General features: G+C 69.0%; 55 protein-coding genes, 3 tRNA genes and 1 riboswitch (1 of these 59 only partly in view). Of the genes, 11 read left to right on the forward strand and 47 right to left on the reverse strand.

From position 1 onward, the window contains the following. Positions 1-257: 257 nt before the first annotated feature. Together C882_RS18290 and C882_RS18295 are read left to right on the forward strand one after the other, a co-directional pair. A complete protein-coding gene (locus C882_RS18290) occupies positions 258-1,136 on the forward strand; it encodes a LysR family transcriptional regulator (RefSeq protein WP_009542152.1) in 879 nt (292 codons plus the stop codon). 81 nt (positions 1,137-1,217) lie between these two features. Further along, positions 1,218-1,685, forward strand: coding sequence for a cytochrome c (locus C882_RS18295; protein WP_160166797.1), 468 nt, complete (start codon positions 1,218-1,220; stop codon positions 1,683-1,685). 41 nt (positions 1,686-1,726) lie between these two features. On the opposite strand, the gene C882_RS18300 is transcribed toward C882_RS18295, so the two are convergent. The 17 genes from C882_RS18300 to C882_RS18380 form a co-directional block, all read right to left on the reverse strand. Next, complete coding sequence (locus C882_RS18300) at positions 1,727-2,074, reverse strand: hypothetical protein (protein ID WP_152415405.1); 348 nt, start codon at positions 2,072-2,074, stop codon at positions 1,727-1,729. Then, positions 2,071-3,636 carry a hypothetical protein gene (locus tag C882_RS25285; RefSeq protein WP_009542155.1) on the reverse strand — a complete coding sequence of 522 codons (1,566 nt, stop codon included), beginning with the start codon at positions 3,634-3,636 and terminating at the stop codon, positions 2,071-2,073. The genes C882_RS18300 and C882_RS25285 overlap by 4 nt, the downstream gene beginning before the upstream one ends. 17 nt (positions 3,637-3,653) lie before the next feature. After that, the gene (locus tag C882_RS18310; protein WP_009542156.1) at positions 3,654-5,966 is read right to left on the reverse strand and encodes a hypothetical protein; all 2,313 of its coding nucleotides are present in this window, start codon (positions 5,964-5,966) and stop codon (positions 3,654-3,656) included. Positions 5,967-5,997: 31 nt separating this feature from the next. Continuing rightward, on the reverse strand, positions 5,998-7,434 hold the full coding sequence (locus tag C882_RS18315) for a baseplate J/gp47 family protein (protein ID WP_009542157.1): 1,437 nt from the start codon (positions 7,432-7,434) through the stop codon (positions 5,998-6,000). Continuing rightward, entirely contained in the window at positions 7,434-7,940 is a 507-nt protein-coding gene (locus C882_RS18320) for a hypothetical protein (protein WP_009542158.1), read from the reverse strand. Before C882_RS18320 ends, C882_RS18315 begins: the two co-directional genes overlap by 1 nt. Beyond that, on the reverse strand, positions 7,937-9,928 hold the full coding sequence (locus C882_RS25100; RefSeq protein WP_043646430.1) for a hypothetical protein: 1,992 nt from the start codon (positions 9,926-9,928) through the stop codon (positions 7,937-7,939). Before C882_RS25100 ends, C882_RS18320 begins: the two co-directional genes overlap by 4 nt. Next, entirely contained in the window at positions 9,921-10,637 is a 717-nt protein-coding gene (locus tag C882_RS18330) for a hypothetical protein (protein ID WP_009542160.1), read from the reverse strand. The genes C882_RS25100 and C882_RS18330 overlap by 8 nt, the downstream gene beginning before the upstream one ends. 4 nt (positions 10,638-10,641) lie before the next feature. Continuing rightward, a complete protein-coding gene (locus tag C882_RS18335; protein WP_009542161.1) occupies positions 10,642-11,136 on the reverse strand; it encodes a hypothetical protein in 495 nt (164 codons plus the stop codon). Beyond that, positions 11,133-12,032, reverse strand: a complete 900-nt coding sequence (locus C882_RS18340) for a hypothetical protein (RefSeq protein WP_043646432.1) — start codon at positions 12,030-12,032, stop codon at positions 11,133-11,135. Before C882_RS18340 ends, C882_RS18335 begins: the two co-directional genes overlap by 4 nt. Beyond that, positions 12,029-13,129, reverse strand: coding sequence for a hypothetical protein (locus C882_RS18345; protein ID WP_009542163.1), 1,101 nt, complete (start codon positions 13,127-13,129; stop codon positions 12,029-12,031). The genes C882_RS18340 and C882_RS18345 overlap by 4 nt, the downstream gene beginning before the upstream one ends. Before the next feature lie 2 nt (positions 13,130-13,131). Beyond that, positions 13,132-16,278: a hypothetical protein gene (locus C882_RS18350; protein WP_009542164.1), complete on the reverse strand. Its 3,147-nt coding sequence runs from the start codon at positions 16,276-16,278 to the stop codon at positions 13,132-13,134. Positions 16,279-16,293: 15 nt separating this feature from the next. Continuing rightward, entirely contained in the window at positions 16,294-16,593 is a 300-nt protein-coding gene (locus tag C882_RS18355; protein ID WP_009542165.1) for a hypothetical protein, read from the reverse strand. Further along, positions 16,593-17,048, reverse strand: coding sequence for a hypothetical protein (locus C882_RS18360; protein ID WP_009542166.1), 456 nt, complete (start codon positions 17,046-17,048; stop codon positions 16,593-16,595). Before C882_RS18360 ends, C882_RS18355 begins: the two co-directional genes overlap by 1 nt. A 50-nt stretch (positions 17,049-17,098) precedes the next feature. Next, entirely contained in the window at positions 17,099-18,271 is a 1,173-nt protein-coding gene (locus C882_RS18365) for a hypothetical protein (protein ID WP_009542167.1), read from the reverse strand. Positions 18,272-18,325: 54 nt separating this feature from the next. Then, the gene (locus C882_RS18370; protein WP_009542168.1) at positions 18,326-19,309 is read right to left on the reverse strand and encodes a hypothetical protein; all 984 of its coding nucleotides are present in this window, start codon (positions 19,307-19,309) and stop codon (positions 18,326-18,328) included. A 499-nt stretch (positions 19,310-19,808) separates the two neighbouring features. After that, a complete protein-coding gene (locus C882_RS18375; RefSeq protein WP_009542169.1) occupies positions 19,809-20,336 on the reverse strand; it encodes a GNAT family N-acetyltransferase in 528 nt (175 codons plus the stop codon). A gap of 72 nt (positions 20,337-20,408) precedes the next feature. Continuing rightward, a complete protein-coding gene (locus C882_RS18380) occupies positions 20,409-20,969 on the reverse strand; it encodes a 3'-5' exonuclease (protein WP_009542170.1) in 561 nt (186 codons plus the stop codon). Between the two features lie 95 nt (positions 20,970-21,064). On the opposite strand from C882_RS18380, the gene gpmA reads away from it, so the two are divergent. Further along, positions 21,065-21,793 carry a 2,3-diphosphoglycerate-dependent phosphoglycerate mutase gene (gpmA, locus tag C882_RS18385; protein WP_009542171.1) on the forward strand — a complete coding sequence of 243 codons (729 nt, stop codon included), beginning with the start codon at positions 21,065-21,067 and terminating at the stop codon, positions 21,791-21,793. 68 nt (positions 21,794-21,861) lie between these two features. Here the strand turns inward: gpmA and C882_RS18390 are convergent. The 13 genes from C882_RS18390 to C882_RS18450 all read right to left on the reverse strand — a co-directional run bounded on the left by C882_RS18390 (position 21,862) and on the right by C882_RS18450 (position 30,310). After that, positions 21,862-21,937: transfer RNA gene (locus C882_RS18390), tRNA-Phe, on the reverse strand. Positions 21,938-22,063: 126 nt separating this feature from the next. Next, complete coding sequence (locus C882_RS18395; RefSeq protein ID WP_009542172.1) at positions 22,064-22,264, reverse strand: DNA gyrase inhibitor YacG; 201 nt, start codon at positions 22,262-22,264, stop codon at positions 22,064-22,066. Positions 22,265-22,284: 20 nt separating this feature from the next. After that, complete coding sequence (locus C882_RS18400; protein WP_009542173.1) at positions 22,285-23,640, reverse strand: ribonuclease E/G; 1,356 nt, start codon at positions 23,638-23,640, stop codon at positions 22,285-22,287. Positions 23,641-23,644: 4 nt separating this feature from the next. Beyond that, the gene (locus tag C882_RS18405; protein WP_009542174.1) at positions 23,645-24,241 is read right to left on the reverse strand and encodes a Maf family protein; all 597 of its coding nucleotides are present in this window, start codon (positions 24,239-24,241) and stop codon (positions 23,645-23,647) included. A gap of 36 nt (positions 24,242-24,277) precedes the next feature. Then, positions 24,278-24,496, reverse strand: coding sequence for a translation initiation factor IF-1 (infA, locus tag C882_RS18410; RefSeq protein WP_009542175.1), 219 nt, complete (start codon positions 24,494-24,496; stop codon positions 24,278-24,280). Positions 24,497-24,645: 149 nt separating this feature from the next. Then, on the reverse strand, positions 24,646-25,092 hold the full coding sequence (locus tag C882_RS18415; protein ID WP_009542176.1) for an arsenate reductase ArsC: 447 nt from the start codon (positions 25,090-25,092) through the stop codon (positions 24,646-24,648). Positions 25,093-25,105: 13 nt separating this feature from the next. Then, positions 25,106-25,594, reverse strand: a complete 489-nt coding sequence (locus tag C882_RS18420; RefSeq protein WP_043646435.1) for a UPF0262 family protein — start codon at positions 25,592-25,594, stop codon at positions 25,106-25,108. 32 nt (positions 25,595-25,626) lie between these two features. Beyond that, entirely contained in the window at positions 25,627-26,934 is a 1,308-nt protein-coding gene (hisD, locus tag C882_RS18425; RefSeq protein ID WP_009542178.1) for a histidinol dehydrogenase, read from the reverse strand. Then, positions 26,924-27,583: an ATP phosphoribosyltransferase gene (gene hisG, locus C882_RS18430; RefSeq protein WP_043646497.1), complete on the reverse strand. Its 660-nt coding sequence runs from the start codon at positions 27,581-27,583 to the stop codon at positions 26,924-26,926. Before hisG ends, hisD begins: the two co-directional genes overlap by 11 nt. A 107-nt stretch (positions 27,584-27,690) precedes the next feature. Then, a complete protein-coding gene (locus tag C882_RS18435; protein ID WP_152415406.1) occupies positions 27,691-27,963 on the reverse strand; it encodes a hypothetical protein in 273 nt (90 codons plus the stop codon). A gap of 102 nt (positions 27,964-28,065) precedes the next feature. Then, positions 28,066-28,374 (reverse strand): hypothetical protein, encoded by a 309-nt coding sequence (locus C882_RS18440; protein WP_009542181.1) that lies wholly within the window; start codon positions 28,372-28,374, stop codon positions 28,066-28,068. A 68-nt stretch (positions 28,375-28,442) separates the two neighbouring features. Then, positions 28,443-28,559: riboswitch (SAM-I-IV-variant riboswitch) on the reverse strand. A 120-nt stretch (positions 28,560-28,679) separates the two neighbouring features. Further along, positions 28,680-29,972, reverse strand: coding sequence for a UDP-N-acetylglucosamine 1-carboxyvinyltransferase (gene murA, locus C882_RS18445; protein ID WP_043646500.1), 1,293 nt, complete (start codon positions 29,970-29,972; stop codon positions 28,680-28,682). 146 nt (positions 29,973-30,118) lie between these two features. After that, the gene (locus C882_RS18450) at positions 30,119-30,310 is read right to left on the reverse strand and encodes a hypothetical protein (protein ID WP_009542183.1); all 192 of its coding nucleotides are present in this window, start codon (positions 30,308-30,310) and stop codon (positions 30,119-30,121) included. 227 nt (positions 30,311-30,537) lie between these two features. Here C882_RS18450 and C882_RS18455 point away from each other — a divergent pair. Beyond that, positions 30,538-30,612: transfer RNA gene (locus C882_RS18455), tRNA-Thr, on the forward strand. Positions 30,613-30,839: 227 nt separating this feature from the next. Beyond that, positions 30,840-31,595: a hypothetical protein gene (locus C882_RS18460; RefSeq protein ID WP_009542184.1), complete on the forward strand. Its 756-nt coding sequence runs from the start codon at positions 30,840-30,842 to the stop codon at positions 31,593-31,595. Positions 31,596-31,614: 19 nt separating this feature from the next. On the opposite strand, the gene C882_RS18465 is transcribed toward C882_RS18460, so the two are convergent. The 7 genes from C882_RS18465 to C882_RS18495 all read right to left on the reverse strand — a co-directional run bounded on the left by C882_RS18465 (position 31,615) and on the right by C882_RS18495 (position 39,015). Further along, entirely contained in the window at positions 31,615-32,277 is a 663-nt protein-coding gene (locus C882_RS18465; RefSeq protein WP_009542185.1) for a DUF1190 domain-containing protein, read from the reverse strand. Between the two features lie 14 nt (positions 32,278-32,291). Then, entirely contained in the window at positions 32,292-32,687 is a 396-nt protein-coding gene (locus C882_RS18470; RefSeq protein ID WP_009542186.1) for a DUF350 domain-containing protein, read from the reverse strand. A gap of 51 nt (positions 32,688-32,738) precedes the next feature. After that, a complete protein-coding gene (locus C882_RS18475) occupies positions 32,739-33,746 on the reverse strand; it encodes a potassium channel family protein (protein ID WP_009542187.1) in 1,008 nt (335 codons plus the stop codon). Continuing rightward, a complete protein-coding gene (locus C882_RS18480; protein WP_009542188.1) occupies positions 33,743-34,921 on the reverse strand; it encodes a glutathionylspermidine synthase family protein in 1,179 nt (392 codons plus the stop codon). The genes C882_RS18475 and C882_RS18480 overlap by 4 nt, the downstream gene beginning before the upstream one ends. Positions 34,922-35,044: 123 nt before the next feature. Next, positions 35,045-36,727, reverse strand: coding sequence for a putative bifunctional diguanylate cyclase/phosphodiesterase (locus C882_RS18485; protein ID WP_009542189.1), 1,683 nt, complete (start codon positions 36,725-36,727; stop codon positions 35,045-35,047). 189 nt (positions 36,728-36,916) lie between these two features. After that, entirely contained in the window at positions 36,917-37,660 is a 744-nt protein-coding gene (locus C882_RS18490) for an SIR2 family NAD-dependent protein deacylase (RefSeq protein ID WP_009542190.1), read from the reverse strand. Positions 37,661-37,812: 152 nt separating this feature from the next. Then, a complete protein-coding gene (locus C882_RS18495; RefSeq protein ID WP_009542191.1) occupies positions 37,813-39,015 on the reverse strand; it encodes a pyridoxal phosphate-dependent aminotransferase in 1,203 nt (400 codons plus the stop codon). Positions 39,016-39,337: 322 nt separating this feature from the next. Here C882_RS18495 and C882_RS25105 point away from each other — a divergent pair, with 322 nt between their 5' ends. Then, positions 39,338-39,874: a DUF2141 domain-containing protein gene (locus tag C882_RS25105; protein WP_009542192.1), complete on the forward strand. Its 537-nt coding sequence runs from the start codon at positions 39,338-39,340 to the stop codon at positions 39,872-39,874. 179 nt (positions 39,875-40,053) lie between these two features. After that, on the forward strand, positions 40,054-42,165 hold the full coding sequence (gene uvrB / locus C882_RS18505) for an excinuclease ABC subunit UvrB (protein ID WP_009542193.1): 2,112 nt from the start codon (positions 40,054-40,056) through the stop codon (positions 42,163-42,165). Between the two features lie 123 nt (positions 42,166-42,288). Here the strand turns inward: uvrB and C882_RS18510 are convergent, their stop codons facing one another. From C882_RS18510 to C882_RS18525, 4 genes are all read right to left on the reverse strand, one after another. After that, the gene (locus C882_RS18510; protein ID WP_009542194.1) at positions 42,289-42,480 is read right to left on the reverse strand and encodes a hypothetical protein; all 192 of its coding nucleotides are present in this window, start codon (positions 42,478-42,480) and stop codon (positions 42,289-42,291) included. Between the two features lie 254 nt (positions 42,481-42,734). Next, positions 42,735-43,241 (reverse strand): PIN domain-containing protein, encoded by a 507-nt coding sequence (locus C882_RS18515; protein ID WP_009542195.1) that lies wholly within the window; start codon positions 43,239-43,241, stop codon positions 42,735-42,737. Then, positions 43,238-43,963, reverse strand: coding sequence for a gamma-glutamyl-gamma-aminobutyrate hydrolase family protein (locus tag C882_RS18520; protein ID WP_201448398.1), 726 nt, complete (start codon positions 43,961-43,963; stop codon positions 43,238-43,240). The genes C882_RS18515 and C882_RS18520 overlap by 4 nt, the downstream gene beginning before the upstream one ends. Further along, positions 43,960-44,946, reverse strand: a complete 987-nt coding sequence (locus C882_RS18525; RefSeq protein WP_009542197.1) for an amidoligase family protein — start codon at positions 44,944-44,946, stop codon at positions 43,960-43,962. The genes C882_RS18520 and C882_RS18525 overlap by 4 nt, the downstream gene beginning before the upstream one ends. A 202-nt stretch (positions 44,947-45,148) precedes the next feature. On the opposite strand from C882_RS18525, the gene C882_RS18530 reads away from it, so the two are divergent. Further along, a complete protein-coding gene (locus C882_RS18530; RefSeq protein WP_009542198.1) occupies positions 45,149-45,484 on the forward strand; it encodes an antibiotic biosynthesis monooxygenase family protein in 336 nt (111 codons plus the stop codon). Here C882_RS18530 and C882_RS18535 read toward each other — a convergent pair. Beyond that, positions 45,481-46,188, reverse strand: a complete 708-nt coding sequence (locus C882_RS18535) for an RluA family pseudouridine synthase (protein WP_009542199.1) — start codon at positions 46,186-46,188, stop codon at positions 45,481-45,483. The two genes, C882_RS18530 and C882_RS18535, sit on opposite strands and share 4 nt — an antisense overlap. A gap of 184 nt (positions 46,189-46,372) precedes the next feature. Here C882_RS18535 and ectA point away from each other — a divergent pair, with 184 nt between their 5' ends. Continuing rightward, positions 46,373-47,065, forward strand: coding sequence for a diaminobutyrate acetyltransferase (gene ectA / locus C882_RS18540; RefSeq protein ID WP_009542200.1), 693 nt, complete (start codon positions 46,373-46,375; stop codon positions 47,063-47,065). Positions 47,066-47,293: 228 nt separating this feature from the next. Beyond that, a complete protein-coding gene (locus tag C882_RS18545) occupies positions 47,294-48,511 on the forward strand; it encodes a ferritin family protein (protein ID WP_043646439.1) in 1,218 nt (405 codons plus the stop codon). Between the two features lie 192 nt (positions 48,512-48,703). On the opposite strand, the gene C882_RS18550 is transcribed toward C882_RS18545, so the two are convergent. Beyond that, positions 48,704-48,778 (reverse strand) — tRNA-Glu (locus tag C882_RS18550). Positions 48,779-48,959: 181 nt separating this feature from the next. Between C882_RS18550 and C882_RS18555 the strand changes: the two genes are divergently transcribed. Next, positions 48,960-49,514: a GNAT family N-acetyltransferase gene (locus C882_RS18555; RefSeq protein WP_009542202.1), complete on the forward strand. Its 555-nt coding sequence runs from the start codon at positions 48,960-48,962 to the stop codon at positions 49,512-49,514. Positions 49,515-49,900: 386 nt separating this feature from the next. On the opposite strand, the gene recJ is transcribed toward C882_RS18555, so the two are convergent. The 4 genes from recJ to C882_RS18575 all read right to left on the reverse strand — a co-directional run. After that, the gene (gene recJ, locus C882_RS18560) at positions 49,901-51,676 is read right to left on the reverse strand and encodes a single-stranded-DNA-specific exonuclease RecJ (protein WP_009542203.1); all 1,776 of its coding nucleotides are present in this window, start codon (positions 51,674-51,676) and stop codon (positions 49,901-49,903) included. A gap of 593 nt (positions 51,677-52,269) precedes the next feature. Beyond that, the gene (gene glpX / locus C882_RS18565) at positions 52,270-53,277 is read right to left on the reverse strand and encodes a class II fructose-bisphosphatase (protein WP_009542204.1); all 1,008 of its coding nucleotides are present in this window, start codon (positions 53,275-53,277) and stop codon (positions 52,270-52,272) included. Between the two features lie 71 nt (positions 53,278-53,348). Continuing rightward, positions 53,349-54,641, reverse strand: coding sequence for a homoserine dehydrogenase (locus C882_RS18570; RefSeq protein ID WP_009542205.1), 1,293 nt, complete (start codon positions 54,639-54,641; stop codon positions 53,349-53,351). Beyond that, positions 54,638-54,726 carry the end of an LL-diaminopimelate aminotransferase gene (locus tag C882_RS18575; RefSeq protein WP_009542206.1) on the reverse strand. Its footprint extends 1,138 nt past the window's final position, so the window shows 89 of its 1,227 coding nt (coding positions 1,139-1,227); the start codon falls outside the window, past its right edge; the stop codon is at positions 54,638-54,640. Before C882_RS18575 ends, C882_RS18570 begins: the two co-directional genes overlap by 4 nt.

The following is a 54,726-nucleotide window of genomic DNA, read 5'->3' on the forward strand; positions in this document are numbered from 1 at the left end:
CCCGGGGCGCCGCCGGCGGCAAAAACGGCGGCGCGCGCCATGGCGGCCGGTGCGGCGTCGGCGCGGCGGGTGGGCACGAGGCCCACGCCCACCAGTGCCGCCAGCGCCACAAGGACCACCCAGGGACCCAGATCAACCATGTGAATGCTCCCGCTGCGTTGCGTTCATGTCGTGCGGGAGACCTTGGCATTGCGCGGCGCTTAATAAAAATTCATAGTTTGCAACAAACCGTTCGCTTTAAGGGAACGATAATCGCCATGCGGCACCTGAACTACCATCACCTGCGCTATTTCTGGGCCATCGCCCACGCCGGGAGCCTAACCCAGGTGGCGGAGCGCATGAACGTCTCGCAGTCCGCCCTGTCGGTGCAGTTGCGCAAGCTGGAGGAGCAGTTGGGCCACCCCCTGTTCCAGCGCGAGGGCCGGACGCTGGTGCTGACGGAGGCGGGCCGCATCGCGCTGGACTACGCCGACACCATCTTCTCCGCCGGCGAGGACCTGGTGGCCACCCTGGAAGGGCGCGGCACCCAGCAGGTGCTGCGCGTGGGCGCCATCACCACCCTGTCGCGCAACTTCCAGTTGGAATTCCTGCGTCCTCTCATGGGACGCCGGGACGTGGAACTGGTGGTGCGGTCGGGCTCCATGCGCGACCTGATGACGCAACTGGAGGCCCACGCGGTCGACATGGTGCTGTCCAATGCGCCGGTGGCGGGGGACGCCCAGGCGCCGGTCAAGTGCCACCTTCTGCGTGAGCAGCCGGTCAGCCTGGTCGGTCCCGACCGCCCGGAGCGCACCGGCTTCCGATTTCCCGAAGGCCTGGCCGAACAGCCCGTCCTGCTGCCGAGCCTCGACAGCGGCCTGCGCACGGCCTTCGACCAGCGCATGGACCTGGCGGGCATCCACCCGGTGATCCTGGCGGAGGTCGACGACATGGCCATGCTGCGCCTGCTGGCGCGCGAGACCGACGGCCTGACGCTGGTGCCGCCGGTGGTGGTGCGCGACGAACTGGCCGGCGGCGCCCTGGTGGAGTGGTGCCGCATTCCCGACATCGCCGAGCGCTTCTACGCCGTCACCCGCACCCGCCGCTTTCCCAATCCCCTGGTGCGCGAGCTTCTGGAGGGCGGGACGCCGCCTTGACCCGGATCAAGGCGCTTGCGGTGCCGAAGCGGCAGGCTCCAGCCTGAGACCATGCACCTCGAAAACGGCCGGGAGACCATCATGACCCGCACGATGTCCGCCCTCGCCCTCGCGCTCATGCTTGCCGGGGCTCCGGCACTCGCCCAGAACGCCGTGCCGGCCGAGCCCGTCGGCCCCAAGCTGCCCGCCGACGTCCGGGCCCTGCTGCTCAAGGAAATGAACGCCATCGAGGCCGCCACGCAGGACATCATGAACGCCCTCGTTCGCGGTCGAAGCGACGTGGTGGCCGAGAAGGCACAGGCCATTCACGACAGCTTCATCCTCAAGCAGGAAATGACCGAGGCCGACCGCAAGGCGCTCGCCGAGGCCGCGCCCAAGGCCTTCGTCGACCGCGACCGCGCGTTCCACGCCCTGACCGGGGATTTGGCGGAGGCAGCCCGCACCGGTGATGCGGAGCGCCAGCGGGCGCTGTTCGGGGAGGTCGTGGAGGCCTGTGCCGCCTGTCACGAACGCTATGCCACCAACCGCTTCCCCGCCTTTGCGGAGTAACCGGGGGTTTTTTGCGGCAGGCACGGCAGCACCCGCCGCCGTCACCCCGTCCGCAGGACGCCGCTGGCCGTGACGCTCAGGGTGTTGCCGTAGCCGTCGCTGTCCTGGTTGCCGTCCACCAGCACGCCGGCGAGGCCGCCTTGAAGCGGCTGAGCGTCGGCCGTGAGCGTGACCGTGCTGGAGCCGGTGACCGCGCTGCCGCCGCTGTTCTCGCCCAGGAAACTGAAGGTACATTCGGCCTTGTGAATGACCTCCGTCCCGGCCACGGTCAGCGCCGCGTAGGAGGTCAGTTCCACCGATCCCGCCGTCCAGTCCCCCGAGGTCGCGCCGGTATAGAGACCAGTGCCGACCCTGGCCGAGACATCCCCTTTCACGGCCACCCGCTTCATGGCCGCGCCTTGCGTCCGAGTGCCGATAAGGTTTTGGCCTCCGCCGCCCAACGGCCCGCCTCGCCGGGCGCCACCGAAGTTCCCGCACGGCGCAGCAGGCGCACCAGTGCGCCCGGCGCCGTCGCCTTCAGCTTGCCCAGCGTGGTCACGCCCGCGGCGTCGAGCGCCTTCCGGCTGGCCGCCGGGATGGCCTTCAAGGCCGCGGTGGGTGTCTCGTCGACCGCCGTGCCCGCCTTGTCGAGGCCGATGCTGGCGACCAGCGTTTCCGCCATCAGGCCATCGCGCGCGATCTTTGCTCCGGCCTCTTCGGCGACCGCGTCGATGAGCGCGTCCGCGTTCTCCAGCCGTGCGTCGCGCGGCACGTCCTTCAGCGCCTGGGCCAGGGTGCCGCCGCCGGGCAGTGCGTCGCTTCCGAACGCCGACACGAGGTCATCGACCGAGAAGGCGTCGCCGCCGAACCGGGTCTTGATGCGCCGCTCGTTGGCACCGGCCCATTCCGCCACGGCGCCGGCCGCACGAAGGTCGGGATGGGCCCAGGCACGCTCGTCGGCGCCGGTGAGGATGTCGCCACCTTCCTCCACGACCACCGGCGTCATCACCAGCCCGCCCGCCATGGACCAGACCTCGTAGGTCTTGCCGTTCATGTCGCGCACATCCAGGCGCCGCGCCGGCTGTCCGGCGATCAGGCCGACGGTGGGGTCATCCACCGACCGCGCGACCTTGAGAGCACTGGCGCGCGGCGGCAGGGAGTCCAGCCATTCGCGGGTACCGCCGCCGAACATCCAGGGTCGCGGATCACCCCACGTCCCGCCTGGAATGGTCCCGCCGCCGGGACCGCCTGGAATCGTCGGGCCGCCGGGACCACCAGGGATCGTCCAGGGATTGCCGCCGGGAATCGTCGGGCCGCCGCCGGGACCACCAGGAATCGTCCAGGGATTGCCACCGGGAATCGTTGGGCCGCCGCCCGGGATCGTCCACGGATTGCCGCCCGGAATGGTGGGCCCCTCGCCCCCCGGAATTGTGGGACCGCCACCGGGGATGGTCCAGGGCGGCGCCGGGAAATCGTCTCCGGGCACGAAGGGACCGGTCCACCAGCCGTCGTCGTTCGACCGCATCTGCCGCAACTCGTGAAGGTCGGCGTTCACGCGGTTGATCTCCTGGCGCAACTCGTCCAGCCGCTCCGCCAGTTCGGCACGCAGGTCGGCGAGGCACCCGAAGCTTTTGGAAACGTCCTCCGCCAGCCCGTCCAGGTCGTCCTCGATCTTGTGAAAGCGGCTGTTGAAACCTTCCTCGATGGTGCTGGTCTCGGCCTGGACCACGCTCTCCCCATCAATCCAGTCGGTGTGGGCGAAGGACCGCACGAACGACGGAGAGCAGCCGGCGCGCTCGGCATCGAAGGTCTCGCCGTACTTGAAGACACGCTTGCTCTTGCCGACCTTTTCGGCCAGCAACCCGATGAACAGGTCGTCCACCTGCTGCGGGCTGAGCTGCTTGTCCTTGATGATGTCCAGCGCCTCGGTATAGGTCAGATCGTCAGTCAGGTAGAACTCGGTGATCGCCATGGCTCGTCTCCGTGCGTTCAGGACCCACCGCGGCCGGGCGCGTCGCCCGTGCCCGCGAAGCGCGGCCGGTGGAATGGCCGATAGGACCGCGACAGGCGCGGCGGCAGGGGCGCGACGGTTTCCCCATCCAGGGCCACATGGCGCCGCCGCAGGGTCCAGGTGTTGATCTCCACGCCCAGCGGGTGCAGCCGCCCGAGCATGTTCATGACCATCTCGTACTGCGCGAGATCCAGCTTGGCGCCCGGCGGCAGCCGCACCTGCCACGAGAAGGGATCGGTCAGCCCGATGCGGGCATAGGAGATCACCGACACGGCGTACAGCCCGTCCCGCGCCGCCGTCAGGCGGGCGCGCGCGCCGGTGCCGCGGATCGTCGCCGGGCTGCCGGTGATGGGCATCACGCTCCAGAAGAAGGCCGAGGCCCGGCGCGGCCCGATATTGGTGCCGATCTGCGGCAGGCCGATGGACGAGACCACCAGCATGATGTCGGCGCGCTCGGCCATGACGGCGAGGGCCGCCGCGCCGTTGGCGCCAAGAACCTCGGCCACCTGCAGAAGCTGCTGTGTGGCGCCGTCGTCGCCCCGGATCAGGCCGCGCGCGAAGGCGTCGCCCAGACGCAACAGGGCGACCACATGAGCCGGATACTGCGCCAGCGCCGCGCGGAACCGCCGCCCCGGCGGCTCGGGCTGAGACAGTCCAGCCTCGTTTAGAGCCGCCGCCGCCGGCAGATCGGGAACGATCAGCCGATCGATCAGGGCCGCTTGCCCCTCCCGCACCACGTTCCAGTCGGCCAGACCCTCCGGCCACCCGTCGGCCCCCCCGTCCAGGGCATGCGACAGGGCGACGTCGGTGTCCGCGCCCGGCCGCCGCAGGCGAACGCTCACGGGGATGCCCGCCTTGGCATCGTCCCGCGCGATGTCGGACGCGGCCTCGACCTGCACGTGGGCCATTGACACGTGGGACACCAGCGTCGTCGCCTCCGTCAGATGCTCCACGGTGCGGAAGCCGCACGCGCGCAGGAACTCCTCCCACACGGCGGCTGCGTCGCCCGCCCCTGCGCCGCCGTCTCGGGAAAGCACGGACAGCACGCCGGCAACGTCGGGGTCCTCCGCCGGACGCCGCGGCGGGCGACGCAGCCGCGCCCGCAAGGCCGACAGCGCCCTGTCGGGCCAGCGCGCGATTTCCGCCATCAGCCCAAGCTCGTGGCGGCTCCCGCCGCTGTCATCCTGGGCCCGCAGGACGACGGTCCGGGCGTCCACTTCAAGATGGTCCAGCACCCGGGCCATGCGGTCGAAGGCCCGCGCGAGGTAGGGCGCCATCGGCGCGCCGCCGCCGTCAGCGAAGGACAGCCGCCGGCGCAGGCGCTCCCGCAAGGCCTGTTCGCGGGCCAGATGCGCTGCCGGCATCCGCCGGACCGGCGGGACGTTGTCGGCGGGGTCTATGAGGGTGGTCTCGCGCAGGAACCGCAGGTAGGCCCGCCGCGCGTCTTCGGCGGCCTGCACCGTGGGTCCGATGGCGATGATCCGAAACCCGATCTGGTAGGGATTGTCGGCCTCCAGAATGTCGAACCCCGCCGGTCCTCCCATCGCCTGCACCACGCCCCTGCCCCCGGGTGGCCCGTTGAGAAGGCGATCGGCATAGCCGCGCGTCGGCATGGCGAAGGTGCGGAACAGGCCCAGGCGCCGGCGGTAGTCGGCATCGCCCTCTTCGCCCGGAACCTGCACAATCTGGCCTTGCCTTACCGCCAAGGCCTCGCGGAAACGCGGGACGCTCAACTCGCTGCCGATGCGGTCGAGCATGAAGCCGCGCGCCAGCGCCACGCTGCTCTGTGCGGCGACCTCGCGGCCCAGCCGCCGCAGGCGCGGCGTCTCGGCCTGCAAGACGTGCATCAGCTTCGCCAGCCGCCCTTCCGAGACCCGCGCGCGCAGCAAGGCCGCGACGTCGCGCGGCGCGACGGGCCGGCCGCCCACGGCGACCTCCAGCCGCACGCGCCACGCGGCGCCGGTGCGGCTGTCTGGCCCCACGTCCGGCACCAGGGCCGGGAGCTGTGCGCCCCGTTCCGTCCAGGCGGCGAAGCGGAGGTCCGGCAGGCCGCCGGCCGGCCCGGGCTCCAGCCGCTCGACCCGGACACGCATCTCCTCGCGCACGTCCTCGACCGGCGCCAGGGTCAGCAGCGGTTCGTAGGCGCCGGCGGAGAGGGTCACCGTGGCGTTCTCGGCGATCGCCACGTCGTCGTAACGGAGCGCCGCGGCCAGCGGCCCGGCGGCAGCCTCGCGCTGCGAGCCCAGCGTATCGGCGGCCCAGCCATCGATGTCGCGCGTCCTGGTGGTCATGGCGTCCCCATTGGTTCTTGCATTCCGCGCTTCAGATGATGGTCAGGTCGTCGGGATCGTCGATGTAGACGGCGATTTCATCCGCCCCTGTCCGCAGCGCCTCGCCGCACTCCAACTCGCGGGCCCCGCTGGTGTCCGCCACACCGAAGAAATCGATGGTCGCGGCGTCGCGCGGGTACCGGATGAGCCGCAGGTTGCGGACATCGGCCACGCCCGGCTCGCTCATCAGGGCCCAGGTGATGCGGGCCGGGCTGATGGAGGCGCCGAAATCCAGTCCCTCGATGTAGGCGCGGACGCGCTCCATCAGCCGGGCCTTGAGGACTTGCGCCGGATCGGAGGCATTGACCACCGCGCGCGTGCCCGTCGAAAGCGGGACGCCGTCGATCACCAGGTCGGCACGCACGCCCACGCCCACCTCGATGGCCTCGCGAATGTCGGGGAACAGTCCGATGGGGCGCAGGTCCTCCACCGCCTCGGAGATGGCCGCGGCAAGACCGTCGGCGCCCTGCCAGACGGCGGCGGCCGTCGGGGCCACCAGGATGGTGAACATGTACGGCGAGGCCAGGTCGCGCTCGGTGCCGAACACCGTCTCGCCAAAGCTGAAGTTGCCGAAGATGGGCTGGTCGATATCCAAGCCGCCATAACGGTCGATCACCTTGACCTGGCGCACCCCGGGCACGAGACCGACCGCGATTTCGATGGCGCGGGTCGTCCATACCGACCGCGGCGCCCGCAGCAGAAGCTGCCGGTAACGGGTGTCCGGCCAGCGCATCTCGCCCCCTGTCAGCGGCGCGGGCTGCGTGATCGCCACCACGTCCTCCAGCGACGCACCCCCCCTGAGTGACGCCAGGGCGGCCACGGCATCAAGTCCGGGATCGAGCGCGTTCCACGTAGCCAGCGTGGTCTCCGGCGTGGCGCCGTCAAGGTTGTGCTCCGGCCCCGGGTGGAAGGCGGCGACCGGCACCGACTGGGTGGTCCGGCTGGGCGTGAGGACGACGCTGCGCGACAGCGCCGCGTGGTGCCCGCCGCCGCTGAGGAGCCGCGCTCCGGCCGGAAGCGTCAGGCTTTCGATGCCGTCCGGGAAGGCACCGACGAAGGACAGGTCCACGGTGCCAGTGGCTGCCTCGAAAGGGCGCGGCAGGCCCAGTTCCTCGCCCAGCCGGTCGAGCGCCTGCCCGCGCGCCGTCGGCACCGTCAAATCATCCACCAGTCCCGACAGCATGGTGTAGGTGCGCGCATGCTCGATGGAGGTCAGTTCCACCACCCGCCGCAGCACGGACCCTGGCCCGGTATCCACGTCCGGCCCGAACATTTCGCGCGCCAGCGCCAGGCCCTCCGCCACCAGCCGGCCATAGGGCTTGGGGACGAAGCCGCCCGGCGTCAGGCCGTAGGCGCCCGTGCCCGTATCGCGGAAGGTGGCCGGATCGACAGCTTCGATGTCCGCCAGTTCGTCTCGAATGTCGTTCATCAGGCTCCTCCCAGGATCGGGCCGACCGCCACGGTCAGGGTCTCGCCCGAGCGGATGGTGAACTGCGCCTCGACGTCGACCACGCCGTGGCCGGCGCGCGGCGGCACGGGCTCGTCACGGCCGGCATGCCAGGCGGCGATCTCGTCCCCGATCAGCACCCGCAGAACGGCGACGATGCGCGGATCGGCGCGCAGCACCGCCAGAACGGAAAACCGCAGGCGCTCGCGCAGGAGCAGCGGGTCGCCTTCCTCCGCAAGAGCCCTGAAGCCGGCAAACCCGTGCCGCGCATTGAGCGGATCGCTGCCAAGGGCGGTCGCCATGGCGGTGGTCAATTGCTGCCGAAGGTTGTCGATCCCCGACACCAGCGCCAGATCGCGGGTTCCGGCCGTCGTCGTCTCGAACGCGATGTCGGCGTGTTGAATGACGCCGGCATGGATGGGTGCGGTGACCGCGTCCCACTTCATCAGGCGTCGCAGTTGGCTGTCCGTCAGGCGCGTGCCGCTCATGATCCCCCCTTGCTTACGTCCACCGTTCCCCCGGTTGCGACGATCTTCACGTTGGCGCCCTTGAGGGTGAGGTCCCCGGCGGCGACGATTTCCACGGTGCCGTCCTTGAGCATCCGCACGGCCGATCCGGCCGAGGCGTGCTCTATCGAGATCCCGCTGTCGCCGGCTCCCGCCGGCCGGTCGGTTGCCTGCGTCAGGTCGTCGGGCGCGAAGGAGCGGATGGTGAAACCGTTGACGTGAACCACCCGCTCCCCCAGCCCGTCGATCAGGTCATGGCTGGCGCGCCCCTCCTCGGGCAGCGGCACCGGGTCCGTTCCCTCGACCTGCGCGGGGATGCCCGCGGCCTCCTTGAAAGCCGGCAGGATCAACCACCAGTCGCCCGGGGCCGACCGGGCCGGAGCCGTGGCATCGGCATCGTCGCGGGTCTGCCAGAGGGCGCCGATATCCACCGGATCGTGCGGGTTGCGCTGGTTGTTCAACAGCATCACGCGCGTTCCGGGATATCGCGGAAGAACCTGTCCATACGGGCCCCACGCAAAGGTGGTGAGATACGGCACGTTGTCCTGAATGTCGTTCTTCGCCCGGTCGATGGCGTCCAGCCGCGCCCGGCGGGTCCCGCCGTGGTCGACGGTGCCGCGCAGCACCGCCGTGGCGTGGCCTCCCAGCCGCACCCGGTCTCCGTCCATTTCCGTGCGGGCGACGTGGCGGCGAACCTCGGCGATGGTAGCGACGGGACGCGCCGCGAAGGCGCTGTTGATGCGGTCCCCGACGCCCTTGCGCACCCCTTCGGCGGCACCGGCGGAGGGGCCGGCCTCCGCGTCCTCGCCGGCGTCGCCCTCGCCGTCACGCACGCGGGCGACGTCCCACGCCTCGGCGCCGCCGCCCTCGACCACCACGCCCGACAGAACGGTCCGCCATCCCGACCGGCGGCCGAGGTCGTGGGCGACGCCGCTGATGTAGAGGGTTACGGACTCCGGCGCGTCATTGCCCAGTCCCGCCGGGGCGGATGCCAGGCCGAACCCGCCGAACAGGCCATCGCGCGCCGGCAGGGGCGTGAACGACACCAGGTCACCGGGCTTGAGGTCCGGCTGGCCGACGCAGGTCAGGCGGTAGCCGGCGCGCGCCTTGGGCCGGCCGTCCACGTTCTCGTGCGGCGCCACGGGCGCGTGATCGCCGGTCGCGGCAATTTCGACGATCACCTGGCGGGCATCCAGGTTCACGGTCCCGGCGGCCGCGTCGTGGGGAATGGGCCGCCAGGGCCCCACCGTCAGCCTGCCGTCGCGGAACAGGAACAGCGCCCGGCCGCGGCGGAAGGGCGGTCGGGCCATCATCTGCCGGCGCAGGTCGGACAGGGCCTCCAGCGCCGGCCGGCCGGGCGGAAAGGCAATCGGCCCCGGCGCAACGGTGCTGCCGTCGTCGGGCGCCGGGATCGTGAAGTCCACCTCCGCGGTCAGACCCAGCGCTTCCAGAAGGCGAGCGGCGGCATCGAGCGCGTCTTCGCCGGCCACCGGATCACCCGGAGACGGGGTCCGCGCGTTGGCGATACGGTCGTAGAGGGCGGTCCGTCCCTCGACGTGGGTGGCGATCTCCAGCCCCTCCACCGATCGGGCAAGGCGGGTGACGCGGAACGTCTCCAGCACCGGCGCCGCATCGTCGTCCGGCGCGTCACCCACCCGATCGCGCCAGAACAGGTGCACCGAAACGAAGATGCCCGCCGGACGCTCCACGCGCGTGGTGGCGCCGGCAGGACCGGCGCCCGCCTGCGCGTTGGCGAGGGCGGCGAAATGGTCGTCCCGCAGGCGCCACAGCGTCCCGGTCAGCCGTCCGGCCGTCAGGCCACCCTCAAGGGAGACCGAGAGATCGGCGTAATGATCCGTGTGATCGACCGCGAACAGCTTCTTGCCCACCGCCTCACCATCGGCGGCATGGAAGGTCAGTCGCCAGCCCGGCGACCGGCCCGGGCGCATCGTCGGGTCGCTCTCAGCCATGCAGCAGGCTCCAGTTCAGTCCGCCGGGCACGGCGGCGGCGGCGCCTGTGCCGGAGGACTCGCTTTCAGCCTCCACGGCGATGCGCTCGCGCTTGTTCTTCGGCCCTGTCAGGTAGGACAGCCGGCCGCGCAGGCTCTCGCGGCAAACCTGGGCGTCGAAGGCGGGGCTGCCGTCGCGCAGCGTCCGCCATGCCAGGTCGATCCGGCTGCCCGCGACAGCCGGGCCGGCCATGGCCCCGGACGTGAGCGTGAAGGACAGCACCATCAACTCGACGCCCGCCGACGCCGGCCCGGCCGACACCGCCGGCAGAAGCATCCGGTGGCCGGCGACGAGAGGGCACGCGCCGGCCGCCACGCCGTCGGCAATGAACAGGATGCGCGGCGCGGGCCTGGAGCGGCTTTCAGCCAAGGCCGAGAGCACAGCGTCCGACGTTGGAAGGCCCGGGACGGGCGCTGGCGCGGAGGCGCCCTGATCGGCGCCCCGGGCGATCACCAAGTCGCGGGGCTCCGTCAGCCAGCGGCGCACCTGGCCGCTCGAGAGGAACAGGACAGCGCGGAAGCCGTCGGGCCCGAACGGCAGGCGGAACGGCAAGCCGCGCGCGACGTCGACCCGGAGGCGTGTGAACCCGGCCGGCACTGCGGGGATACCGCCGCCGTCTTCGGCAGCCGGCGGATTCAGCGCGGCGATGGTGGGGGTGTTCAGATTCATGGCATCACCCCGTGAACGGATCGATGGCGGAACTGATCGCCACGTTGGCGACGTCCAGCGCCTGAGGCAGAAGACCGGGGCGCGGCAGGTGGGCGAGCGTCATGCTGACGTCCAGCGCCTTGCGCTTCTGCGCGCTGGCGGAAAACGTCAGGCTTTCAATGTAGATGTCGGTCCGCAGCGTCATGGAGGTCCAGAGGAACAGGCCCCCGACCTCGCCGTTGGTGAGGTCCTGCAAGGGGTTCCAGGCGATGGCCTGCTCGGCGAAGGTCTCCAGCGCCTCCTTCCACACGAACCGCAACTGTCCGGGCAGCACGGCGGTCAGGCTGATCCTGTCGTCGTGGGAGTTCATCAGGACGCGGTCGCTCTGCGTGCCGATGGGCGGCAGGTGGTAGCTTGACGTCAGGCTGATCGACGTCACCGACCACAACGGCACCGGCGCGGCGACAAGACCGATGATGGCGCTGGGCATTCCGTGGCGCTGAAAGGTGGAGCTGCTCATGCGCGGCGGGCCTCCTCGATCCAGAAGGTGAGCACGTCGGCGAACCGGCCGAGCAGCCGGCCGGTTTCCGGGTGTTCAGGGTCGCTGCAGGCCAGAAGCCGGTCGGCCGGCAGGTCCTGCCAGTCGCCCTGGGTGACACCGAGCGTGCCAAGCTCGGGATCGTGGCCGACGATCACGACGCCGCCTCCGGCGACGGCCCGCATTTGGTTGAAAGGCACGATTTCGCGGCGCGAGGCGGCAAAATAGACACCGTCGGTGACCTTGAGGATCTCTCCCAGGGCAAAGCTCACCACCAGACCCCCCGCACGCCGGGCCTGCACGAATGCAACCGGCGCGATGCCGGGGCGAAGGTCGACGCCCGGAGGGGGATTGGCAGCCGCGGCGCGGAACCGCTCCAGCGCGCGTTCGCCCAGCGTCGGCGCGTGCCAGGGGTGGTGGCCGTCCTGCACGGCTGCCAGAAAGGCGGCCAGCGTTTCACCGCAGGGCACCACCTCGTCGGCGGCCATGAGCCCGCGCTCCACCCAGAAAACGAAGCCGGGTCCGAGGCCGAGGCGGTCGAACATGTCCAGGAAGAAGACGCCCTCCGCCCGGTCGGTGGCGAAATACGTCATGTCCGCCAGTTCACCGAAGGCGGCCCGGCCGCCGTTGACGTCTTCGAAAACGGGGGGCTCCAGCAGCTCGACGGGCCCCACCGCCAGGTCGAACCGCGCGGTGTAGAGCGCCGTCAGCTCCGCCGGCATGGGCGCGACCTGCGCCATGCGCGCCAGTTCCTGGGGCCGCGCGGGTTCAGGGCGGGCGCCGCCCTCCAGGGCACGCGCGATGACCCGGTCGATGGTGGGGGGCGGTCCGCTGTGTCCGCCCGGCCCGCTGTTCCTTTGCTTCTGCTTCCTGCTCATTTCGGCCGCCAGTTCCCCAGCAGTTCGTCGTATTTGTCCTTGGGAATGTTGGGCAGCACCGCGCTTTCGAAATAGGCGTCGAACACGGCCAGATACTCGGCGATCTTGTGTTCCGGCATCTGGGTGATCCGCAAATCGGCGATTGCCCATTCCCGGATGTCCTCGAACGTGATGCCGGCGGCGTTGCGCGTCGACTTCTGCCCGTTCTGCACGGCCGTGATCGAGCCGTGGGGCGAGCCCCGACGACTGTTGCGCAGCCAGATAGTGGGTGCCGCGCCGCCGTCGTAGTTGTACGTCTTGAACAGTTTGGTCATCAGCGAGTTCTGCAGGCCGTGGTGACACTGCATCAGCGCCGTCGTGCGCGGCCGGCGCTGATAGGGCGACTGGAGCACGTCGAACTCGCTGAATTCCAGTTGCTTGTTGCCCGAGGGATCGAAGGTTTCCACGTGGTAGCGGCCGTTCCGCACCCGGAAACGCACCGATGCGTCGTCGGCGAAGAACCGGGTGTAGCTGCCGTCCGGGTTGCGCTTGAAGGTGTAGTGACCGCCCTCGATCCGCGACCGCCGGCCGGGTTTCGTGGGCGTCAGGTCGGCGGTCACGTCACGCCGGTCCTGGGTGCGGACGGAGGCGTCCGTCTCCCTGATCTCCTTCACCAGGTGTTCGGGCAGGCCGAGCGCGATGTCCGGCGGCGGCTCGATGTCGTGGAAGGGCTTGCCCAGGTCCTTGAGCGCGGCATCCAGCTCGGAATAAAGGCCCTCGATCTTCCGAAGCTGCGTGTCGAGGTCGTCCCGGTCGCCGGAAAGGCGCCCGCCCGACCCGTCCCGGCGTTCGAAGTTCAGAAGCTCGTCGTACAGCGTGTCCAGCCGGTCACGCAGGTCGACCACCTTGGCCACCAGGCCCGACTTCTCGCGCACCAGATGGTTGCCGTAGCGCAGAAGGGTGGTGCCCAGCATGTCCTCAAGGATGCGGTCGGCCTTTTCCGGCGGGAAACCCAATTCGTCGGTCATGCGACGCCGGGCGGCGCCAAAGCCCTCGTCGCCGGCGATGATGGCGCCAAGGTCTATGCCGGTGTCGTGGCCGCGGAACGAAAAGCGCATGGTCAGGGCGCCTCCTCGGCGCTGGGCAGCCTCTCGTCGCGCAGGCCCTCCTGGTATTCCTCAAGGCGTTGGATGAGGGCGTTTTCGGCCTCGTCGGCCACGGGCTCGGCGGCTGCGGGCGCCACCGGGCCGCCCGGCCCGCTTCGGGCTGCCCCTCCGCCGGCACCGATCGTGATCTCGCGGTGGATTTCCCGCATGAGCGGCCCGAGAACCAGCGGCATCACCTGCCCCATGGCCTGTTCGGTCAGCACCTCCTTGGCGACGGCGACTTCGATGCCATGCCGGGCCTGCTCGGCCATGCTGTCCATGAACCGGCGACGGGCGTGGCGCCCCATTGCGCCCACGCCGGCCGCAGAACCCTGCCGGCCCACCACGCGGGCTCCGGCACCGGCCGTTTTCAGGACCGGCACCACCACGTCGATGGCCGCCATGACGACCTCAAGTTCGGCCAGGAACAGGTCCATCTCCACCTGTGCCTTGGACAGGATGACCTCCGGATCGATCATCGCGCCGTACAGGCGCGCCTGCCCGGCGGCGTCGGCATAAGAGGCAGCCGCCACCCCCGCACCGGCAACCATGGCCAGCGGCGGGCAAACCACGGCCAGGGCCAGCAGGCTCACCGTCTGGCCGAAGGCCACCAGCCCCTGGCGGCCCAGTTCCACGCTCATGACGAAGTCGAGGCCGCCGGCATAGGCGCGGTCGCCCTGGAAGGCGTCGCCGACGGCTTCGTGCGCCAGAAGGTGGACGCCCTGAAGCTTGTAGCTTGTGTAGGGCACGGTCCGGTTGGGCAGGTCGTCGGATATCTTGCCGGACAGGAAGGCGAAATCGTCTTCCGCCTTGGTCTTGCGCTGCATTTCCGCGTTGTTGGCGAGCATCTCCTGCAGCAGGCTTTCCAGGTACGCGCGCGCGGCACCGGGGTTCTGGCGGAACGCGCCGACCACTTCGGGAATGTCCTGGAACTGGTGGATCAGAGGATCCACGGACGTCGCCATGCCGTGGCGGAAGGCAATGGCCTGCTCCAGTTCGGCGACCGACCACAGCCGCCCGTCGGCATCGCGGATGCGGGCGCCCTGCGGCGTGCGGACGATCTCGCCGGCCTTGCGGCCGCCAGGATCGCGCAAGGCGGCTTCGTCCAGCACCTGCTGGCCGAGCGACGCGGTGAGCGCGCCGCGCGCGTCCTTCCACGAGGAATAGACCTGCCCGATCATGGCCGAGGTCTCGCCGGACCATGCGGCGTCCTCCCGCAGGCGGTCGCGCAACTGCCGCAGGTCGGCCTCCGGCGCGACCAGGCCCAGGATAAGCGCCCGAACCTGGCCGTAATAGCGATCCATGTTGGCCAGCCGCGCCCGTATCTGCTGCTCGGACGCGCGCAGAAGCTGCAGCATGACGATCTGGCAGGTCCGCTTGAACAGGGCGCCGGTGGCCCGTTCCACCGTCGGCGAATAGCGCTTGTAGAAAGCCAGCGCCCATCCGACGCCGTCGCCCTCGAACGTGCCGGTGATCATCCGCTTGATGGGCGGCAGGTCGTATACCTCGACCATCAGATGCTGGAAGCGGGTCAGCAGCGGCGTGACGCCGGCCACATAGCGCATCACCTGCACCGCCCGGCTGCGTTCGGGCGCCATGTCGATGCTGCCCAGGTTCCCGCCGCCGCCGGGTGTCGGGCGGGTGCTCGACGGTGCCGTCTCGGCATGGGTGGCGACCGAGGACGCGCGGACGCCGATCATGTACGCGGCGGCGATGGCGAAGCTGCCGCAATGGTCGCCTTCCGGCATTTCCAGGCGGAAGGCGATCTGCCGCATCAGCCGGCTCAATGCATCGCCGAAGCGGCCCAGCTCGTCCAGGCTGGGCTCGCCATTCAAGGAGCCCAGGCCCAGTTCGACGGTGGTGCCGTCGGGGCTGGCGGGATAGAAGGCGGCCGGCCCGGTCAGGGCCTCCCCGGGCGCGGGCCCGCCGAAGGCCGCACCACGCCGACCACCGCCGGCGCCGGCGTTTTCACGGCCATCGGCACCGGCATTGGCATCGACACCGGCGCCACCGTCTTCCGCCGTGCCCGCCGCAGCGACGTCGCCCCCGTCCTTGCCGTACGCCTCGGCGCGCGGCGCGACGTGCGTCATCGGAAAGACGGCCAGGCTGGAGCCGGGAAACGCATCGGGCGGAACGGAACACCAGGTCGTATCCCCCGGAGCCTCGAGCGCGGCCAGATACCCCTGCTTGTGGATCAGCGATCCGGCGGCACTGGCGGCGTGCGCATCAAGGGCCTCGCGCATGTCCGCGTCCAGGCTTGCCCCCTCCTGCGCAAGGATTTCACGGGCCACCTCGTAGTACCGCTCCCGCAGATAGGCTTCAGCGCCGCCGACCGGAACGACCTTCCGCAAGGTGACCCGGGGCGCCGTCGGCATGGCTCCGCCGGAAACGGCGACGTCGCCCTCATCGTCGATCTCGGTTCTCTGGACGGATTGCCCGACCTCGAAATTCGCGACGTGGCGGTAGTACAGACGCCCGTCGGCGCGCTGCGTGACCTTCACCACCACGACGGCATACGCGCCCGGAACAATCAGAAGAACGCCGACCGGCTGCCCGAGCGGCGCATGAGAGTCCGGCACAGTCAGAAGAAACCGGCCGATGCTCTGCCGCAAATAGTCGGCGTCGCTTCCGTCCCAGGCCCACAGCCTGACGCGCTGGGTATCGCGGTCCACCTCCGGGGCCTCGGGGCCGGCCATGTAGATGGGAACATCGGCGGTACCGCCGGCATAGCTGGGGATGCGATAGCGGCCGCCCCGCCGGCGGCCGCGCTCCATCCTGTCCCGTGGCGCCGCCGGCACCGGCTCGGGCGCCTGGGTGAGTCGGGCGGCGGCGGTGTTGGGTGTGGCCGCCACGGCAGCGCGCAGACCGGCTGACACCGCCCGCTCGGCATCCTGCTGCCAGTCCCTTGACAAAGCTGCGGCCGCGCCCGCCCACGTGAAGGTGGGCGCGTGCAGGCGGGGCACGGCATAGCCCCCGCGCGGCGCGATCACCTCGGCATCGACTTCGGCCAGCGCCCGGCGGGCGGCGGCGGACACGGCCGCCTCCACCTCCGCCAGGTGCTCGGCCCGGGCCAGCGCCGGATCAAGCCGCAGCGTAAGCGGTATGTGCACCTCCACCGGCATGCCGCACGCGCCTCCTCAACCGTCGGACAGGACCGCCGCGACCGCGCGCAGGGTGCGCTCCTCGGCCTCGCCGCCTGTGCCGTCGCCAGCGGTCGACGAGCGCGGAGCGACCTCGCGCAGTTCCACCTGAACGGGGAAGAAGACCTGAACGGTGGTGCCGGCGTCTTCGACCGCCTGGATCGCTTCCGCCTCGCCGCCGGCCGCCGGGTAGACGATTTCGTTCTCGTGGACCAGCGCGAGCCCGGTGCGGGTGACGCGCTTGGGGCGCCGGGGCACGCTGCCGCCGCCCAGAACGCCGAACGTGGTGTCCGCCATCAGCTTTCGATGGGCGCGCCGACGGCGGCCGCGTCCTGGCTGGCAGACTTGGCCTCGCCGCCCAGGGCGAAACCGGAGAACGTCGCCGTGGGGGCCCCGGAAATGGCCGCTGAGCTGGGCGTCGCATTGGTGATGAAGCAGTTGTCCAGCAGAACCTCGGTCAGCGACCATTCCGGATCGCTGCCGTCGTCCACTTCCTCCATCACCACCCGGAACGCCGTGCGGTCCAGCGCCAGCTTGGTCAGTTCCGCCGTCGCGGTCCCAAGCGCCTTCACGGTGATGGTGAAGTTGATCTGCTCGGGCATGGCGATGACGCCGATGTTGATCGCCTCCACCGAATGCAGGGGCTCGGCGTTCATGGCGAAGCTGGGCTGGAAGCTTTCGATGGGCGTGATGGTCTTTTCGCCGCTGCCGGTGTCGTATTTGACGACAAGGCGGGAGTTCCAGGACGGCATGACTGTGGGCTCCTATCGGGCTAGGCAAGTGCAGGGCGGGCGGCCGCGCCTCAGAAGCGCGGCTGCAGCGTGATGCTCAGACGGTGGATCGCCGGGCCAAGGACGATGATGACCGTCATGTCCACCAGCCGCTGGGCGCGCGCTGTGGCGATGATCTGGTCCTCGGCGGCCGTGCGGGCGGCGGCGGGCTTGAGCAGCGCGTCATAGACCGGGATGATGATGCTCGACCCGGTGATGCCGCCGTCGCGCTGCACCACCCCCAGAATGCCGTTGGCCTTGCGGATGACGGCGGCCAGGCCGGCGCGGGTGATCCGGGCATCCCCGATCATGCCGATCAGGCCGGCCTTCAGGCGGAATTCGACGTCGTCGAGCAGCCGCACCGTGTCGATGTAGGTGGGCTGGGCGTCGTACATGGTGCCTTCGGCGAAGTGCAGGCCCTCGCCCACGATCAGCGCCGGGTCGATGACCGGAATGATGCCGTCCTGGCTCAGGGCCTTGATCTCGCCCGGCGAATACTGCCCGGCCAGCGGCATGGTGAAGCCCGTGACGCTCTTCAGCACGATGGAGGCCGCCACCGGCTGCCCGGCGATGGCCGAGGCCGCCGCCGCCGCCACCTGGGCGGTGTTGCCGGACGGGTCGACCGCGCCGCGCGCCGCCACCACGGCCATGCGCGAGCCCGACGTCTTGAGCGGAGCCGCAAGGCCGGTGACGGTTTCCGCGTAGGCATCGCTGCGGCCGATCGCCGGATCGACGGCGGCGACGCCGATGCGCTTGTTGCCGGCGGCCGACTGGTTGTCGCAATGGGCCTTCAGGGCGGTGATCGGCGCCAGCGGATCGCCCTCCCCGCCCTGGATCACGGCGTCCGCCACGGTGACGAAGGTGATGTCGTCGGCCGCCTCAAGCGCGCGAAAGGCCGCAGCCCAGTCGTTGTCACCGTCCAGCTTGACAGCATAGACCTTGCTGGGCCGCGGGTCCTGCTGGAACACCGCCGCCAGCGCCCGGTACAACGGGGTTTCGGGGTTGGGCGCGCCGTCTCCGTCCACGCGGTTGAAGCGCGCCGTGGCGTCGGCCAGCGCGTCGATCACGACGGGGTCGTTCGCCGCCGCGCTTCCGGCTCCGTTGGTGCTGCCCACCACGGCCAGCACGCCGGGGGCACGCCGGGCCTCTGGCTGCAGGTCGCTGTCGTCGACGGAGACTTCGACGAACGGAAAGGCAATGGCCATGATCTTTCTCCCCCTGACAGCCGTCGCCGGCCCATGAAATAACCCGCCGGGCGTCTACCGTCCGACGGGTGCGAGTGCGATGCCCTGCCCCGCCAGCCAGGACGTGGCATGGGTGATGCGCGCCAGGCGGGCCGCCTCGGGAGCGGCGGCGTTTTCCCCGGCCGGCCAGGCTTCGTCGTCAAACCAGTCTTCGGGCACCAGCCACAGAACCACCGGACGCCCCTTCGGCAGGTCCTCGTCACCTTCGGGCGGCTCAACCCCCTGGACCTGCATCTGCTCCAGGACCGTATGGCTGGCACGCAGAAAATCTGAGAGCCGGAACCCCGCCTGCGTCGGGTCGCGAATCAGCACCGCCGCCGCCACCGGAAACCGCCGCGCCCGCGCGACGTCCGAGCCCGGAACCGGCGCGAACGACAGCGCGATCTGGTGCAGCGGCACCCCGTGGTCATGCGCCCGCGCCAGGGCCTGCGACAGGCTGTCGGCGAACATCTTGCGGACCCAACCGTCGATCACGGCCTCGGTCATGGCGTCGGGATCGATGGCGGCAGCACGCAGGCGCGCCAAGAGTGCCGCGCGGCGGGCCCGGTCAAGGGCCTGAGGATCGGCGGGCGGCGGATCGGGCAGATCGCTATCCAGGTCCGTAATGCGGACGGCCGGGCTCGTCCGCACCCCCACAACGGCACGCTCCCGCCGTGTGGAGGCCGTCACCGCCCCGCGCCAGAGAAGGTCCACATCCGGCCGGCCGGCGAGCGACGGGTCGTGGTCCTGCTCTCCGAAGCGGATGCTGTAGCCGCTCTGCTGGATTTCCGTGCGGGTCTCGGCGCGGAAGCGACCGTATTCCAGACTGTCGAAATGCGGCGTTGCCTGTGCACCAAGGGTGCCCATGGGGATGCGATAGGCCGCATGGACAACGGCGCGCACCGCGTCGGACGACAGCACTGTCGCCCGTGCCTCTGGATCGGTGAACGCCAGAAGCGTCTTGTCCTCGAACTCCACGCCATCCCCCTTTTCAACCGCCCCGTTGGCGCCTCCCTTCATCTACCTTTCCGGCTTTTTACACTTTTTTCAACCCTTGCGCGTTGAGCCCCTTATGATGGGAGGAAGGCGTTGAAACAGAAGGATTTGCCGGCGCGATGAGGATCGCCTGGAGACACGGAAGCCAGCGGCTGGGATGAATGTGGACCCCGAATCCAGGGAAATTGCCGCGAACAAGGGAGCAGTGACCGGAGGTCCGTCGGACAATCAGCGGCCCGGGCAGCCGGTCCATGACCGCCGCCAGTGACGCCGGCGGTCGCTGGAAAATCACCGGCAGCGGCGGCAGCAGCCGATCCGCGACACGGCGACCGGCGTATGCCAGGATACCTGTGCGGAGTGGTCGGGATATATCACCGACGGCCGCCGGGGAGGCATCACAAAAACCACCAGGGGAGACCTCGCGATGCTGGGAATCGTCAAGCTGATGTTCGTCATGACCGCCTGTGCCGCGGCCTGTACGGCCGCCGGACTCCGGCCCTCCCGCGTCCGTACCGGGCGCTGATCACCCGACGGGTCTGGCCAGCAGGCGCACCCGCTTGGTGCCGCCGTAGGGCTCGATCTCGCCGACGCCCTGGAAGCCGAGCGCTTCGTGGAAGGCCATGGAGCCCGGGTTGGGCGGGCGCACGTTGACCTCGCAGGTCACACGCGGCGCGCCCGTCCGCCCGGCCTCGGCGAACACATGCTCGTACAGGGCCCGCGCCGCACCGGAGCGCCGCCGCGTCGGGTCCACCACGATGCGGTCGACGTAGAGGAAGCCCTCGTCGCCCATGTTGGCGCAGAACCACGCATAGTTTTCACTGGCGTAGCGCTTGCCCGGGACAAGGGCGAGGACGAAGCCGGCGACGCCGCCCTCGGCATCCACAGCCTTCACGGCCACCGTCGCCTCGTCAACGATGGCGCGGAAGGCCGCCGCATCCAGGTCGTTGACGTGGGGCACGGCCGCGTTGTTGAGCCCCAGAAGGGCTTCGGTGTCCTCGGCCGTGATTGGCTGCATGGCGAAGGTCGGCGCGGCGGCGGCGGTGGTGGTCATGGCGTCGTCTCGTGGTTCGGAACCGGGCACGGCCGTCCTACCGCCGCGGCCGCATTCCGATCAAGAGCCACTTCAGCGCAGGCAGCCGGCCAGCCGCATCCATACATGCGCGGCGTCCACCGCATCGCCCTCGGCGGAGTGGCGGCGGCCCTGCGGCTCCAGCCCTTCGCGCTTCAGCGCATCCTCCAGCGACACGCGCGCGCCGCAGCCGCGCAGGGTCGCGTATAGCTGCGCCATGTCGAAAAAGCCCGGCGAGAACGGATGCGCCTCGGCATCGCCGCGCTCCACCGCCTCGTCCAGCAGAATGCGGTCGGCGCCCCAGGCGTACCAGGCCTTGCGGGCGGGGCCCCAATCCTTCTTCAGCGTGCCGAACACCTCCGCCAGCGGTCGCCCGTGGCGCTTGACGGCGTCCTGGGTCACGCCCGTCAGATCGGCGCAGAACTCCGACACCGCGGAGTGGCGCGGGCGGACGAGATAGCGGCCGCTGCGGGTGACGGTCAGGGCTTCGGCGTCCACCTCGGCCAGGCCGATCTCGATGATCTCGCTCTGCTCGCCGGGGGGCGGCATGCCCTCCCAGCAGGTCAGCTCCAGGTCGACGAACAGCAGGCGGTCCAGGCGCAGAGAGGTTTTCATGACCCTACCATAGCCCGCCGGCGGCACCGGGACCAGAGGCCGCCCTCGCGCGTTGGTGGCGCAAAGTGCGACCGTTGACGACGAAGGAGCATCGCATGCCCCGCCTGATCCTGCTGCGCCACGGCGAAAGCGTCTGGAACAAGAAAAACCTGTTCACCGGCTGGACGGACGTCGACCTGACCGAAGACGGCCGCAAGCAGGGATGGGCCGCCGGCGAGGCCCTGGCGGCGGAGGACATCCGGCCGACGGTGTGCTTCACCTCGGTCCTGACGCGCGCCATCCGCACCCTGTGGCTGACGCTGGACGCCATGAACCGCATGTGGCTTCCGGTCACCCGCGACTGGCGCCTGAATGAACGCCACTACGGCGCCCTGCAGGGTCTGAACAAGGACGAAAAGGCGAAGGAGGTCGGCGAGGAGCAGGTGCACATCTGGCGCCGCTCCTACGACGTGCCGCCACCGGAACTGCACCCCGACGACGAGCGCGCGCCGCACCACGAGGAGCGCTACAAGGCCGTGCCGCAGAACAGCCTGCCGCTGACGGAGTGCCTGAAGGACACGGTGGACCGTTGCATGCCCTTCTGGCACGGCCCCATCGCCAGCGCGCTGAAGGGCGGCGAGACGGTGCTGATCTCCGCCCACGGCAATTCCTTACGCGGCATCGCCATGGAACTGGACAGCGTGCCGCCCGACGTCATCCCGCACGTGGAGTTTCCCTATGCGGTGCCTCTGGTCTACGAACTGGACGAGGACCTGAAGCCGGTGGAGAGCCGCTATGTCGGCGGTTCGCACAAGACGCCGGCGCAGGTGAAGGCGGAGGCGTGATCCGCCGCCCCGGCCCGGCCCCGAAACGGCGAAGGCCGCCGACCCGGTCAGGTCGGCGGCCTTCAGAGTGGTGCCCGGGGACAGATTCGAACTGCCGACACGGGGATTTTCAATCCCCTGCTCTACCAACTGAGCTACCCGGGCGCCGGGCCTTCGGGGCGGTGCGTGCCCCGTCGTGAGGCCGGCTTTATACGGAACCTCCGCAGCCTTGTCCAGCACAAAAATGCAAAAATTCGACAAGGGGTTAGACAGCGCCGGCCGGCCGGCGCGTCAGCGCTCGCCGTCCTCGGGCGTCCAGCCCTCCGGCGCCGGTTCTTCGGTGGGCACGCGGTAGGTTTCGCCCAGCCAGCGGCCCAGGTCCACGTCGGCGCAGCGCTTGGAGCAGAAGGGGCGATAGCGCGCCGCCGTCGGCTTGCCGCAGGTGGGGCATTTGGCGGTGCTGACGCGGGCAGGTTCGGGCTTGGCGGTCACGGGCAAGGGTCCTTGAACAATCAGGAAAACACGGTCTCGACACGGTCGCGGGCAAGATCATCCCGCGCCCGCAGGGTCAACGGCCGGTACAGGCGCGCTTCCGCCTCGGCCAGCGCGGCGCGGAGCGGGCCGCGCAGGGCCTCGATCACCTGGGGCGCGGCCTCCAGCACAGGCGCACCACCGGGAAGAGCCTCGGCCTCCCGCAGCACCCGGCGCAGGGCGGCCAGGGCCACCGTCTCCGCCGAGAGCCGGCCGTCGGCGTCGCACAAGAGGTCCGCCAGCGGCGGTGCAGCGCGGCGGCGGGACAGTTCCACCAGCCCCAGCGGCGAGACGCCCGCGACATAGGGCGCCGCCGGATCGTCCTCAAGCGCCTGCTTCAACAGCGCGATCAGGTCCCGGCGGCGAGGGTCGCGGCGGTCGGGGATGAAATCCACCACCACGTGCCCCGCCAGCCCGCGCACCTCCAACTGCCGCGCAAGCACGGCCACCGCCTCGGCGTTGGCGGCGGACGGCGCGGCCGGGCCGGCGTCCACGTCCACGGCCACCAGCGCCGCGGTCGGCTCGATGACCAGCGCCCCGCCGCAAGGCAGCGGCACGCGGGGCGAGAGGGCCGCCTCCACCTGCTCGTCGGCGCCCTCGCGCAGGAACAGGTCGGGGCGCGCGGCCTCCATGATGTCCGACAGGGCGGGATGACGGCGGCGGGCCTGGGCGGGAACGGTGGCGCCCTCGAACACGATGGCGTCCGGCTCCGGCCAGCGGGCCAGCGCCTCGGCCAGCAGGTCGGGCGGCGGAGAGAGGCGGCGCGGCACCGGCCCCGCGGTCGCCCGCGCCTTGTCGATCAGCGTCCACTCCGCCCGCAGGCGCGCCAGGTCGGCTCCCAGGGCCTCCGGCGCGGCATCGGCGGCAGCGGTGCGGGCGACGAGCCCCTCGCCCTTCTCCGCCAGCCCGCGCAGCAGTGCCGTCAGCGCCTTGGCCCGGTCCTTCGCCAGCTTGCCCGAGGCCGCGACGCCCGGCCGCAAGGGGCCGTAGGCGAGCAGCGGCGTGGAGAACGACACATCGGCCGTCAGCCGGGCGCCCTTCCCCCGCCGGGCGGCATGGCGCACCTGCACCACCACCGCCGCCCCCTCGGCCGGCAGCCCGCCCAGGACGCGCGCGTCGGGGGCATTCAGGAACGCCGCATCCGGCTCGCCGATGTCGACGAAGGCCGCCGATCCGTCCGGCAGCCGTCCGGTGACGCGGCCGAGGTGCACGCTTCCCGCCTCCGCGCGGTGGGCGCGGTGCAGGAACAGCGCCACCAGCCTGCCGCCGTCGTCCAGGATGGCGGCGCGGGATTCGCCCGGACCGTCGGAGACGAGAATGCTGCCGCCGCGCGGCATGGCCTCAGGCCTCGGGCCGGATGTGGACGGACGCCAGCAGGTTGGCGGTCTCCAGCAGCGGCAGGCCGACCACGTTGGGATAGCTGCCGATGATCTGCTGGATGAACAGCCCGCCCAGCCCCTGGATGGCGTAGCCGCCGGCCTTGCCGTGCCACTCGCCGGAGCGCAGGTACATGGTCATCTCGCGCGTATCCAGGCGCTTGAAGGTGACCGCCGTGGTGACCAGCCGGTGGTGTTCCCGCCCGTCCGGCCCGATGAGCGTCACCCCGCCGTGGACCTTGTGGCGGCGGCCCGACAGAAGCTCCAGGCAGGCGCGCGCCGTCGCCTCGTCCTCCGCCTTGGGCAGGATGCGGCGGCCGGCGGCGACCACCGTGTCGGCGGCCAGCACGGCGCAGCCGGGGTGCCGGGCGGCCACCACGCGCGCCTTTTCGGCGGCCAGGCGCGCGGCGTGGTCGCGGGGAAGCTCGTCGCGCAGGGGGCTTTCGTCCATGTCGGCCGGGTCGACCGCATCGGGCGTGATGTGGATTTGTTTCAGCAGGTCGAGACGGCGCGGCGAGGCCGACGCGAGAACCAGGCGCGGGCGCGCCGTGTCGTCGCTCATGAAAACTCCTTGGCGCCGTCCCCGGCTCGGGACGGCTTACTTGAAGCGGAAGGTGATGCGACCCTTGGTCAGGTCGTAGGGGGTCATTTCCACCGTCACCGCATCGCCCGCAAGCACGCGGATGCGGTGCTTGCGCATCTTGCCGGAGGTGTGGGCGAGGATTTCGTGCCCGTTCTCCAGCTGGACGCGGAACATGGCGTTGGGCAGCAGTTCCACCACCTTGCCCTGGAACTCGATCAGATCTTCCTTGGCCATCTTTTCCTTACCCGGCCCGCCGACTGTTCCCGTGACCGTTTGTCGGTCAGTGCGCCAAACAAATGCGGTGACACTGGCGCGAGGTCAAGTGTTTTCAGGAAGATGGAGACTTTCGGACAATGCGCACACTGCCATTGGACATGGCGGGCTCAGCCGGCCGGCAGGCGCACCGGGGGGAAGGTGTCCAGGATGCGCCGCGTCAGCTCGTCGCGGACCTGGCGATAGGCATCCAGCCGCATCTCCCGCGTGCCCTCCACGATGGCCGGGTCGAAGGTGTTCCAGAACAGCACGTCGCACGCCATGGTGCGCGTCATCTCGACCGCCGAGTGCTGGGCCTCGGGCGACAGCGAGACGATGACGTCGAAACTGCCGTCCTCCAGTTCCTCGAAGGTTTTCGGCCTGTGGCCGGAGACGTCGATGCCGACCTCGTCCATGACGGCGATGACGAAGGGGTCAAGCTCGCCCTTGCGCACGCCCACCGAGTCGACGAACACGCGGGTGCCGTGGTGCCGCTTCATGATGCCTTCCGCCATGGGGGAGCGAATGGCATTCATGGTGCAGGCGAAGAGAACGGCTTGCGGCAGGCTCTCCGACACGGCGCCCTGCCCCTCAGCCCCGGATGTGGAGGACGCAGACCAGCGTGAACAGCCGGCGCGAGGTGTCGACGTCCATCTCCACCTCCGCATCCAGGCGCTCGCGCAGAAGCTCCGCGCCCTCGTTGTGCAGGCCGCGGCGGCCCATGTCGATGGCCTCGATCTGCGAGGGAGAGGCCGTCTTGATGGCACCGTAGTAGCTTTCGCAGACCATGAAGTAGTCCTTCACGATGGCCCGGAACGGCGACAACGGCAGGGTGATCTTTTTCAGGTCGTTGTCGTCCTTGTCGCGGACGTCGACGATCAGGCGATTTTCCGCCAGCGACAGGTGCAGGATGTAGGGGCCGGTGATGCTGTCATCCCGGATGTGGAAGGTGTTCTCTTCCAGCAGGTCGTAGATGGCGACGGCGCGCTCGTGCTCCACCTCGGGCTTGCGGCGCACGAGCGTCCTTTCGTCCAGCTTGACGTCGGCGATCACCTCTGTCTTCGGCGGAGCGGCGTTCATCACCTTCCCCTTTCTCCGTCCCTCGTCCCGTCTCAGCCCTGGCCGCGCGGCACGTTCATGCGCAGCGCCACGGAAAGCCCGTGGGCGCCCAGGCCCTCGACCTCCGCCAGCTTCACCGCCGCCGGACCGATGGCCGCCAGCGCGTCGGGCGTGCAGCCCAGCAGCGAGGTGCGCTTCATGAAGTCGATCACCCCCAGGCCCGAGGAAAATCGCGCCGAGCGCGCCGTGGGCAGCACATGGTTCGGCCCGCCGACGTAATCGCCCACCGCTTCCGGCGTGTAGCGCCCCAGGAAGATGGCACCGGCATTGGTGATACGCTCCGCCAGCGCGTCGGGATCGGCAACGGCCAGTTCCAGGTGCTCGGGCGCCACGCGGTCGATGAGCGGCACGGCATCGTCGATGCTGTCCACCACGATCAGCGCGCCGTGGTCGTTCCAGCTCTGCCGCGCGATCTCGGCGCGGGCGAGCGTCTGCAGATGGCCTTCCACGGCTTCGCCCACCGCACGCGCGAAATCGGCGCTGTCGGTAATCAGGATGGACTGGGACGCCGTGTCGTGCTCGGCCTGGCTGAGCAGGTCGGCGGCGATCCAGGCCGGGTCGTTGTCGGCATCGGCCACCACCAGGATTTCCGACGGACCGGCGATGCTGTCGATGCCCACCGTTCCGAAGACCTGGCGCTTGGCGGCGGCGACGAAGGCATTGCCGGGGCCGACGATCTTGTCCACCGGGGCAATGGTCTGGGTGCCGTAGGCCATGGCGGCCACCGCCTGGGCACCGCCGATGCGGTAGATCTCATCGGCCCCGCCCACCTTGGCGGCGGCGAGCACCAGCGGGTTGAGCACCCCGTTCGGCGCCGGCACGCACATGACAAGGCGCTCCACCCCCGCCACCTTGGCCGGGATGACGTTCATCAGCACCGACGACGGATAGGCGGCTGTGCCGCCGGGGACATACAGGCCCGCCGCCTGCACGGCGCGCCAGCGGCTGCCCAGGCGCACACCGGCGTCGTCGGTGTAGTCGTAACCCTCCGGCACCTGGCGGCCGTGGTACTCGCGGATGCGTTCGGCCGCCAGTTCCAGCGCCTCCAGCAGTTCCGTCTCGGTCTGCTCGTAGGCGGCCTGGATGTCGGCGGCCGGGATGCGCATGGTCTGCGGCGTCAGGTCCAGCTTGTCGAAGCGGCAGGTGTATTCGATGACAGCGTCGTCACCGCGCGCGCGCACGTCGCGCAGGATGTCGGCCACGATGGTGTTGACGTCCTCGCTGGTCTCGCGCTTGTCGTTGATCAGCGCGTCCAGGGCTTCGGCGAAACCGGCCTGGCCGGCGAACAGTTCAACGGGCATTGACGGCCTCTCGGAAGGAATCGATCCAGCCGCCCAGTTCCTCGGGGCGGGTCTTCAGCGCCGTACGGTTGACCACCAGGCGCGAGGTGATGTCGACGATGTGCTCGATCTCCACCAGGCCGTTGGCCTTGAGCGTGGAGCCGGTGGAGACCAGGTCGACGATGCGCCGGCACAGGCCCAGCGCCGGCGCCAGTTCCATGGCCCCGTTCAGCTTGATGCACTCGGCCTGCACGCCGCGCCGCGCGAAGTGCCGGCGGGTCACCTCGGGATACTTGGTGGCGACACGGACGTGGCTCCAGCGGGCGGGATCATCCTCCCCCTCCATCTCCACGGGCTCGGCGACGGCCAGGCGGCAGTGGCCGATGTTCAGGTCCAGCGGCGCGTAGATTTCGGAATAGCCGAACTCCATCAGCACGTCGTTGCCGGCCACGCCCAGATGCGCCGCGCCGAAGGCCACGAAGGTGGCCACGTCGAACGATCGCACCCGCACGATGTCGATGTGCGGATGGTTTGTGGAAAAGCGGAGCGCACGGCTCTTGGGGTCGTCGAAGGCGGGCTCGGGCTCGATGCCCACGGCCCGCACCAGCGGCATGCATTCGTCCAGGATGCGCCCCTTGGGGAGCGCGATCACCAGCTTTTCAGGAGCCATGGATGACGTCTTCTCGGCGGTGTTCGGCATGATGGCGGCGATGTTTACACGTTTCCCCGCCGCCGAACCACCCCGATCATGCGACGGATCAGGCTGCTGGCCGCCGATCACATGCGCGCCAGCGTCATGATGCCGAAAAAGCCGATGCCCAAAACGGCCAGCATGAGCGCCAGCCAGAGCAGACCCTTCGACACCATGTCGACGACACCCCCGCCGCCACCGCTCTGCTGCGCCAGGGCGTCGGACAGCTCCTGCATGCGCTTGCGCATGTGCGGTTCCTGCGCCTTGCGCTTTTCCGGCGGCAGCGACTCGTACATTCTTTTCAAACGGCGGAATTCCGTCAGGTTTTCCGCGCGCGAACGTGACCTGGGATCGGCCATGGTCCCCCTCCCGCCGACCTATACCTGCGGTAGAGGATAGCAGCCGCAACGCATCCCCGCAAAGAAATTGACGCAACGACTACAGGGGCATGGTGGATTTTTCTACTCCGCCGCCTGAAGAGGGGCACGCACCGGCGGAGCATCCAGCCGGGCCGACAGGCGGTAGGCGGCAAGCTGCCGGGCCTCCCGCAGCCGGCCGCCGGGCAGAACGGCTTCCAGATGCACCAGCCCGCCACGGCCGCGGACGGCGCCTTCGGCGACCCGATACAGGTGGGTGAAGACGCCGCCGCGCCGGTGGACGACGGCATAGACCCCCTCCCCCGCCGGCGTGGTGCCGAGCCAGGCGACGTCGTCGTGGGGCCCGACGACGAGGGCGGCGTCGATGTTGGACTGAATGCTGCGCGAGCACATGAAAAAGCCTCCTCGGTCTGGCGAGAAGGCTGACGCGTCGGCTTGGCGGCTGTGTCCGGTGGACCGGGTGTGTCCCGTTTGGTTGCCGGTTCGGCCGCATCCTCCCTCCGTCACCGAAGGAAGCACCACCTTGCCCGGGCAGGCAGGTTGGCGATGGGCGTCAGCCCACTCTCTTGATGCTGAGAAGACGTGTACCGGGATTCGCAGCCGCTGGCAAGGGGCAAGGTGCGAGAGCGTCTTGCGGCGCCCCCGCACGTGGTCTGGCAGCGGACTCGGGACCCACGAGCGCCGGCAGCCGGCCGCCCCTACCGCTCGCCGCGCAGGCGCTCGATGTGGGCGCCGCAGTTGCCCAGTTTCTGCTCCAGGCACTCGTAGCCGCGGTCCAGGTGATAGATGCGGTTGACGATGGTCTCCCCTTCCGCCGCGAGACCCGCGAGAACCATGGAGACCGAGGCGCGAAGGTCGGTCGCCATGACCGGCGCGCCCGACAGGCGCGGCATGCCGCGCACGATGGCCGAAGCGCCGTGGACCGTGATCCGCGCCCCCATGCGGGTCAGCTCCGGCACGTGCATGAAGCGGTTTTCGAAGATGGTCTCGGTCAGCATGGAGGCACCCGACGCCGTCGCCATGAGCGCCATGAACTGGGCCTGCATGTCGGTGGGAAAGCCGGGATAGGGTTCGGTCATCACGTCGACGCCGCGGATGTCGGCACCGTCGGCCCGCACGCGCATGCCGCGTTCGGTCTCGGTGATCTCCACCCCCGCCTCCGTCAGCGTCTTGACGACGGCGTCCATGATGCCCTTGCGCGTCCCGGTCAACTCCACATCGCCGCGGGTGATGGCGGCGGCGACGGCATAGGTGCCGGTCTCGATGCGGTCGGGAATGACGCTGTAGTCGGCGCCGTGCAGGCTGGTCACGCCCTTGACGTGCAGGGTGGACGAGCCGATGCCCTCGATCTTTGCGCCCATGGCGTTCAGGCAGTGGGCAAGGTCGCAGACCTCGGGCTCCTGCGCGGCGTTGGCGATGACCGTGTCGCCGTCGGCCAGGGCCGCGGCCATCAAGGCGTTCTCGGTGCCGCCGACAGTGACCTGCGGGAACAGGATGTGGCCGCCCTTCAGGCGGCCCTTCACGGTGGCGGTGATGTAGCCTTCCGTCAGCTCGATGGTGGCGCCGAGCGCCTCCAGCGCCTTCAGGTGCAGGTCGACCGGCCGGGTGCCGATGGCGCAACCGCCCGGCAGCGACACCCGCGCCTCCCCGAAGCGCGCGACCAGCGGACCCAGCACCAGCACGCTCGCGCGCATGCGGCGGACCAGGTCATAAGGCGCGGTGGTGGAGGTGACCTCGGGCGTCGACATGGCGAGCACCCGGCCATGGGCGCCACCGGCGCCGGCCTCGCCGTTCATCTCCATGCGCACGCCGTGCTGAGACAGCAGGTTCGCCATGGTGGTGATGTCGGCCAGGTGCGGCAGGTTCGACAGCGTCAGCGTTTCCCCGGTCAGCAGCGCGGCGGGCATGAGCGCCAGCGCCGCGTTCTTGGCGCCTCCGATGGGAATGGAGCCCCGCAGGGGCGTGCCGCCGACGATGCGAATACGGTCCATGGTGGGAATGCTCTCTATGTACATGCTCTTGATCTTGGTGGGCGCATCAAGCGATACGCCGAACGCACGGCGGCACCGGGGCGAAACCGGCACCCTTTCGGGAAAATCTGGCGGCGGCCCCGTGGCAGGGGCCGCCGATGGCGATCTTATTGCTCGCGGCCGGAGCCGGAGGTGTCGTCGTCGGCCTTTTTATCAGTGTCCGAGCGGGCGCGCATCTGCTGCTTGCGCTTCTGCAGGTTGGCGCGCAGGGCTTCGGCCTGACGGCTCAGCCGGTCCTCGAGCCGATCCTGGCCCTTGTTGGAGAGGCGCGGATTGGACTTCTCGCGGTTCTTGATCACGGTGGGGGTCCGTTTAGACGGGTTGTCGATGTCTGGATAAAGTGGCGCATCCTGGCGCCTGGACGGCCCTCCGTCAAGCCCGCGCGCAGGTCCCCGCAAGCCATGGCCGCGCCTGGAAAATTTCTTGAAAAAGGTGCTTGCAACGCCGGAACTCGGCGGCTATAAAGCGCGCCTCGGCACGACGGACGGCATCGCCGCCCAGTCATCCGGGACGAACAAGACGGTACGCTGCCGTAGCTCAGGGGTAGAGCACTCCCTTGGTAAGGGAGAGGTCGAGAGTTCAAATCTCTCCGGCAGCACCATCTTTCAGAGCCTCGCAACCCACCGGGTTGGCGAGGTTTTTTTGTGGTTGTTTCTCCGGTCCTGGCGCGGGACTTTCGCACTCTGCATCCCGGCTTGCGACGCAGATCGCCGATGACGCCCGACATGCGCCGGAAAGCTTCTGCGTCGTGGCCGGCACGGGTCTTGCTGCTCGTCATGCCGTGTCAGCCGCCCGCCCCCACGACCCGCGACGCCGGAAAGCTCCTTCATGCCCACCACAGTAGAGACACAGATCGCGAACCTGACCGCGGCCATGCTGGCCATGTCCGGCGAAATGCGCGAAATGATGCGGGAGACGGTCGCCGAAGCCGTCCGCACCGAGATCGACCGCCTCATCGACGAAGGCCGCCTGGCCGTCGTCGCGCCGCCCGCTGACGCGCAGGCCGCGCCGCCGGCGTCCGGCCATGACCCCGCGGGGCACATGGCGGACCTGCTGACGGGCAACTTCGATCTCATCAAGCTCAGTCTGGTGGAACTGGTCGAGCGGCTGGACCTGACGCGCGACTATGTCGCCGGCCTGACACCCGCCGACGGCCAGGAAGACCAGATCCAGACGACCACCGGCGAATTGCGCGCCGTCATCAGCGCCACCGAGCAGGCGACGAACACGATCCTGGAGACGGCCGAGAGCATCCAGACCCTGCTGGACGACAACGCCGACCGCCTGGGCGTGGACCTCTACGAGGCCATGGGAGCCCACGTCATCGACCTGATGACCGCCTGCAGCTTCCAGGACATCACAGGCCAGCGCATCGCCGCCTCCATGCACACGCTGCTTCACCTGGACGTGGAGTTGCGCCGCCTGGTGGAGCTGTGGGACATCGAGGAAGGCCGTGCGACGGCGGAGATCATCCGCAACCATCCCGACGACGCCCGCGCCGACAAGCACCTGCTGCACGGCCCGCAGCACGAGGGCGCCGGCATGTCGCAGGACGACATCGACGCCATGCTGCGGGGTTTCTGACCCGGCCGGCCTCTCGCCCTCAGCCGCCGAAGCGGAAGCCGCCGCCGCCGAACCGGCTGGTGCCGGCGAAGCCGCCGCTGCGGCTGATCGTGGTGCGGGTCAGCACCTTGGGCGCGCTTTTGGGCGTGCTTGCCAGCGCGCGCGCCTGGGTGCGGACCGTGCCGTCGCGGTCCACCATCAGCGTGCCGCCCGACAGCGTGCGGAACGGCGAGGCATCGGCGGTTGTGCGGTAGAAGGGCTGGGTGTAGTAGCGGCCGCCACCCACCCGCAGGCCGCGCTTCTTGCGGTACCTGTCGCCGACCTCGTCAATGGCTTCGGCAGCCAGGCTGCCGACCACCCAGCCGGTGAAGAACGGCATCCAGTACCCGCCGCCCTGCTGCTGGTATTCGCAGGCGTTGAGGCCGAACTCCTCCTCGCACAGGGCGCGCTCCTCATACCGGGGGGCGTTCTCCTCGTGCTCGGCCATGGCCTCCTGCAACATGGTGCGGCAGGCTTCCTCGTCGAACAGGCCGCTTTCCACGCACTGGGGCACGCTGCGGAAGGCCTGGACCTCTGCCGTCGGCTCATCGCCGCAGGCCGACAGGGTGACCACCACCGACCCGGCGAGGCCGGCGCGGAGGACGGTGCCCGACCCGGCCATGCGGCGGAGGGTGAGCCTCTGGCTGCGCTTCTGCTTGGGCATGGGGCGGGCCTCCGTCAATAGGTCATGGACGCGGCGTTGAGGATGCCGACGGACACCGACACGCCGGCCAGCTTCAGCGCCGGGGCCAGGGTACCGGCGACGATGCTTTCCGAGATATTCTTGTAGAAGAACGTGCGCACCACCACCCAGGTCAGAACCTGCACGACGCCCGCGATCACGCCCCAGATGGCGAAGTCCACCAGGCTGACAGAGTTCGCCAGCGCCGAGGCCAGCGGCAGGACGAAGCCGATGAGGGCGCCGATGTAGGCGGTGGCCGCCGCCACGTTGCCGCCCTTGATCAGTTCGGTCTCGCGGTGCGGCGTCACCGCCATGTAGACGGCCTGGAAGACGAACAGCAGCACGATGGCGGTCGCGAAGTACAGGGCGAAACTGGCAAGGGCTTCGAGCATGGGCGGGTCCCCCTTTTCAGAGTGTCAACGCGCCGGCGGCGCGGTCGGCGGTCAAAGCATGTCGCCCGGCAGGCGGGCGCGAGCGATGTAGTGGATCAGGTCGCCCGGCGCGGCCTCGCCCGCCGCCTGCGGCAGCAGGGTGGGATGCGCCGCCCCCTTCTTCTGGTGGCCGATCATTACCGCTCCAGCCTCCTCCAGCCGGCGCTTGATGGCTTCCAGCCCCGCGCCCTCGCGCACCCGGACGGAGAACACCGCTGCGTCCTCCACGGTGGAGGACAGCAACGACAGCACGATGCCGGCACCCGGGTCCTGGGCCTCGCGCACCACCTGCTCCACCGCGTCGGAGATCAGGCAGCGGGCGCGCGGCACATGGGCGCGCAATAGGTCCGCCTGGGCCTCGTCGCGGAAGAAGGCGACGATGGCCACGTCCTCGTCGGCGGCTGAGGCGGCCAGCGCCGCGGACAGCGTCTCGTCGTCGGAATCTCCGTAGATCAGCACCGTCTTCGCGCCGTCCAGCCCGGCCCGGCGCAGGTCGGCGGTAAAGCTGCCCGTACCGGCGCGCACGAAGCGCACCCGCACGTCGGGGTTCTGCTCGACCTCGCGGGCGACCAGGACGATCTCGGCATCGGGCCGGCCGGCCAGAAGCTCGTCGATCATCCGCAGCGTGCGCGCGGGGTGATAGCCGACGATGATGGTGTGGCCGGTCAGGCTGGAGAAGTCGGCGAGGCCGTTCATGCGGCGCCTCCAGAATGCGGAAAGGGAGTTGATGGCCTTGGCGATCACCGCCGTGAAAATGGCGATGCCACCCGTGTAGCCGAAGAACGACACGATCATGCGGCCGGCATCGGTCACCGGAGAAATGTCGCCGTAGCCCACCGTCGTGCTGGTGGTCCACCACCAGTAGATGTAGGTGACCGGCGCCAGCATATCGGTCTCGCCCGCCCAGGCCAGCAGCAGCCACAGCACCCCTGCGTGGGCCAGGGTGGCGGCGATGAGCACCGGCCAGGTGACCTCCGTCAGCTGGCGGTAGAGGACGCGAAGCAGCAGGCGGACGCTCATGAGGGCTCTATCCAGTGCGGCAGGAAGCGGCTGAGATTGCGGGTGATGGGTCCGGCGTCCTCACGCACGGCGAGGCCACAGGCGGCGTCACCGACGATCCACGACCCGAGCACGGTGTGCACCTCGCTGCCATCGGCCCGGCGGAAGACGGGCAGCGGCGCATATTCCTGCGCAACCCAGCCCTCCGCGCCATAGGCGCCGTCGGCCTCGACCGTCTCGTGATCCGGCCGCACGATGGCGATGTTGTCGCCTTCGCGCGAATACAGCGGCTTGCGGACGTAGGACGGCGACAGGTCCTCGTTCGCCTCGCCCCAAAAGAAGGCCGGCAGCAGGTTGGGATGGCCCCGGAAGCGCTTCCACAACAGCGCCAGCAGACCCTTGTTGGACAGCACCGCCTTCCACGGCGGCTCCACGATCATGCAGCCGGCGCCGGCCAGGTCGCGGGCGGCATCGTCGCGCAGCATCATTTCCCACGGATACAGCTTGAACAGGGCGCCGATGACGTTGGCGTCGGCATCGGCCAGCCGCCCCAGCACATCCACGCCGATGTCCTCCATGAACACGAAATGCGGCGTGATGCCGGCCTGCTCGGCACAGTCCTCCAGATAGCGCACCGTCTGGCGATCCTCCTCCGAGCCCCGGCAGGCGGCGAAGTGGACGTGCCCGCCGTCGGGCCAGATCTCGCCCAACCGGTCGATCAGATGTTCCTGAATGCTGTTGAACTGGTCGGCGCCTTCGGGCAGCACGCCGGCGGCGACGCGATCCTCCAGCCACAGCCATTGGAAGTAGGCGGACTCGTAAAGGCTGGTGGGCGTGTCGGCATTGTACTCCAGCAGCTTGGCCGGGCCCTCGCCGGTATACGCCAGGTCGAAGCGGCCGTAGAGGCTGGGAGCACCGGCCTTCCAGCTTTCGGCGACAAGGTCCCAGTGTTCGCGCGGAATGGCGAGCTTCGTCAGCGTTTCCTCGTCCCGCACGGCATCGTCCACGACCGCCAGACACATCTGATGCAGCTCCGCCGTCGGGTCCTCCAGGTCGTCCTCGATCTGGCGGAGCGTGAAGGCGTAGGCGGCGGACTCGTCCCAGTAGGGCTCGCCGTACATGGAATGGAAGGTGAAGCCGAGACTCTCGGCCGTGGCCCGCCAGTCGGGGCGTTCCGGAAGGTCGATGCGCTGCATGAACGGGCCGGGATCTGGGGCAGGAACGGAATCGCCCGAAACGGTAGCCCGCAAGACTGGCAGGAGCAACCGGAAAGGGTGACACCGTCCTGCCGCCGTGGCGTCGCGAGTCGCCCCCGCCCGTCAGCCGCTCAGCCAGGTCGCCTCGAACACCTCCAGCGGGGCCGGCCGGCCGAACAGGAAGCCCTGGATGACGGAGCATCCGATCCGCCGGACCTCCCGCGCCTGCTCGTCGGTCTCCACACCTTCAGCGACCACCCGCAGGTCGTAGGCGTCCGCCAGATTGGCGATGGCCTGGACGAGAGCCGTATCGCGAGGTTCGCCCGGCAGCGCCTGGACGAAGGCGCGATCGACCTTGATCTCGTCCACCGGCAGCCGCGCCAGGTATTGCAGCGAGCTGTAGCCCGTGCCGAAGTCATCAATGGAGGTGGAAACCCCCGCCTCCGACAAGTCCCGAAGGGTGGTGACGGCGGCATCCATGTCCCGGATCAGGCTGTCTTCCGTGACCTCCAGACGCACTGCTCCTGCCGGCACGTCGTGCCGCCTCAAGGTTTCCATCACCGACGTCGCCAGACCCGCATCGGCAAGCTGGCTGCCGGAGAGGTTGAGGCTGATCGTGCCCCGCAGGCGCCCCTGCCACAGCTTGAGGATGCGGCAGGCCTCTTCCATGACCCACGCGAAGACGTCGGAGGCCAGGCCGCTTTCCTCAACGGCCGGAATGAAGTCCGCCGGCGAGACAAGACCGCGAACGGGGTGGTTCCAGCGCAGCAGCGCCTCCGCCCCGACAAGGGCGCCGGACTGCGCGTCGACCTGGGGCTGGAGGTACAGCGCGAACTGGTCTGTGCGCAGGGCCTCGTTCAACTCTGCCGTCAGACGGGTCCGCAGACGGATCGCCTCCTGCAGGGACGACGAGTGATAGGCGACGCTGCTCTTGGGCTGGTCGCGCGTCGATCGCAGCGCGACCTCGGCTTGACCGACAAGCGTGTAGGCGTCGGTGTCGCAGGCGAAACAGTCGGCGACGCCCAGGCAGGAGCGCAGGCGCAGTTCCTCTCCCTGGACGTTGATGACACTGCCCAGCGCAACCGAGATTTTCGCAAGCGCGGATTGCAGCGCCGCCGCGTCGCCGACGCCCCTGAGAAGCACCAGGAACTTGTCTCCGCCCATGGACGCCACCATGCCGGTGTCGTCGATGACGTTCAGCAGTCGGCCGGCCAGTTCACGCAGAACCACGTCGCCGATGCGGTAGCCATAGGTCGCGTTAAGCGCGCCGAAATTGCGGATGTTGATGGCTACGAGAACAACGCCTCGCCCCTGCCGCCGCCCTGCGCCCAGGGCGCGGTCGAGGCGGTCGAGCAGGTGGAAGCGGTTGGCGACTCCGGTAACCGGCTCCAGCCGCCCGTGGTAGTGGTCGAGTTCGTCGGTGGCCGGCGTCGGGCCGGTCAGGCGCCGGTGCGAGATGATCGCCTGCCGCCCGTCCGCCCCGGTGAACGCGGAAAGGGAAACGTTGTACCACCGCATGGCCGTGGGTGAATGGCAGGGGTACTCGTGGGAAAAGCTCTCGATGGCGCCGCTGAGGACATCGCGCAGCCCGGTTGCGACCTGCGCGGCATCGGGATGGTCCGGCGCGCTGCGGCAGATATCCAGGTAATTGGACCCCACGCCGCCGCGGTCTAGATCGCCGCCATTCTCGTCGCAGAACCGGCGCCAGGCCTGGTTCACGAAAACGATGATCCCGTCGGTTCCTGTGATAGCGATCGGATCCTGGAACTGATCCAGCCAGAACCCTGCCCCGGTCACTGCGGTCATGGCGTCCCCCGTGACTGGTTCAAAGCGAAAACACCCTGGCGACCGCAGCGGCACCCCGCAACCTTACCGGATCAATGCCTACGTCGAACGGCCTACTCCATTCAACAGATGCTCCCGCTCCGCCGTTGCCACGAAGAAGACTTGTCACAGGTGTTATGTTGAGCAAGCCGATTCCTGGCCCGCCGGACCTCAATCCAGATACCGCGCCAGCAGCGCCTCAACCTCGGCCACGGCCTCGCCCGCGGGGCGGTAGAGGGTGTGGTCGAAGCAGCGGTCGGGTATGACGTCCGAGGGCTCGAGGTTGTTCAGAATAGTCGGTCCCGGCGCCTCCAGCCCCATGCGCGCCACCGGCAGCACCTGGCCCGAGGTGCCGACGACCAGCAGCACGTCCCGGGGCCGCAAGCTGTCCATGGCGCGCTGAAGGGTGCGGTACTCGGGCGCCATCTCGCCGAAGAACACCACTCCCGGCTTGACGCCGCGGGTGGAGCCGCAGTCGGGGCACGCGTCCTGGTCCACGGTCCAGGGGCCGAGGCCGTGCTCCCACTCATAATCGCAGTCGTAGCACCGCATGTCCTGAAGGCGGCCGTGCAGGTGGCAGACATCCGTGCACCCAGCGCGCTCCAGCAGGTCGTCGACGTTCTGGGTGAGGATGTGCGTCGGCCAGCGCGTCTGCCAGCGGGCGACGGCGTCGTGTGCCGGGTTCGGGTCGGCCTTGGCGGCGGCCTCGCGCCTGGCCTGATAGAAGCCGTGCACCAGCTCCAGGTTGTCCCGCCAGTTGTCGAAATTGCACACCGTGTCGATGTCGTGGCCTTCCCACAGTCCGCCCGCATCCCGGAAGGTGCGGATGCCGCTTTCGGCGCTCAGGCCCGCGCCCGAGAGAATCATGAGCTGCGGCGGCGCGTCGTTGGCCCATTCGCCCTTCATGGTGAACATGCTCGGCCCTTCCCTGTGTGACGGTGTGCTGCGCGGTGATGTCCGACCATACGTCCGGCCGGCAAGCGGCTCAACTCGCGGAGACGGAAACGCCCGCCGGAGGGGCCTCCCCCGGCGGGCGTCTCATTCTGCGAATCGAGCCGCAGACGCGCTTACTTCAGGGCTTCGCAGAAGCGCTTGATGCGCTTGCACGCCTCTTCCAGGTTCTTTTCCGAGGTCGCGTAGCTGATGCGGAAGTACGGCGACAGGCCGAAGGCGACGCCGGGCACCACGGCCACACCCTCGGCCTCCAGCAGGGCCTCGGCGAAGTCGGCGTCGGACTCGATGATCTTGCCGTCGGCGGTCTTCTTGCCGATCAGGCCCTCGCACGACGGATAGACGTAGAAGGCACCTTCCGGCTTGCGGCAGGACAGGCCCGGCGTGCCGTTGATGGCTTCCACCACCAGGTCGCGGCGGCCGGCAAAGGCCTTGCGCCACTCGCCCAGGAACTCCTGCGGGCCGTTCAGCGCTTCCACGGCGGCGGCCTGGGAGATGCTGGCCGTGTGGGTGCTGGACTGGCTCTGGATCTTGTTCATGGCCTTGATGAGGTCGACCGGGCCGGCGGCATAGCCGACGCGCCAGCCGGTCATGCTGAAGGCCTTGGACACGCCGTTGAGCGTCAGCGTGCGGTCCATCAGCTTGGGCTCCACCTCGGCGATGGTGGCGAACTTGAAGCCGTCGTAGACCAGGTGCTCGTACATGTCGTCGGTCATCACCCAGATGTCCGGGTGCTTGAGCAGCACGTCCGCGATGGCCTTCAGGTCGTCGGCGGTGTAGGCGGCACCCGTCGGGTTCGACGGCGAGTTCAGCACCAGCCACTTGGTCTTGGGCGTGATGGCCTTTTCCAGCGCGTCCGGCGTCAGCTTGAAGCCGGTGGAGTCGTCGCAGGCGACGAACACCGGCTTGCCGCCGGCCAGCAGCGTGATGTCCGGGTAGCTGACCCAGTACGGCGCCGGGATGATGACCTCGTCACCCTCTTCCACCGTCGCCATGATGGCGTTGTAGATGGTCTGCTTGCCGCCGCAGCCGACCGTGATCTGCTCGGGCGTGTAGTCCAGGTTGTTCTCGCGCTTCAGCTTGTCGCAGATGGCCTGGCGCAGGGCCGGCGTGCCGGCGACGGCCGTGTACTTCGTCTCGCCTCGGTCCATGGCGGCCTTGGCGGCGGCCTTGATGTGGTCGGGCGTGTCGAAGTCCGGCTCGCCGGCGCCCAGGCCGATCACGTCCCGCCCGGCCGCGCGCAGTTCGGCGGCCTTCTGGGTCACCGCGATGGTCGGCGACGGCTTGATGGCGGACAGGCGCTTGGCGATGATCGACATGCTGTCAGTTTCCCCTGTGGTCTCTGTCAGAGTGAGCCGCGCCCCCGGGTATCAGGCGCACGGACGCCGCCGGAGCCGTTACAACCCCCGGCGGCATGAATTCGCGTCCGCGCAACACTACGATCCTGCCCCGGCGGGCGCAAGGGCGCTTGCGGATCATCCGTCACCCGTCCGGCGCGAGTCCGCCCGCCGCACCATGGAGCGGCAACGGTTTTGCCGGGCAAATTCGCGCCATACTCTTGCCATTGTTCGGCGGCATCACCACAAACGGTGCGACACCGCCCCCTTCGTCTCTCCATCATCCTGTCGTCCGCCGACCGCCATGCGCCTCATTCGGACCGTCGCCGTCCTGTCCCTGACCGCCGTTGCCGGTGGGCTCGCGCTCGCCGCCGCCGACGCGCCCGCCACCGATGCGGCCTATGCCGCCGGGGCCTTGCATGCGTCCCTGGCGCGGCCCGGCTCCGCCATCGCCATCGAGGCCGAGACGGGAACACGCCTGCGCGTGCGCGCCGAGGCGGTGGAGAGCGACCAGGGCATGATCCGGGTCGCCCTGTTCGCCGACGCCGACGCCTTCGACGGCAGCGCCGACGACGCCCGGCCGTTGGAGGTCCAGGCCGTGCCCGCTGCGCCGGGCCGCGTTACCGCCGTGTTCGACGGCCTGTCGCCCGGCCGCTATGCCGTGCGCGTGCTGCACGACGAGAACGACAACGGCATCCTCGACCGCGTTTTCGGCCTGTTCACGCTGGAAGGCGAAGGGGTCAGCAACGACGCCGACCCAGAGCGTGCCCGCTTCGACCAGGCCGCCTTCGAGGTCCCGAAGACAGGCTCCGTGACGGTGGACGTCGACCTGCAGTATTGATGAAACTGTACGTCCTGCCGCTTCGCGTCAGGACTGCGTTCAGTCGGCACGCAGCCTCACGCGCCTGACCGGTGCGGGGTCGCAGTTGCGACCCTATGCGGGAAACCTTGATCCCGGCGCGCCGCTGTCCCACCTTCATGCGGACCTGACTCCCGCCGCATGAGACCAAGACAAAGCCCATGAGCGTCGTCCTTCCCATGTACGAGCGTCCGGCCGCCGGCCCGGCCGCCGACTTCAAGCTCGCGTCCGACTACACGCCCGCCGGCGATCAGCCGCAGGCCATTGCCGAACTGAGCGAAGGCCTGGAGGCCAAGGAGAAGGACCAGGTGCTGCTGGGCGTCACGGGCTCGGGCAAGACCTTCACCATGGCCTCGCTCATCGCCAACTCGGGCCGCCCGGCGCTGGTGCTGGCGCCCAACAAGACGCTGGCGGCGCAGTTGTACGGCGAGATGAAGGCGTTCTTTCCCGACAACGCGGTGGAATACTTCGTCTCCTACTACGACTACTACCAGCCGGAAGCCTACGTCCCGCGCACCGATACCTACATCGAGAAAGACGCCAGCATCAACGAGCAGATCGACCGCATGCGCCATTCCGCCACCCGCGCGGTGCTGGAGCGGCGCGACGTGATCCTGGTGGCGTCGGTCTCGTGCATCTATGGCCTGGGGTCGGTCGAGAGCTATTCGCGGATGACGATCCCCGTGCACGTCGACGACACCATCGACCGCAAGGATCTGATCAAGCAGCTGGTGGAGCTTCAGTACAAGCGCAACGACGCCGGCTTCTCGCGCGGCTGCTTCCGGGTGCGCGGCGACACCGTGGAAATCTTCCCCGCCCACTACGAGGACCGCGCCTGGCGAATCTCCCTGTTCGGCGACGAGGTTGAGGCGATTTCGGAATTCGACCCGCTGACCGGCGAGAAGACCGGCGGCATGGACCGCGTGACCATCTACCCCAACAGCCACCACGTGACCCCGCGCCCTGCCCTGTCGCAGGCCATCAAGGGCATCAAGGCGGAGTTGACCAAGCGGCTGGAGGAACTGACCGAGGCCGGCAAGCTGCTGGAGGCCCAGCGGCTGGAGCAGCGCACGCGCTTCGACCTGGAAATGATGGAAAGTACCGGGCACTGCAAGGGCATCGAGAACTACAGCCGCTACCTCACCGGCCGCAGCCCCGGCGAGCCGCCGCCGACCCTGTTCGAGTACCTGCCCGAGGACGCCATCTGCTTCGTCGACGAAAGCCACGTCACGGTGCCGCAGATCGGCGGCATGTTCCGGGGCGACTACGCGCGCAAGCACACGCTGTCCGAATTCGGCTTCCGCCTGCCGTCGTGCAAGGACAACCGGCCGCTGAAGTTCGAGGAATGGGACGCCATGCGCCCCCAGACCGTCTTCGTCTCCGCCACCCCCGGCCCGTGGGAGATGGAACGCACCGGCGGCGTCTTCACAGAACAGGTCATCCGCCCGACGGGCCTCATCGACCCCGTCTGCACCATCCGCCCGGTGGAGAAGCAGGTGGACGACCTGCTCTACGAGACCCGCGAGTGCGCCGCCAAGGGCCTGCGCGTGCTGGTCACGACGCTCACCAAGCGCATGGCCGAGGACCTGACGGAATACTTAAGCGAACAGGGCGTGCGGGTGCGCTACATGCACTCCGACATCGACACGTTGGAGCGCATCGAGATCATCCGCGACCTGCGGCTGGGCGCCTTCGATGTGCTGGTGGGCATCAACCTGCTGCGCGAGGGCCTGGACATTCCCGAATGCGGGCTTGTGGCGATCCTGGACGCCGACAAGGAAGGCTTCCTGCGCTCCAAGACCTCGCTCATCCAGACCATCGGCCGCGCGGCGCGCAACGTGGACGGCCGGGTTCTCCTGTATGCCGACAAGATGACGGAGAGCCTGGACTACGCCATCAACGAAACCAATCGCCGCCGCGAGAAACAGCAGGCCTATAACGCCGAGCATGGCATTACGCCGGAAACCGTGCGCTCGCGCATCTCCGACGTGCTGTCCGACGTGGCGGAGCATGATTACGTCACGGTCTCCACCGGCGACCCGGACGCGCCCCACATGGTCGGCCACAATCTGCGGGCCACCATCGACGACATGCGCAAGCGCATGGTCGCCGCCGCCGCCGACCTGGAATTCGAGGAAGCCGCCCGCCTGCGCGACGAGATCAAGCGCCTGGAAGCAAGCGAACTGGAACTGCCCACCGCGCCCAACCCCCACGCACCCAAGCGGGGGATGCCGCAGAAGATGCAGAAGGCGCCGAAGAAGCGCCGGAAGTAAGCGCTGCGCAGCGGCGAAAAGACATGCACAAGGGTGCCGCTTTTGCACGCCGACAACAGGAAAAGGGCCGCCCCTCGGGACGGCCCTTTCGCGTGACGATCGCCCGGCGCGAAGGCGCGGGTCTCAGCTCCGGCCGGTGGGGCCGCCGAAGGGGCCGGGCGCGCTCATCATGTGGCGCAGCACCGAGAAGCCCTGCAGGGGCGACCCCGAATGGCGGCGACCGGCGCTGGTGCCTTCAACGCCCACACCCTGGCGGGTGTCGCGCTCACGGTCGACGGTGGTGTAGAAATCTTCGAGATCAGCCGGGCCAAGCATTTCACATCCCTCTTGTTGTCGTCACTCACTCTCCGATGCCGGCCCGTTTGATACCTTGCCGTAGGGGCACGCCGGGCCTGTGGTTGAGCCCTTTACACCCCAACGCAATAAATTTGTCAAATGACAATCACCCTGCGCAATTTCATGTCCCACAGCTAATCAGTTGGTCTTAGGCGCTTCGCCCTAGGGATACCGCGCCTTCCACCTTTGGCCGGAAGCTCGGGTACCTTTCGCGGCGCCTTTTTGTCACACTTTCAGGTCCGCAGCTTCCAGCGGCGCGCGAAGGCAGGCGGCGAGCTGATTCGCAGGCGTCCGGGCCAGCATTTGGCGACGGACAGCAAGTGGTCGTCCTGGCTGACCAGTTCAACATCCGCCGCCGCCGCCAGCGCGGCAAACTTGCGGTCGTCGGGATCGGTGATGGCGTTGAACGCCTCGGGCTCCACCGCGCCCGTGTATTCGTAGCCGCCCTCGAACAGGTCGGCCACCGGCTTGCGCGACAGCGGCGGGATCTTGCGCACGATCCGCTCCGTCTCGCGCCGGGTGGCGGCATTCCACACCAGTGTCAAAGTGCCGCGCCGCACGGCGTCGATGATTCGGCCCGACGCGCTGCCGGGCGAGAAACCGGCGGCGACGAAGACGTTGGTGTCCAGCACCACGCCCACGGGCTCGGCGCCGCCTGGTCCTTCGCCCTCGGCGCCGAAGGGGCTGTCGGCCCGGCCCTCGGCGTGGCTGCCGTTGTCGGTCTCGGTGTCGGTGGTCATGCGGCGCACTCCCCTCCGCGGTTTTCCATGCACCGGCGCGCTTGCGCCACCAGCGCCTTCAGGAGTTCCGACTGGCTCTGTGCATAGAACAGGAACTCCGGATGCCACTGCACCCCGACCAGCAACGGATCGGCGGCGCGCTCGATTCCCTGTACGATACCATGTTCGTCGCGCGCGACGATGCGCAGGTCGGTTCCAGGGCGGTCGATGGCCTGGTGATGCAGGCTGTTGACCTTGATCCGCTTGCGCCCGAGCAGGCTGAGCAGACGCGAATCGTCCTCCACCTCCACCCACTTCTTCGGCAGGATGGTCCGCATGTAGGGTGCCTGGGCGTAGACCTCGCGGATTTCCTGATGCAGCGTGCCGCCGCAGTGGATGTTGATCATCTGAGCCCCGCGGCAGACGCCCAGCACCGGCAGCCGGCGCTCGAACGCCACGTCCAGCGCCCGGCGCTCCAGTTCGTCGCGTTCCGGATCAAGCCGCACGTCCAGCGTCAGTTCGCCGCCGTAGAGTTCAGCGCCGATGTCATCGCCGCCGCCCAGCAGCAGGCCGTCCACCTCGTCCAGCACGCGCTCGTCGTCGGTCGCCGTGATGCGCTGCGCCCGGGCCCCGGCAATGCGCAGGGCCAGGCGATTGAACGCCCACATCCAGCGACCGCCGCGCCGGCTGGCGGTGACGCCGATGACCGGTCGTCCTGACGCGCCGTGAAAGCTCGCCATCATGCCTCCTCGAGTCGTGTGCAGACGGTGCGTGCCCAGTCCGTCCCCGAGCCGCCGGCCGCAGCGTGCCGCCGCCATTCGTCGGCCAGTGCCTCCAGCCGGGCGGTGTCGGCGGCCAGGCGCTCGACCCGGACCCAGTCGTTCCATTCGGTGATCACCGACCAGCCGGGGTCCGACAGGCGGGCGTCGGGCAGGCGGTAGTGGAAGGTCGGGCGCGGCTTGATGAGCGGATCGTCGATGCGCGCCGCCACCCGTCCCGGATCCAGGTGCGCGAACAGCGGCCACAGGTCCAGGCCCCGGTTTCGCGTCTCGTTGAACCGCGCGTAGTCGTCGATCAGCGTCGCCAGATCGGGCGCATAGTCCGGCGCCAGCACCAGCGACTTGTATTCCAGCGGCCAGGGTGCTGCGAAGCGCAGGACGCGGCGCAGCGGGTCGGGATGGATGCGCAGCTTCAACCAGTCCTCAAGCAGCGCATAGGCCCGCACGACGCCGGTGATCCACGCCACGTCCGCGCGCGCCACCTCGGGGTTCAGTTGCAGGGCGAAGGCGTAGACGACGCTGTCGCGCGTTCCTTCGGCCCCGCGCTCCCGCAGGGACCGCAGAATGCCGTCGAAGCGCGGGATGTCGGATAACGGCATGGGTGGGCTGACCACCTCCACCGGCAGCCAGTGCCGTGCGGCATCGGCCATGACGTCGGCGGCGCGCTCCCACACTGCCTGGGCGAGCTGGGCGGCCTTGGAGTCGGTGATGCCGGGCACCGTCTTGTCCTCGGGGTGGACGTACTGGCTGTCCAACTCCGTCTCGAAGCTGCCGAGTGCAGTGTCCCTGACGACGAAACGGTGCGGGTCGCACTCCTCCACCCGGCCGCCGAACAGCTCGGCCACGAGGTCGGCAGCATCGCGGGCGGTGACGCCGGCGAACTCCAGTTCGATGCCGACACGCCGCTCCCGTCCGTCCGGAACGGTGCGCTCCGGCGGCCATTGCATGTCTGGGGCTTGACCGGGCGGCCCCGCCTTTTGTCGCGGCTCCCGGGGATCGGCAGGCATGGACACCTCGTATGGGTTCCTGATGCCCTACCTACGCGTGGAAGGGGCTTTCGGGTGCGTCGCGGGGGTGGACGCCATCGCCGCGAGCCGGCACCCTGATGCTCCCGCCGCGCCCACGCCGTCCAGGAACGAAGGAGCCGCCATGTACATCGCCATGAACCGCTTCCGCATCAAGCCGGGCTCGGAGGAGGCCTTCGAGACCATCTGGCGCGAGCGCGAAACACACCTGCACGAGGTGCCCGGCTTCGTGGAATTCGCCCTGCTCAAGGGCCCGGCGCACGACGACCACACCCTGTACGCTTCGCACACCGTGTGGCAGAGCGAGCAGCACTTCCGCGACTGGACCAATTCCGAGGCCTTCCGCAAGGCCCACGCCGGGGCCGGCGGGTCGAAGGACGTCTACCTGGGCCCGCCCCAGTTCGAGGGCTTCGAGGCCGTGCAGATCATCGACAAATACGGCAATGCCGGCGGCGCCTAAGGGGCCGCCGCAACGTCGGCCGCCTCGCTGAACCCGCACGCCTTCAGCAGTGCCCGCATGTGCTCGGGCACCGGCGCTTCCACCGCGATGGGCTCGTCGCGCGAGGGATACAGCGGCACCGCCACCCCGCGCGCGTGCAGGTGCAGCGGCGCCACGCCCGGCGTGCCGTAGACCGCATCGCCGACGATGGGACAGCCCAGGTGCGCGCAGTGGACGCGGATCTGGTGGGTGCGGCCCGTCTTGGGCTTGCACTCCAGCCAGGTCCGGCGCCCGTCGTCCGACCGGCCGAGCACGCGGTATTCGGTGACGGCCGGCTGACCCTCGGCCTCGTCGACGACCATCTTCCAGCCGCTCTTGGGGGTCAGCTTGCGCAGTTTCGCATGCAGCACGCCTTGCTCCTTGGGCGGCGCCCCGTCGACCACCGCCCAATAGGTCTTCTCCACCCTGCCCTGCTGGAACAGCTTGCCCAGCTTGCGCAGGGCCTTGGAGTGGCGGCCCAGGATCAGGCAGCCCGAGGTGTCGCGGTCCAGCCGGTGCGCCAGCGACGGCAGGCGCGGCAAACCGAAGCGCAGGGGGTCCAGGAACATTTCCAGGTTGTCGCCCCCCTTGGGCCCGGCGTGCACGGGCAGGCCGGCGGGCTTGTTGAGGACCAGCATCAGGCTGTCCTTGTACAGCAGGCAGTTCAGGATCGCGTCGGGGGTCATGGGCGTTCATCTACCGGAAGAGCGGCGCAGGGCCGCCATATAGCGCGATTTCGACGGCACGTCAGCCCCATGCCGGGGCCGGCGGGCCGTGCGCGTCGGGATAAACCCTGGACCCAAGCGGCCGGGTTCCGCACACTGGCGCACGATCGCCCGACGCGACAACAAGAACGGAGGACCCATCCCCGTGTCCCAAGACGACGTGACCTACCGCACCCCGTCCCTGGAAGACGGCGCCGAGATCTGGAAGATGGTCGACGAGGCCGCCGCGCTCGACGACAACTCCTCCTACGCCTACTTCATGGCGTGCCGCAACTTCGCAGCGACCAGCGTGGTGGCGGAGGTGGACGGCGAGATCGCCGGCATGGTCACCGCCTATCCGCTGCCCGAGGACCCGACGCAGCTGTTCGTCTGGCAGGTCGGCGTGCGCGACAAGTTCCAGGGCAAGGGCATCGCCCGCGGCATGCTGGAGCACATTCTCAACAGCGAGCAGTGCGCGTCGGTGCGCTGGATCGAAACCACCATCGCGCCCGACAATGCCGCCTCGGAAGCCCTGTTCTCGCGCATTGCCGAGCACTTCAACACCGAGATCAAGGAAACCGAAGTCTACGCGGACGAGATGTGGCCCGAAGGCGAGCACAAGGTGGAGCGCCTGTTCGTCATCGGCCCCATCAATCGCCTGAACAACGAGATCCACATCCTGCGCGAGGATGACGGCTATCGCATCTGCGCCCGCCTCGACGGCGTGGAGCAGCCGGCCTTCCAGCCCGAGAACCCGCTGTTCTCCACCCTGGACGACGCCCTGCGCGCCGCCGACTTGGTCCGCGAGAGCCACAATGCCCGCGAGGTCATCATCGTGGAGAACAAGGACCACGTCTGAGCGGCCCGCACGGCCGGTTGACGGAAGGCCCGGTGCCGTTCTGGCGCCGGGCCTTTTTCAGTGCCGGATGGCGGTGCGCTGCGCCCTTTGACGACAGCGTTCGGTGGCGGCTTTCGGAGACTCCGCCCGTTGAAATGGAAAAAGCTGCGCCTCGCAGGTTTCGCGGAAACGGGGGGACGCGGCATGACGTTTGGGCGGCATCCCGACACCGCACCGGAGGCTCCGTCCATGACCTTCAACCCGCTTGCCGAAACCGGCATTCCGCTCGACCAGCAGCTGCGCACCTGGAGCGAGCTGAACGTCGAGCCCTACGACACCCGCTCCGTCGACCCCTACACCCGCTGCCGGATCATCGTGATGAACGGCGCGGAGATGGAATCCCAGTGGTTCAGCCACCAGTTCGCCCGCCACTGCCCCGACCTCGACATCAAGCGCAAGCTTGCCGAAGGACGGCGCATCGAGCAGCAGCAGCAAAAGGTCTGCAACTGGCTGATCCCGGCCACCGAGGACGTGCTGGAGGTCACCATCGGCTACGAACAGGTGGCGGTCGACCTGACCGCCTGGATCGCCCGGCAGGAGCCCGACCCCTACGCCCGCCAGGCCTATGAATTCGGCCTGCTGGAAGACTTCGACCACCTCTACCGCTATGCCAACCTGCTGGACCTGAAGAACCCGCGCAAGGCCGCCGAACTGGTGGGCGAGCTGACCGAGATCATGCCCGGCCGCCCCACCATTGACGAGCACCGCCACCCGCACGACGATATCCGCAAGCCGCTGTCCAAGGACGGTGACCCGCGTTCGGTGATGCACGCCATGACGATCACGGCGGCCGAGCAGCAGACCATGAACTTCTACAACAACGTGGGCAACCGGCCGGAAGACCCGCTGGCCCGGGCGCTGTACCTGGAGATCGCCCAGATCGAGGAGCAGCACGTCACCCACTACGAAAGCCTGCTGCCGCCCGACACCACCTGGGCAGAGCGCCTGGTCATGCACGAGTACAACGAGTGCTGGCTGTACTGGTCCTTCGCCCAGACAGAGACCGACCCGCGCATCAAGCAGGTGTGGGAGACGCACCTGGCCATGGAGATCGAGCAACTGAAGGCCGCCGTGGAGTTGGCCAAGAAGATGGACGGCAAGGACCCGACGGCCATGCTGCCCGACACGCTGCCCGAGGCCATGACCTTCGAGACCAACAAGGACTTCGTGCGCAAGGTGCTGCACGAGCAGGTGAACCTGACGGGCAACCTGACGGAGTTCGTGCCGGTTTCCGAACTGCCGGCGGAGAACCGCTACGCCTGGTACCGCGAGCAGGTCAACGGCACCGGTCCCGTTCCGTCGGAAGAGATCATCGACCGCCACCGCCAGGAAACGGGCGACGAATACCGCCTGGAAACCGAAGGCCCCCACCCGGTGGAAGCCCTGCGGAACAAGGCCGCCGAGTAGATACTTCTTACGCGCCGATGATGAGATCATCGACGCTGCGTTCAAGCGGCACGCAGCCTCACGCGCCGTACGGCGCGGCGGCCCGTCGGCCTTGCCGGACGACAAGTGCACGTTTTCAAGCATCGTCCGGTGTCAGTAAGCCTTCAGGCAAAGGAAAAGCCGCCTTCCCTGCGGAAGGCGGCTTTTCAATTCTGGCGACCCCTACGGGACTCGAACCCGTGTCTCCACTGTGAAAGAGTGGTGTCCTAACCACTAGACGAAGGGGTCTTCGCCGTCCGAGGCAGCGGCTTCAGTGAGTGGCTGCGTCCTCGTGAGGGCGCCCTTGTATCCAATCCCGAGGGGGTGCGCAAGACGTTTTTTGCAAAAATCTCCAATGCGTTTTGGCGCTTGCACGGAAACGCTTCCGCCGCCACCGTCTCCGCCCTCCTCTTCCCGCCAGGACACCACCATGACCGACCACCCCTCCCCCTCCCACGCCTTCACCGTCCGCGATGCCACCGATGCGGACATGGACGCCGTGACCGCCGTCTACGCCCACCACGTCCGCCACGGCACCGGTTCCTACGAATACGATCCGCCGCCGGTGGAGGAAATGCTGCGCCGACGCGATGCGGTGCTGGAACAGGGGCTGCCCTGGCTCGTCGCCGCCACCTCCGACGGCGACATCCTGGGCTACGCCTACGCCGCCCTCTTCCACGGCCGCATCGGCTGGCGCTTCACGGTGGAGGACAGCGTCTACATCGCCCCCGGCGCACAGGGGCAAGGGGTCGGCACCGCGCTCCTCAACGCCCTCATCGACCGCTGCACGGCCGCCGGCAAGCGCCAGATGATGGGCGTGGTGGGGGATGCCGAAAACACCGGCTCCATCGCCCTGCACCGCGCCTGCGGCTTTGAGCAGGTCGGCGTGATCAAGGCCGGCGGGCGGAAATTCGGCCGCTGGATCGACACGATCTACATGCAGCGCGCGCTCGGCGCGGGGGCGACGACGGGGGTGGAGGAGTAATATCAGTCGCTGGCATGGTGCGACGAGGCCACCAAGGCACGAAGAACACCAAGCCGGCGTGCTGACTGGGGGCTGCGGCTTCAGCGGTTGGTGGTGATGTTGAACCACCAAGACACCAAGGCTTTCCGGCTTCGCCGGAATAGGATGCGAGGGAGCCGCGGGCTCCCTCGCGCTCCCTCGACACCTTATTCATCATCCAATCCGGCAGACCAGGCAACAGCGACCAGCAGAAGGAGGGAGGCGCGCCTTCGCGCGCTGTCTTGGTGTCTTGGTGTCTTGGTGTTTAACAACAACGACGCCGGCCCCTGAAGCTGGAGCGCCACCCATCAACATACCCGCTTCGTGTTCTTCGTGTCTTGGTGACCTCGCTGCACCCCGCCCGCCGCCTACGCGACACTCGCGTCGTCCACCACCAGCTGCGCTTCCGTCCGGCCCTGCCACGTGTCGGCGCGCAAGGTGCCGGCAATGTGGAAGACCCGGCCGGACCCGTTCAGCAGCGTCTGGCCCAACTCGCCGTCGACGCAGCGGAAGGCGATGGCCTTCAGGCGCCCCATGCCGTTGGACGACGACAGGAACATGCGGACGTGGCCCGAGCCCACTACGTCGGCCTTGGCGATGCGGCAGTGGGAGATGACGAAGCGCGGTTCCTCGTTCCCCGCGCCGTAGGGGCCGCACCGCGCCAGCATCTCCACCAGGTCGCTGGAGGCGCCGGAAACATCAAGGGCACCGTCAAGTTCCAGAGTGGGGGTAATGCCGCCGGAGTCCATCTGGGCGCGCAGGCGCTCGGCGACGAAATCGCGGAACCCGGGCAGCTTCTCTTCCGCCACCGTGAATCCCGCCGCCATGGCGTGGCCGCCGCCGGCCATGAGGATGCCGGCCTCGCGCGCGGCGATGACCACGCGCCCCAGGTCCAGCCCCGGCACGGAGCGGCCGGAGCCCTTGGCGACGCCGCCCTCCACGCCCAGCACGCAGGCCGGCATGGCGTAGCGTTCCTTCAGGCGGCTGGCGACGATGCCGACCACCCCCGGATGCCACCCCTGCCCATGGGCGAAGACCATGGGCGCATCGGTGGGCGTAGTCTCCACCTGCTCGATGGCCTCGGCCAGCACCGCCGCCTCGATCTCCTGGCGCAGGCCGTTGTGTTCGTGCAGCCGCATGGCGAGCGCGGTCGCCTCGTCTGCGCTGTCGGTGGTCAGGAGCCGCGTCCCCAGGTCGCTCTCGCCCACGCGGCCGCCGGCGTTGACGCGGGGGCCCAGGATGAAGCCCAGATGATACGCATCAATACGATCCTTCACGCCGGCCACCTGGGCCAGGGCGGCGATGCCGGGGTTGCGGCGCTGGGCACAGACCTTCAGGCCCTGCGTCACCAGCGCGCGGTTGAGCCCCGTCAGCGGCACCACGTCGCAGACCGTGCCCAGCGCGACGATGTCCAACCACTGGCGCAGGTCGGGCTCGCGCCGGTCGCCGGCCAGGAAGAACCCGCCGTCGCGCAAGGCCCGATTGGTGGCGACGCACAGCATGAAAGCCACACCCACCGCCGCCAAGTGCCCCTGCCCCGACTCGCAGTCCAGGCGCTTGGGGTTGACCACGGCGACGGCCGCCGGCAGGCGCGGTTCCGCCTGGTGATGGTCGACGACGATCACGTCCAGCCCCGCCGCCTCGGCCTGTTCCAGCGGCTCGAAGGCGGTGATGCCGCAGTCCACGGTGACGGCCAGCGATACGCCATCCTGCTGGAGCTTCAGCAGAGCCTGCGCATTGGGGCCGTACCCCTCCTTCATGCGATCGGGAATATAGAACCGCACGTCGGCGCCCAGGCTGCGCAGGTAGCGCACCAGCAGCGACGACGAGGTCGCGCCGTCCACGTCATAGTCGCCGAAAATGGCGATGCGCTCGCCGCCCTCGATGGCGACGGCCAGGCGCTCGGCGGCGTCGTCCATGCCGGCAAAAACCGACGGGTTGGGGATCAGGTCGCGCAGGGTGGGGTTCAGGAACCCCTGAGCCGCCTCAAGGTCGACGCCCCGCGCCGCAAGCACGCGGCCCACGACCTCAGGCAGTTCAAGCCGCTGGCTGATGGCGAGCGCCGCCCGCTCGTCCCCCGGCCGCAGCATCCAGCGCCGGCCGTTGAGCGAAGTCTCGACGCCGAGGAACGGACTGGCCGTCATTCCCCCTCACACTCTCTGTCGTTGGGAAAGATGCCGTTTTAGGCAGGCCCTACAATAGGGCGGAGGGAGGATGACGTAAAGGAGCGCCTGACGGCGCCTGGGCTGCCGGCCAAACCCGCTCAAGAGCGGAAGCTCCCGAACCCTCACTTCTTCTGTTGGCTGAGGAATGACGGGGAACACCGCGCCGCGGCCCACTTTGCGGGAGCGCGAGGGCGCGTTCGCCCTCTCGCATCACCTTACCGCGCCAACGGCGCGGAGCCGGGCTCCAGTAAAAAAAGCGCCTGACGGCGCTTATGAGGATGTACGGAGATCGGTGGATGTTCACCTGAGGGAGCGCGGCAAGATGGCAGGCGGCGCATGTAGATTCATGCTTTCGCAGGAATGACGGAAATTTATTGTTTAATGACAACGGCTTGAAAAAGCCGTCGCCCCGGCGGAAGCAGGGGTCCACGCGCCCCTTCAGCCGCCCCTGTAACGCCCATGGTGGCAAACAGCCGATTTCCTGACACTCTCCAACGCCGCGCCGCAGCCCCCTAAACGGGAGCGCGAGGGGCCGTCGCCCCTCGCATCACCTTACCGGGCGCCAGCCCGGATTACTCGTCGACGGCGGAGAAGCCCGTCTTGCGGTCGAAGTTGTGGTGGGCTTCGACGTAGCGCACGGTGCCGGACTTGGACCGCATGACCAGCGAGTGCGTGATGGCGCCCTTGTGCCAGCGCCGCACGCCGCGCAGCAGCGAGCCGTCGGTGACGCCGGTGGCGGCGAACATGACGTTGCCCGAGGCCAAGTCCATCAGATTGTACTTGCGGTTCAGGTCGTCGATGCCCCAGCGCTTGGCGCGGCCCTTCTCGTCGTCGTTGCGGAACAGCAGGCGGCCCTGCATCTGGCCGCCGACGCAGCGCAGCGCCGCCGCCGCCAGCACGCCTTCGGGCGCGCCGCCGGAGCCCATGTAGATGTCCACGCCCGAGGCCGGCTCGGTGGTCGCGATGACGCCGGAGACGTCGCCGTCGCCGATCAGCATGATGCGCGCGCCGGTCTCGCGCACCCTGGCGATCAGGTCCTCGTGCCGCGGACGGTCGAGGATGCAGACCAGCAGGTCCTCGATGTCCGCGTTCTTGGCGTCGGCCATGTTCTTGAGGTTCTGCTCGGGCGTGTTGTCCAGGTCGACGACACTGTCAGGCAGGCCGGGGCCGACGGCGATCTTGTCCATGTAGACGTCCGGGGCGTTGAGGAAGCCGCCGTCCTCGGCCATGGCGATCACGGCCAGGGCGTTGGGGCCGCCCTTGGCGGTGATGGTGGTGCCCTCCAGCGGGTCCAGCGCGATGTCCACCTTGGGCCCCTGGCCGGAGCCCACCTGCTCGCCGATGTAGAGCATGGGCGCCTCGTCGCGCTCGCCCTCGCCGATGACGACCCGGCCCTCGATAGCCAGGCTGTTCAGGGCCTTGCGCATGGCGTCGACGGCGGCCTGGTCGGCGGCCTTCTCGTCGCCCCGGCCCATCAGGCGGGACGCCGACAGGGCGGCGGCCTCGGTCACGCGCACGACCTCGAGGGCCAGGTTACGCTCCAGCACGTTGGCGGCGACGGTGGACTCGTTTTCCGACATGGATTCCTCGTAAATGGGCTGAACCAATCGCGGGATGAAAGCTTGTAGCCGATTAAAACGCCGAGATGCAGTTACAGTTCCTCGATACGGATCACGTGCGGCGGCTCCACCACGGCGTCCAGGGCTTCGATGCGGTCCAGCGCCTGGCGGAGTTGGCTGCCCTTGACCTCGTAGACGGTCATGACCACCGGCACGATTTCGCCGGGGGCGCGGCCGCGCTGGAGGATCTGCTCCATGGAAACCTCGGCGTCCCGCAGGGCCGTGGCGATATCGGCGAAGACGCCGGGGACGTCCATCACCTGCAGGCGGATGTAATAGGCGCCCGTCAACTGGTCGAGGTTGCCCACTTCGTGCGCGCGCAGGGCCTTCACCGGAACGCCGAAGGCGTACCCATGTCGACCGCAGGCGATGTCCATGATGTCGGCCACCACCGCCGAGGCCGTCGGGCCGGCGCCGGCGCCGCGGCCCTCCAGCACGGTGCGGCCGACCCAGTCGCCTTCCGTCACGATGGCGTTATAGACGCCTTCGACCGATGCAATGGGGCTGTTGATGGGCACCATGGTCGGGTGGACGCGCTGCTCGACGCCGAACTCGGTCTCGCTGGCGATGCCCAGAAGCTTGATGCGATAGCCCAGAAGCTCCGCATACTCGATGTCGACCGAGGTGATGTTGCGGATGCCCTGCACCGTGACCGCGTCGAAGTTCACCGGGCTGCCGAAGGCCAGGCTGGTCAGGATCGCCAGCTTGTGAGCCGCGTCCACGCCGTCGATGTCGAACGACGGATCGGCCTCGGCATAGCCCAGGGCCTGCGCCTCTTCCAGCACGTCGGCGAAGTCGCGGCCGGTCTCGCGCATGGTGGTGAGGATGTAGTTGCCGGTGCCGTTCAGGATGCCGTAGAGCGAGCTGATGCGGTTGCCCGCCAGCCCGTCGCGCAGGGCCTTGATGACCGGGATGCCGCCGGCGACCGCCGCCTCGTAGGCGAGGGCCGCGTTGTTCTCCTCGGCCAGGGCGGCCAGCTCGGTGCCGTGGTGGGCGAGCATGGCCTTGTTGGCGGTGACCACGTGCCGGCCGGCGCGCAGGGCGGCTTCCGTGCAGCGCTTGGCGATGCCGTCGGACCCGCCGATCAGCTCCACCACCACGTCGGCGTCGGCCTTTTCCGCCATCTCCACGGCGTCGTCGAACCAGGCGATGCCGGTCATGTCGAAGCCGCGATCGCGCCCGGCGGTGCGGGCGCTGACGGCGGTGACGGTGACGTCCCGCCCGCAGCGCATGGAGATAAGCTCTGCCTGTTCCTGCAGCAGCTTGACGGTGCCGGCCCCGACGGTGCCGAGGCCGGCGATTGCGACTTTCAGGGAATCACTCACGATGCACTCGCCCGTTTCTTTTCAGAGTCTTCGATGACCTTGTCGTAGGTGGACAGGAAGGTCTTGATGTTGCGCACCGCCTGAC

Source organism: Caenispirillum salinarum AK4 (genome assembly GCF_000315795.1).
Lineage (GTDB): Bacteria > Pseudomonadota > Alphaproteobacteria > Rhodospirillales > Rhodospirillaceae > Caenispirillum > Caenispirillum salinarum.

What these genes read in the sequence shown, in the direction of transcription:
- C882_RS18545 (WP_043646439.1), top strand. Translation starts at nt 47,294, where the DNA reads ATGACCTTCAACCCGCTTGCCGAAACCGGCATTCCGCTCGACCAGCAG.
- gpmA (WP_009542171.1), top strand. Translation starts at nt 21,065, where the DNA reads ATGCCCCGCCTGATCCTGCTGCGCCACGGCGAAAGCGTCTGGAACAAG.
- C882_RS18475 (WP_009542187.1), bottom strand. Translation starts at nt 33,746, where the DNA reads ATGAGCGTCCGCCTGCTGCTTCGCGTCCTCTACCGCCAGCTGACGGAG.
- C882_RS25285 (WP_009542155.1), bottom strand. Translation starts at nt 3,636, where the DNA reads ATGGCGATCACCGAGTTCTACCTGACTGACGATCTGACCTATACCGAG.
- C882_RS18420 (WP_043646435.1), bottom strand. Translation starts at nt 25,594, where the DNA reads ATGAACGCCGCTCCGCCGAAGACAGAGGTGATCGCCGACGTCAAGCTG.
- C882_RS18520 (WP_201448398.1), bottom strand. Translation starts at nt 43,963, where the DNA reads ATGATGGCGAGCTTTCACGGCGCGTCAGGACGACCGGTCATCGGCGTC.
- C882_RS18470 (WP_009542186.1), bottom strand. Translation starts at nt 32,687, where the DNA reads ATGCTCGAAGCCCTTGCCAGTTTCGCCCTGTACTTCGCGACCGCCATC.
- C882_RS18370 (WP_009542168.1), bottom strand. Translation starts at nt 19,309, where the DNA reads ATGAAGGGAGGCGCCAACGGGGCGGTTGAAAAGGGGGATGGCGTGGAG.
- recJ (WP_009542203.1), bottom strand. Translation starts at nt 51,676, where the DNA reads ATGACGGCCAGTCCGTTCCTCGGCGTCGAGACTTCGCTCAACGGCCGG.
- C882_RS18365 (WP_009542167.1), bottom strand. Translation starts at nt 18,271, where the DNA reads ATGGCCATTGCCTTTCCGTTCGTCGAAGTCTCCGTCGACGACAGCGAC.
- C882_RS18380 (WP_009542170.1), bottom strand. Translation starts at nt 20,969, where the DNA reads ATGAAAACCTCTCTGCGCCTGGACCGCCTGCTGTTCGTCGACCTGGAG.
- C882_RS18350 (WP_009542164.1), bottom strand. Translation starts at nt 16,278, where the DNA reads ATGCCGGTGGAGGTGCACATACCGCTTACGCTGCGGCTTGATCCGGCG.
- hisG (WP_043646497.1), bottom strand. Translation starts at nt 27,583, where the DNA reads ATGGCTCCTGAAAAGCTGGTGATCGCGCTCCCCAAGGGGCGCATCCTG.
- C882_RS18480 (WP_009542188.1), bottom strand. Translation starts at nt 34,921, where the DNA reads ATGCAGCGCATCGACCTTCCGGAACGCCCCGACTGGCGGGCCACGGCC.
- C882_RS18355 (WP_009542165.1), bottom strand. Translation starts at nt 16,593, where the DNA reads ATGGCGGACACCACGTTCGGCGTTCTGGGCGGCGGCAGCGTGCCCCGG.
- C882_RS25105 (WP_009542192.1), top strand. Translation starts at nt 39,338, where the DNA reads ATGCGCCTCATTCGGACCGTCGCCGTCCTGTCCCTGACCGCCGTTGCC.
- C882_RS18330 (WP_009542160.1), bottom strand. Translation starts at nt 10,637, where the DNA reads ATGAATCTGAACACCCCCACCATCGCCGCGCTGAATCCGCCGGCTGCC.
- C882_RS18300 (WP_152415405.1), bottom strand. Translation starts at nt 2,074, where the DNA reads ATGAAGCGGGTGGCCGTGAAAGGGGATGTCTCGGCCAGGGTCGGCACT.
- C882_RS18360 (WP_009542166.1), bottom strand. Translation starts at nt 17,048, where the DNA reads ATGCCGTCCTGGAACTCCCGCCTTGTCGTCAAATACGACACCGGCAGC.
- C882_RS18495 (WP_009542191.1), bottom strand. Translation starts at nt 39,015, where the DNA reads ATGTCGATCATCGCCAAGCGCCTGTCCGCCATCAAGCCGTCGCCGACC.
- C882_RS18435 (WP_152415406.1), bottom strand. Translation starts at nt 27,963, where the DNA reads ATGGCCGATCCCAGGTCACGTTCGCGCGCGGAAAACCTGACGGAATTC.
- C882_RS18485 (WP_009542189.1), bottom strand. Translation starts at nt 36,727, where the DNA reads ATGACCGCAGTGACCGGGGCAGGGTTCTGGCTGGATCAGTTCCAGGAT.
- C882_RS18320 (WP_009542158.1), bottom strand. Translation starts at nt 7,940, where the DNA reads ATGAGCGGCACGCGCCTGACGGACAGCCAACTGCGACGCCTGATGAAG.
- hisD (WP_009542178.1), bottom strand. Translation starts at nt 26,934, where the DNA reads ATGCCCGTTGAACTGTTCGCCGGCCAGGCCGGTTTCGCCGAAGCCCTG.
- infA (WP_009542175.1), bottom strand. Translation starts at nt 24,496, where the DNA reads ATGGCCAAGGAAGATCTGATCGAGTTCCAGGGCAAGGTGGTGGAACTG.
- murA (WP_043646500.1), bottom strand. Translation starts at nt 29,972, where the DNA reads ATGGACCGTATTCGCATCGTCGGCGGCACGCCCCTGCGGGGCTCCATT.
- C882_RS18460 (WP_009542184.1), top strand. Translation starts at nt 30,840, where the DNA reads ATGCCCACCACAGTAGAGACACAGATCGCGAACCTGACCGCGGCCATG.
- C882_RS18400 (WP_009542173.1), bottom strand. Translation starts at nt 23,640, where the DNA reads ATGCCGCGCGGCGGCAGCATTCTCGTCTCCGACGGTCCGGGCGAATCC.
- C882_RS18510 (WP_009542194.1), bottom strand. Translation starts at nt 42,480, where the DNA reads ATGCTTGGCCCGGCTGATCTCGAAGATTTCTACACCACCGTCGACCGT.
- C882_RS18335 (WP_009542161.1), bottom strand. Translation starts at nt 11,136, where the DNA reads ATGAGCAGCTCCACCTTTCAGCGCCACGGAATGCCCAGCGCCATCATC.
- C882_RS18340 (WP_043646432.1), bottom strand. Translation starts at nt 12,032, where the DNA reads ATGAGCAGGAAGCAGAAGCAAAGGAACAGCGGGCCGGGCGGACACAGC.
- C882_RS18525 (WP_009542197.1), bottom strand. Translation starts at nt 44,946, where the DNA reads ATGCAATGGCCGCCGGAGCGCACCGTTCCGGACGGACGGGAGCGGCGT.
- C882_RS18290 (WP_009542152.1), top strand. Translation starts at nt 258, where the DNA reads ATGCGGCACCTGAACTACCATCACCTGCGCTATTTCTGGGCCATCGCC.
- C882_RS18555 (WP_009542202.1), top strand. Translation starts at nt 48,960, where the DNA reads ATGACCGACCACCCCTCCCCCTCCCACGCCTTCACCGTCCGCGATGCC.
- C882_RS18310 (WP_009542156.1), bottom strand. Translation starts at nt 5,966, where the DNA reads ATGACCACCAGGACGCGCGACATCGATGGCTGGGCCGCCGATACGCTG.
- C882_RS18535 (WP_009542199.1), bottom strand. Translation starts at nt 46,188, where the DNA reads ATGACCCCCGACGCGATCCTGAACTGCCTGCTGTACAAGGACAGCCTG.
- C882_RS25100 (WP_043646430.1), bottom strand. Translation starts at nt 9,928, where the DNA reads ATGGCTGAGAGCGACCCGACGATGCGCCCGGGCCGGTCGCCGGGCTGG.
- C882_RS18490 (WP_009542190.1), bottom strand. Translation starts at nt 37,660, where the DNA reads ATGTTCACCATGAAGGGCGAATGGGCCAACGACGCGCCGCCGCAGCTC.
- C882_RS18465 (WP_009542185.1), bottom strand. Translation starts at nt 32,277, where the DNA reads ATGCCCAAGCAGAAGCGCAGCCAGAGGCTCACCCTCCGCCGCATGGCC.
- glpX (WP_009542204.1), bottom strand. Translation starts at nt 53,277, where the DNA reads ATGTCGGAAAACGAGTCCACCGTCGCCGCCAACGTGCTGGAGCGTAAC.
- uvrB (WP_009542193.1), top strand. Translation starts at nt 40,054, where the DNA reads ATGAGCGTCGTCCTTCCCATGTACGAGCGTCCGGCCGCCGGCCCGGCC.
- C882_RS18375 (WP_009542169.1), bottom strand. Translation starts at nt 20,336, where the DNA reads ATGACCACCACCGCCGCCGCCGCGCCGACCTTCGCCATGCAGCCAATC.
- C882_RS18515 (WP_009542195.1), bottom strand. Translation starts at nt 43,241, where the DNA reads ATGACCACCGACACCGAGACCGACAACGGCAGCCACGCCGAGGGCCGG.
- C882_RS18345 (WP_009542163.1), bottom strand. Translation starts at nt 13,129, where the DNA reads ATGCGCTTTTCGTTCCGCGGCCACGACACCGGCATAGACCTTGGCGCC.
- C882_RS18530 (WP_009542198.1), top strand. Translation starts at nt 45,149, where the DNA reads ATGTACATCGCCATGAACCGCTTCCGCATCAAGCCGGGCTCGGAGGAG.
- C882_RS18440 (WP_009542181.1), bottom strand. Translation starts at nt 28,374, where the DNA reads ATGTGCTCGCGCAGCATTCAGTCCAACATCGACGCCGCCCTCGTCGTC.
- C882_RS18315 (WP_009542157.1), bottom strand. Translation starts at nt 7,434, where the DNA reads ATGAACGACATTCGAGACGAACTGGCGGACATCGAAGCTGTCGATCCG.
- C882_RS18405 (WP_009542174.1), bottom strand. Translation starts at nt 24,241, where the DNA reads ATGAGCGACGACACGGCGCGCCCGCGCCTGGTTCTCGCGTCGGCCTCG.
- C882_RS18295 (WP_160166797.1), top strand. Translation starts at nt 1,218, where the DNA reads ATGACCCGCACGATGTCCGCCCTCGCCCTCGCGCTCATGCTTGCCGGG.